55 protein-coding genes (1 of these 55 running past the window's edge) are annotated in these 57,671 nt (G+C 49.8%); 23 read left to right on the top strand and 32 right to left on the bottom strand.

All coding sequences use genetic code 11. From position 1 onward, the window contains the following. The 4 genes from opgC to IO95_RS17630 form a co-directional block, all read left to right on the top strand. Positions 1–791: the 3' portion of an OpgC domain-containing protein gene (opgC, locus tag IO95_RS17645; RefSeq protein ID WP_037386378.1), read on the top strand. The gene continues 421 nt to the left of window position 1, outside the view; 791 of the gene's 1,212 nt are visible here — the last part of the coding sequence; its start codon lies beyond the left edge, outside the window; the stop codon is at positions 789–791. A gap of 155 nt (positions 792–946) precedes the next feature. Next, entirely contained in the window at positions 947–1,636 is a 690-nt protein-coding gene (locus IO95_RS17640) for a VIT family protein (RefSeq protein ID WP_023489659.1), read from the top strand. Positions 1,637–1,685: 49 nt separating this feature from the next. Further along, positions 1,686–2,876, top strand: a complete 1,191-nt coding sequence (gene metC, locus IO95_RS17635; RefSeq protein WP_023489658.1) for a cystathionine beta-lyase — start codon at positions 1,686–1,688, stop codon at positions 2,874–2,876. 281 nt (positions 2,877–3,157) lie between these two features. Next, positions 3,158–3,814 (top strand): DedA family protein, encoded by a 657-nt coding sequence (locus IO95_RS17630; protein ID WP_023489657.1) that lies wholly within the window; start codon positions 3,158–3,160, stop codon positions 3,812–3,814. 22 nt (positions 3,815–3,836) lie between these two features. On the opposite strand, the gene IO95_RS17625 is transcribed toward IO95_RS17630, so the two are convergent. Next, a complete protein-coding gene (locus IO95_RS17625) occupies positions 3,837–4,754 on the bottom strand; it encodes an AraC family transcriptional regulator (RefSeq protein ID WP_023489656.1) in 918 nt (305 codons plus the stop codon). Between the two features lie 191 nt (positions 4,755–4,945). Between IO95_RS17625 and yqhD the strand changes: the two genes are divergently transcribed. Next, complete coding sequence (yqhD, locus tag IO95_RS17620; protein ID WP_023489655.1) at positions 4,946–6,109, top strand: alcohol dehydrogenase; 1,164 nt, start codon at positions 4,946–4,948, stop codon at positions 6,107–6,109. A gap of 159 nt (positions 6,110–6,268) precedes the next feature. Then, positions 6,269–6,895: a transglycosylase SLT domain-containing protein gene (locus IO95_RS17615; RefSeq protein WP_023489654.1), complete on the top strand. Its 627-nt coding sequence runs from the start codon at positions 6,269–6,271 to the stop codon at positions 6,893–6,895. A gap of 147 nt (positions 6,896–7,042) precedes the next feature. Here IO95_RS17615 and ridA read toward each other — a convergent pair whose 3' ends face one another. From ridA to argF, 13 genes are all read right to left on the bottom strand, one after another. Further along, a complete protein-coding gene (gene ridA / locus IO95_RS17610) occupies positions 7,043–7,429 on the bottom strand; it encodes a 2-iminobutanoate/2-iminopropanoate deaminase (protein ID WP_023489653.1) in 387 nt (128 codons plus the stop codon). Between the two features lie 130 nt (positions 7,430–7,559). Further along, positions 7,560–8,024, bottom strand: a complete 465-nt coding sequence (gene pyrI, locus IO95_RS17605) for an aspartate carbamoyltransferase regulatory subunit (protein ID WP_023489652.1) — start codon at positions 8,022–8,024, stop codon at positions 7,560–7,562. A 12-nt stretch (positions 8,025–8,036) separates the two neighbouring features. Further along, positions 8,037–8,972 (bottom strand): aspartate carbamoyltransferase, encoded by a 936-nt coding sequence (gene pyrB, locus IO95_RS17600; protein WP_023489651.1) that lies wholly within the window; start codon positions 8,970–8,972, stop codon positions 8,037–8,039. A gap of 39 nt (positions 8,973–9,011) precedes the next feature. Beyond that, positions 9,012–9,257, bottom strand: a complete 246-nt coding sequence (locus tag IO95_RS17595) for a hypothetical protein (RefSeq protein ID WP_037386374.1) — start codon at positions 9,255–9,257, stop codon at positions 9,012–9,014. A 26-nt stretch (positions 9,258–9,283) separates the two neighbouring features. Then, positions 9,284–9,967 carry an outer membrane protein gene (locus IO95_RS17590; protein ID WP_023489649.1) on the bottom strand — a complete coding sequence of 228 codons (684 nt, stop codon included), beginning with the start codon at positions 9,965–9,967 and terminating at the stop codon, positions 9,284–9,286. Positions 9,968–10,077: 110 nt separating this feature from the next. Then, positions 10,078–10,701, bottom strand: coding sequence for a response regulator transcription factor (locus tag IO95_RS17585; protein ID WP_023489648.1), 624 nt, complete (start codon positions 10,699–10,701; stop codon positions 10,078–10,080). Further along, positions 10,701–12,020 carry a sensor histidine kinase gene (locus IO95_RS17580; RefSeq protein WP_023489647.1) on the bottom strand — a complete coding sequence of 440 codons (1,320 nt, stop codon included), beginning with the start codon at positions 12,018–12,020 and terminating at the stop codon, positions 10,701–10,703. The genes IO95_RS17585 and IO95_RS17580 overlap by 1 nt, the downstream gene beginning before the upstream one ends. Positions 12,021–12,036: 16 nt before the next feature. Next, positions 12,037–12,768, bottom strand: coding sequence for an ABC transporter ATP-binding protein (locus IO95_RS17575; RefSeq protein WP_023489646.1), 732 nt, complete (start codon positions 12,766–12,768; stop codon positions 12,037–12,039). After that, positions 12,755–13,591, bottom strand: coding sequence for an ABC transporter ATP-binding protein (locus IO95_RS17570; RefSeq protein ID WP_023489645.1), 837 nt, complete (start codon positions 13,589–13,591; stop codon positions 12,755–12,757). Before IO95_RS17570 ends, IO95_RS17575 begins: the two co-directional genes overlap by 14 nt. After that, positions 13,584–14,399 (bottom strand): ABC transporter permease, encoded by an 816-nt coding sequence (locus tag IO95_RS17565; protein ID WP_200874182.1) that lies wholly within the window; start codon positions 14,397–14,399, stop codon positions 13,584–13,586. Before IO95_RS17565 ends, IO95_RS17570 begins: the two co-directional genes overlap by 8 nt. A 7-nt stretch (positions 14,400–14,406) precedes the next feature. Then, positions 14,407–15,456: an ABC transporter permease gene (locus IO95_RS17560; RefSeq protein WP_023489643.1), complete on the bottom strand. Its 1,050-nt coding sequence runs from the start codon at positions 15,454–15,456 to the stop codon at positions 14,407–14,409. Positions 15,457–15,467: 11 nt separating this feature from the next. Beyond that, the gene (locus tag IO95_RS17555) at positions 15,468–17,036 is read right to left on the bottom strand and encodes an ABC transporter substrate-binding protein (protein ID WP_023489642.1); all 1,569 of its coding nucleotides are present in this window, start codon (positions 17,034–17,036) and stop codon (positions 15,468–15,470) included. Positions 17,037–17,354: 318 nt separating this feature from the next. Continuing rightward, positions 17,355–18,377 carry an ornithine carbamoyltransferase gene (argF, locus tag IO95_RS17550; RefSeq protein ID WP_023489641.1) on the bottom strand — a complete coding sequence of 341 codons (1,023 nt, stop codon included), beginning with the start codon at positions 18,375–18,377 and terminating at the stop codon, positions 17,355–17,357. 159 nt (positions 18,378–18,536) lie between these two features. Here argF and rraB point away from each other — a divergent pair, with 159 nt between their 5' ends. Further along, positions 18,537–18,959 (top strand): ribonuclease E inhibitor RraB, encoded by a 423-nt coding sequence (gene rraB / locus IO95_RS17545; RefSeq protein WP_037386370.1) that lies wholly within the window; start codon positions 18,537–18,539, stop codon positions 18,957–18,959. Between the two features lie 59 nt (positions 18,960–19,018). Further along, the gene (locus tag IO95_RS17540; RefSeq protein ID WP_023489592.1) at positions 19,019–19,780 is read left to right on the top strand and encodes a tRNA-(ms[2]io[6]A)-hydroxylase; all 762 of its coding nucleotides are present in this window, start codon (positions 19,019–19,021) and stop codon (positions 19,778–19,780) included. Between the two features lie 50 nt (positions 19,781–19,830). Here the strand turns inward: IO95_RS17540 and IO95_RS17535 are convergent, their stop codons facing one another. The 4 genes from IO95_RS17535 to pepA all read right to left on the bottom strand — a co-directional run bounded on the left by IO95_RS17535 (position 19,831) and on the right by pepA (position 25,440). Further along, positions 19,831–20,304, bottom strand: a complete 474-nt coding sequence (locus IO95_RS17535; RefSeq protein WP_200874184.1) for a GNAT family N-acetyltransferase — start codon at positions 20,302–20,304, stop codon at positions 19,831–19,833. A 145-nt stretch (positions 20,305–20,449) separates the two neighbouring features. Next, positions 20,450–23,326 carry a valine--tRNA ligase gene (locus IO95_RS17530; protein WP_023489590.1) on the bottom strand — a complete coding sequence of 959 codons (2,877 nt, stop codon included), beginning with the start codon at positions 23,324–23,326 and terminating at the stop codon, positions 20,450–20,452. A 13-nt stretch (positions 23,327–23,339) separates the two neighbouring features. Next, a complete protein-coding gene (locus tag IO95_RS17525; RefSeq protein ID WP_037386431.1) occupies positions 23,340–23,789 on the bottom strand; it encodes a DNA polymerase III subunit chi in 450 nt (149 codons plus the stop codon). Between the two features lie 139 nt (positions 23,790–23,928). Beyond that, positions 23,929–25,440 (bottom strand): leucyl aminopeptidase, encoded by a 1,512-nt coding sequence (gene pepA, locus IO95_RS17520; RefSeq protein ID WP_023489588.1) that lies wholly within the window; start codon positions 25,438–25,440, stop codon positions 23,929–23,931. Positions 25,441–25,780: 340 nt separating this feature from the next. Here pepA and lptF point away from each other — a divergent pair, with 340 nt between their 5' ends. Together lptF and lptG are read left to right on the top strand one after the other, a co-directional pair. Next, the gene (gene lptF, locus IO95_RS17515; protein WP_023489587.1) at positions 25,781–26,875 is read left to right on the top strand and encodes an LPS export ABC transporter permease LptF; all 1,095 of its coding nucleotides are present in this window, start codon (positions 25,781–25,783) and stop codon (positions 26,873–26,875) included. After that, the gene (lptG, locus tag IO95_RS17510; RefSeq protein ID WP_023489586.1) at positions 26,875–27,945 is read left to right on the top strand and encodes an LPS export ABC transporter permease LptG; all 1,071 of its coding nucleotides are present in this window, start codon (positions 26,875–26,877) and stop codon (positions 27,943–27,945) included. Before lptF ends, lptG begins: the two co-directional genes overlap by 1 nt. A 91-nt stretch (positions 27,946–28,036) precedes the next feature. Here lptG and IO95_RS17505 read toward each other — a convergent pair whose 3' ends face one another. Further along, a complete protein-coding gene (locus IO95_RS17505; protein ID WP_023489585.1) occupies positions 28,037–28,807 on the bottom strand; it encodes a DeoR/GlpR family DNA-binding transcription regulator in 771 nt (256 codons plus the stop codon). 236 nt (positions 28,808–29,043) lie between these two features. Between IO95_RS17505 and treR the strand changes: the two genes are divergently transcribed. The 10 genes from treR to nrdG all read left to right on the top strand — a co-directional run bounded on the left by treR (position 29,044) and on the right by nrdG (position 42,776). Continuing rightward, positions 29,044–29,991: a trehalose operon repressor TreR gene (gene treR, locus IO95_RS17500; protein WP_023489584.1), complete on the top strand. Its 948-nt coding sequence runs from the start codon at positions 29,044–29,046 to the stop codon at positions 29,989–29,991. Positions 29,992–30,290: 299 nt separating this feature from the next. Further along, complete coding sequence (gene treB, locus IO95_RS17495) at positions 30,291–31,706, top strand: PTS trehalose transporter subunit IIBC (RefSeq protein ID WP_023489583.1); 1,416 nt, start codon at positions 30,291–30,293, stop codon at positions 31,704–31,706. Between the two features lie 82 nt (positions 31,707–31,788). Further along, the gene (gene treC / locus IO95_RS17490) at positions 31,789–33,450 is read left to right on the top strand and encodes an alpha,alpha-phosphotrehalase (protein ID WP_023489582.1); all 1,662 of its coding nucleotides are present in this window, start codon (positions 31,789–31,791) and stop codon (positions 33,448–33,450) included. Between the two features lie 366 nt (positions 33,451–33,816). Beyond that, entirely contained in the window at positions 33,817–34,350 is a 534-nt protein-coding gene (locus IO95_RS17485; protein ID WP_037386365.1) for a hypothetical protein, read from the top strand. A 309-nt stretch (positions 34,351–34,659) separates the two neighbouring features. After that, positions 34,660–35,205, top strand: a complete 546-nt coding sequence (locus tag IO95_RS17480; protein WP_037386363.1) for a hypothetical protein — start codon at positions 34,660–34,662, stop codon at positions 35,203–35,205. 210 nt (positions 35,206–35,415) lie between these two features. Beyond that, the gene (locus IO95_RS17475) at positions 35,416–36,246 is read left to right on the top strand and encodes a hypothetical protein (RefSeq protein WP_037386360.1); all 831 of its coding nucleotides are present in this window, start codon (positions 35,416–35,418) and stop codon (positions 36,244–36,246) included. A 120-nt stretch (positions 36,247–36,366) separates the two neighbouring features. Next, the gene (locus IO95_RS17470; RefSeq protein ID WP_023490246.1) at positions 36,367–36,888 is read left to right on the top strand and encodes a hypothetical protein; all 522 of its coding nucleotides are present in this window, start codon (positions 36,367–36,369) and stop codon (positions 36,886–36,888) included. Positions 36,889–37,515: 627 nt separating this feature from the next. After that, positions 37,516–39,549 (top strand): glycoside hydrolase family 3 N-terminal domain-containing protein, encoded by a 2,034-nt coding sequence (locus IO95_RS17465; RefSeq protein ID WP_023490245.1) that lies wholly within the window; start codon positions 37,516–37,518, stop codon positions 39,547–39,549. A 498-nt stretch (positions 39,550–40,047) separates the two neighbouring features. Next, entirely contained in the window at positions 40,048–42,186 is a 2,139-nt protein-coding gene (gene nrdD, locus IO95_RS17460) for an anaerobic ribonucleoside-triphosphate reductase (RefSeq protein WP_023491899.1), read from the top strand. A 125-nt stretch (positions 42,187–42,311) separates the two neighbouring features. Then, positions 42,312–42,776: an anaerobic ribonucleoside-triphosphate reductase-activating protein gene (gene nrdG / locus IO95_RS17455; RefSeq protein ID WP_023491897.1), complete on the top strand. Its 465-nt coding sequence runs from the start codon at positions 42,312–42,314 to the stop codon at positions 42,774–42,776. Here nrdG and IO95_RS17450 read toward each other — a convergent pair. The 5 genes from IO95_RS17450 to IO95_RS17430 all read right to left on the bottom strand — a co-directional run bounded on the left by IO95_RS17450 (position 42,773) and on the right by IO95_RS17430 (position 45,952). Beyond that, complete coding sequence (locus IO95_RS17450) at positions 42,773–43,048, bottom strand: type II toxin-antitoxin system RelE/ParE family toxin (RefSeq protein WP_023491895.1); 276 nt, start codon at positions 43,046–43,048, stop codon at positions 42,773–42,775. The two genes, nrdG and IO95_RS17450, sit on opposite strands and share 4 nt — an antisense overlap. A gap of 8 nt (positions 43,049–43,056) precedes the next feature. After that, positions 43,057–43,344 (bottom strand): type II toxin-antitoxin system RelB/DinJ family antitoxin, encoded by a 288-nt coding sequence (locus tag IO95_RS17445; protein WP_023491894.1) that lies wholly within the window; start codon positions 43,342–43,344, stop codon positions 43,057–43,059. 156 nt (positions 43,345–43,500) lie between these two features. Continuing rightward, entirely contained in the window at positions 43,501–44,127 is a 627-nt protein-coding gene (locus IO95_RS17440) for an NAD(P)H-binding protein (RefSeq protein WP_023491892.1), read from the bottom strand. A gap of 272 nt (positions 44,128–44,399) precedes the next feature. Continuing rightward, positions 44,400–45,650: a type II toxin-antitoxin system HipA family toxin gene (locus tag IO95_RS17435; protein WP_037386357.1), complete on the bottom strand. Its 1,251-nt coding sequence runs from the start codon at positions 45,648–45,650 to the stop codon at positions 44,400–44,402. Beyond that, on the bottom strand, positions 45,647–45,952 hold the full coding sequence (locus tag IO95_RS17430; RefSeq protein ID WP_023490598.1) for a helix-turn-helix domain-containing protein: 306 nt from the start codon (positions 45,950–45,952) through the stop codon (positions 45,647–45,649). The genes IO95_RS17435 and IO95_RS17430 overlap by 4 nt, the downstream gene beginning before the upstream one ends. A gap of 266 nt (positions 45,953–46,218) precedes the next feature. On the opposite strand from IO95_RS17430, the gene IO95_RS17425 reads away from it, so the two are divergent. Next, entirely contained in the window at positions 46,219–46,755 is a 537-nt protein-coding gene (locus tag IO95_RS17425) for a hypothetical protein (RefSeq protein ID WP_023490599.1), read from the top strand. Between the two features lie 150 nt (positions 46,756–46,905). On the opposite strand, the gene IO95_RS17420 is transcribed toward IO95_RS17425, so the two are convergent. The 7 genes from IO95_RS17420 to IO95_RS17390 all read right to left on the bottom strand — a co-directional run bounded on the left by IO95_RS17420 (position 46,906) and on the right by IO95_RS17390 (position 53,592). Then, complete coding sequence (locus IO95_RS17420) at positions 46,906–47,973, bottom strand: DUF1176 domain-containing protein (RefSeq protein WP_037386354.1); 1,068 nt, start codon at positions 47,971–47,973, stop codon at positions 46,906–46,908. Between the two features lie 181 nt (positions 47,974–48,154). Further along, positions 48,155–48,808, bottom strand: a complete 654-nt coding sequence (locus IO95_RS17415; RefSeq protein WP_023490601.1) for an HAD family phosphatase — start codon at positions 48,806–48,808, stop codon at positions 48,155–48,157. Positions 48,809–49,023: 215 nt separating this feature from the next. Further along, positions 49,024–50,031, bottom strand: a complete 1,008-nt coding sequence (locus IO95_RS17410) for an ABC transporter ATP-binding protein (RefSeq protein WP_023490602.1) — start codon at positions 50,029–50,031, stop codon at positions 49,024–49,026. A 6-nt stretch (positions 50,032–50,037) separates the two neighbouring features. Next, a complete protein-coding gene (locus IO95_RS17405) occupies positions 50,038–50,814 on the bottom strand; it encodes an ABC transporter permease (protein ID WP_023490603.1) in 777 nt (258 codons plus the stop codon). Continuing rightward, positions 50,807–51,700 carry an ABC transporter permease subunit gene (locus IO95_RS17400; RefSeq protein ID WP_235186789.1) on the bottom strand — a complete coding sequence of 298 codons (894 nt, stop codon included), beginning with the start codon at positions 51,698–51,700 and terminating at the stop codon, positions 50,807–50,809. The genes IO95_RS17405 and IO95_RS17400 overlap by 8 nt, the downstream gene beginning before the upstream one ends. A gap of 2 nt (positions 51,701–51,702) precedes the next feature. Then, positions 51,703–52,536, bottom strand: coding sequence for an alkaline phosphatase family protein (locus tag IO95_RS17395; protein ID WP_037386426.1), 834 nt, complete (start codon positions 52,534–52,536; stop codon positions 51,703–51,705). Between the two features lie 9 nt (positions 52,537–52,545). Then, positions 52,546–53,592, bottom strand: coding sequence for an ABC transporter substrate-binding protein (locus IO95_RS17390; protein WP_037386423.1), 1,047 nt, complete (start codon positions 53,590–53,592; stop codon positions 52,546–52,548). A 205-nt stretch (positions 53,593–53,797) separates the two neighbouring features. On the opposite strand from IO95_RS17390, the gene IO95_RS17385 reads away from it, so the two are divergent. Further along, positions 53,798–54,562 carry a UTRA domain-containing protein gene (locus IO95_RS17385; protein WP_200874181.1) on the top strand — a complete coding sequence of 255 codons (765 nt, stop codon included), beginning with the start codon at positions 53,798–53,800 and terminating at the stop codon, positions 54,560–54,562. A 98-nt stretch (positions 54,563–54,660) separates the two neighbouring features. On the opposite strand, the gene IO95_RS17380 is transcribed toward IO95_RS17385, so the two are convergent. Then, positions 54,661–55,098 carry a YhbP family protein gene (locus IO95_RS17380; protein ID WP_023490608.1) on the bottom strand — a complete coding sequence of 146 codons (438 nt, stop codon included), beginning with the start codon at positions 55,096–55,098 and terminating at the stop codon, positions 54,661–54,663. Between the two features lie 288 nt (positions 55,099–55,386). On the opposite strand from IO95_RS17380, the gene speF reads away from it, so the two are divergent. Beyond that, a complete protein-coding gene (speF, locus tag IO95_RS17375; protein WP_023490609.1) occupies positions 55,387–57,558 on the top strand; it encodes an ornithine decarboxylase SpeF in 2,172 nt (723 codons plus the stop codon). Positions 57,559–57,671: the final 113 nt, after the last annotated feature.

Here is a 57,671-nt window from a genome sequence, read left to right as displayed (position 1 = left end):
CAATGTATCCCACTGACGGTGGTTCATTAGAATCCTGGTTGAATAACATTTTATTTTTGCAAATAGGCCCTCACCAGACACAGATACTGGGACTTTATTTTTATCTATTATTAATCACCCCAGTGATGTTCTATCTCCTTTACCATAAAAAAGCGTTGTTACTGCTGGGTGTATCTTTAACTCTATATATTATTTATCAAAATAACAGGATTATTTTAACCAGTGCACAATTTGAGTTCGCCTTCCCGCTTCTTTCATGGCAATTAATTTATGTGCTTGGCTTATGCTGTGGTTGGTATAAAGATGAACTGATGTCTTTGGCAAAAAATAATTTCGGCGTTTTTGTTATTGGCCTGTTGATAGTCATTTTCTTTATTTTGCTCTTTATTGCACAAAACCGTCTTAACCCCTTTTTACCGAAATCATTTTTCCTTCATATAATTCCTATCAATCAAGTTAACTGGATGTATGATAACTTGGCCGCAAAAAATGCGCTTGGTCCACTGCGGGTACTCAATGACATTGCCTTACTCGTCACCATGTATGTCTTTTTAAGCTATTTCTGGCGGCCGATGAACTATCTATTCAGTTGGTTCCTGGTCCCCTTAGGGCAGAACTCCCTTTATACCTTTATACTGCATGTTTATATCGTGTTAATTGCTAGCTTCTTTGTAAAATTTAATCTGCTTGAATACCACTGGTTGAGAAATACCTTGGTCCATTGTGCTTCATTGCTTTTCCTCTGGTGGTTGGCGAAATCTCAAGTGCTGCGCCGTTTCGTGCCAAATTAATGGCCACGGTTCTATAGTGGGCTATGCTCCTGGGGTTCTATCGCTATTCGAAGAATTTTGTGTTTATCATGCTCAAGAAAATAGCTTGAGCGTCATCCTGTCGTCCCAGCAATTTCAATCACCCTGGATAGCGTAATTAATAAGGAAGTCACCGCATGCACAGAGAAAAACACAGCATAGAGAAAATTGGTTGGCTTCGTGCCGCTGTGCTTGGCGCTAATGATGGCATTGTTTCTACCGCCAGTTTGTTATTGGGTGTCGCCTCAGCCAACGCCACACACCAAACCATTCTGTTAACCGGCATTGCCGGCCTGGTTGCAGGTGCGATGTCGATGGCAGCCGGGGAGTATGTCTCGGTCTCTTCACAAGCCGATACTGAAAAAGCCGCACTGGCGGAAGAACAAGCGGAGTTACATGCCGATTATCCGGGTGAACACCGTGAATTAACCTCAATTTATGTCCACCGCGGGCTTGATTTGGCCTTGGCAAAACAAGTGGCAGAAAAATTGATGAGTCATGATGCGTTAGGTGCACATGCCCGGGATGAGCTGGGGATCTCCGAAATCACCACCGCTCGTCCATTACAGGCGGCCTGGACGTCTGCAATGAGTTTTGCTGTCGGAGCGATACTTCCTCTCTTGGTGGCTTTTATGGTCAGCAGTGATTGGGCCATTACGGCAATCGCGCTCTCGACATTGATTTCACTGGCGATTTTAGGGGGAATTGCGGCAAAAACCGGCGGAGCGCCGGTACTTCCAGGTATTATTCGCATCACGTTCTGGAGCACTCTGGCGATGGGAGTCTCATCGGGGGTGGGTATGCTGTTTGGTTCACTTGTTAACTGATATAGCAAAGGTTATAACCTATGGACAGGACAAAACAAGGAAAACCACGATGTCGTCAAAAAAGCTGGACACCCTATTAATCGGCGCGGGACGTAACAAACGTTATACCCAAGGTTCCGTCAACCCGGTAACGCAACGTGCCTCTTCATTAGTCTTTGAGTCAGTAGCTGCCAAAAAATATGCCACTGCCAAACGTGCACAGGGTGAACTGTTTTATGGCCGTCGCGGCACCTTGACCCACTTTGCTTTTCAGGATGCCATGACCGAGTTGGAAGGTGGCGCAGGATGTGTTCTCTACCCTTGCGGCGCTGCGGCGGTCGCCAATGCCATTCTCTCTTTTGTGGGCGCTGGCGATCATCTCTTGGTCACCGGCTCGGCCTATGAGCCTACCCAAGACTTCTGCCACCACATTCTTGGTCGCATGAACGTTACCACCCAATATTTTGATCCACTGATTGGTGCCGGCATCGCGGCGTTGATCCAACCGAACACCCGCGTGGTCTTTCTTGAATCCCCTGGTTCCATCACCATGGAAGTGCAGGATATCCCGGCTATCGTCAAAGCCATTCGTGACGTAAACCCGGAAATCGTCATTATGCTCGACAATACCTGGGCCGCCGGCGTTCTGTTTAAAGCCTTGGAGTTTGATATTGATATTTCTATTCAGGCAGGTACCAAGTACATAATCGGCCATTCCGATTATATGCTGGGCACCGCGGTAGCCAATGCCCGTTGCTGGGAGCGCTTGCGTGAGTATTCCTACTTGATGGGGCAAATGGTTGACGCCGATACCGCCTATATGGCCAGCCGTGGCCTACGCACGCTCAATGTACGCCTCAAACAGCATGAACAAAGCAGTATCACCGTTGCGAACTGGTTACAGCAGCGGACCGAAGTGGCAGTGGTCAATCACCCGGCACTGCCCAGTTGTAAAGGACACGAATTTTATCGCCGCGACTTCAGCGGGTGTAACGGCTTGTTCTCTTTTGTACTCAAAAAACGGCTCAGTAGTGAACAATTAGCCAATTATCTGGATAATTTCAGCCACTTCAGCATGGCTTACTCCTGGGGAGGTTATGAGTCACTGATCCTGGCCAACCAACCGGAAGAACTCAAGGCAATTCGCCCTGCGGGGGGTGTCGATTTCTCTGGTACGCTGGTGCGCGTACATATCGGGTTAGAGAATGTGCAAGACCTGATTGACGATCTGGCCGCCGGTTTTGCACGTATCGCTGATTAAACAGTGCCGTGAATTGACCGTCATGCCATCAAAAAACGCCCCCTGGGTTTATGCCGGTTGCCTTGTTGCCAACCCTTTGTAATTTAAAAAACCCGGGAATAGCATATTATTACACTCTGTCTAATGTCCACTTAGGTTAATCGGGTTACACTACAAGCCAAGCCTGAGACACATGATTGTTTCCGTCATGACTCAAACTACTCAACGTTGGCTGTTGTTTGAATAAACCAGGGTATCAAAGCAGGCTAAATGATAAAAAGCCAAGCACCACAGGACAAAAAATGGATGTGTTAAGAGAGATTGTTCACGCACTGTGGACGCAGGACTTCGCTGCACTTGCTGACCCTAAGGTAATCTGGGTGGTTTATGCTGTTGTTTTCGCCACCCTGTTCCTGGAAAACGGATTGCTCCCCGCCTCCTTTCTGCCCGGTGACAGTTTGCTGTTATTGGCTGGCGCATTAATTGCCAAAGGCGTGATGAGTTTTATCCCGACACTGATCATTCTGACTGTCGCCGCCAGTCTGGGGTGCTGGCTTAGCTACCTGCAGGGGCGGTGGCTGGGTCATACTAAGTTGGTGAAAGGTTGGTTATTACAATTACCAGCGCAATACCACCAACGCGCCTATATGCTGTTTAACAACCATGGTCTGGCCGCCTTACTGATTGGTCGTTTCTTGGCCTTCGTCCGCACGCTACTGCCTACCATCGCTGGAATATCAGGCCTGAGCAACTCACGTTTTCAGTTTTTTAACTGGTTAAGCGGTTTGGTCTGGGTAGGGCTCGTGGTCTCACTGGGCTATGCCTTTAGTCAGATACCTTGGGTTAAACTCCACGAAGATCAGGTAATGACGGTACTCATGCTCCTGCCAATCGTGCTACTGATATTGGGTTTATTGGGTGTCATCATGGTCATTTGGCGCAAAAAAAGCGCTTCCTGATAGTCTATCGGTACCTGTGCCTTTACCCCTGTGCCACCATGATATTACTGTCCCGCAGCCGAGCGAGCTCATCGCTCGGCGTAATCCCGAACAAGCGTTTAAATTCACGGCTGAACTGTGAAGCGCTTTCATACCCCACACGAATGGCTGCTGTACTGGCCTTCAACCCATCATGCACCATCAACAAACGCGCCTTGTGCAGGCGGTAAGATTTCACATATTGCAATGGGGAAGTGTTGGTTACCGCTTTGAAATTATGGTGGAAAGCCGAGACGCTCATATTCACTTCGTTCGCTAACTGTTCCACATTGAGATTTTCGGCGTACTGGCTTTCAATACGCCGCAACGCCTTGGCTATCTGGCTAAAGTGAGTATGGCGATTAACCAATTCCTGCAATGATGCACCACAACTACCACGTAACACGTAATACAACAGCTCGCGCACAATCTGTGGCCCCAGTACCTGAGCATCAAGTGGTGTTTCCATCACGTCCAGCAGGCGCTGGGTCGCACACAGCATCTCCTCAGTCAGCGGAGAAAGATTGACGCAGTTGCTTTCGACCGGTGGTTTTAGCAGGTAATCCTGGTCCCCGATGTCAAACAGCAGGTCCTGCAACATTTGGACATCAATACTTATCCCCAGCCCCACCATCGGGCGCTGCGGGCTGGCAAAAGTCTCGCATTCAAATGGCAACGGTACCGTCATCAGCAGATAATTGCGGGGGTCGTACTGAAAAACTTTGTCACCACAGTACCCCACCTTATGCCCCTGAAAGATAATCACAATACAGGGTTCATACATTACCGGTTGGCGGGGCCAATGCTCATCAGCATACAGAATTGTCACCTTGGCTACTGGCGAGGGGATAAAGCCTTTCCCTCGAACAAAACCCATTGCCTGGCGCGCCATACGGCCACGCTGCTCATCAATTTCAGTCATCACCCTTCTCTTGCCACCAAAACAATCCAGCAAAGAACATCGTAAAAAGCAGACCTTTTCTACAATGTTTAAGAGAAATAGGCAAGACATTGAGAGAAATATGCATTGCCTGAGCAGGCTAAGTGACTAACAATAGCCAACGACTGTTTTTGCGCCGCTAGCGCTTCCCTGAAACTTGAGAGAATCCAACCATGCAAAACTTTATTCTTCATACCCCAACCAAGATCCTGTTCGGTCAAGGCCAGATCGCCGAACTGGGTAAACAGATCCCTGCAGATGCCCGCATCCTGATCACTTATGGCGGTGGCAGTGTGAAAAAGAATGGCGTACTGGACCAAGTCTATCGTGCGCTGGCTGGCCGCAATGTGCAGGAGTTCTCTGGTATTGAACCTAACCCAACCTATGAAACACTGATGAAAGCGGTTGAAATCGTGCGGGCGGAAAAAATCGACTTCCTGTTGGCCGTTGGTGGTGGCTCTGTAGCCGATGGCACCAAATTTATCGCTGCCGCCGCCCACTATCAGGCCGATAGCGATCCTTGGCATATTCTGAAAACCGTAGGGTCTGATGTCACCAATGCCATCCCGCTGGGTTGTGTACTGACCTTACCTGCCACCGGCTCTGAATCCAACAGTGGTGCGGTAATCACCCGCAAAAGCAGTGGTGACAAACAGCACTTCCACTCATCCTACGTGCAACCACGCTTTGCCATCCTCGATCCGCTCGTCACTTATACACTTCCTCCACGTCAGATCGCTAACGGTGTCGTTGATGCGTTTATCCATATCCTGGAGCAATATCTGACTTATCCGGTGGATGCCAAAGTGCAAGATCGCTTTGCTGAAGGCCTGCTGCTAACGCTGGTGGAAGAAGGTCCACGCGCACTGCTTGAGCCAGAGAACTACCAAGTCCGTGCCAACGTGATGTGGTGCGCCACACTGGCCTTAAATGGCCTGATCGGTGCCGGAGTACCTCAAGACTGGGCAACACATATGTTGGGTCATGAGTTAACCGCTATGCACGGTCTGGATCACGGGCAAACCTTGGCGATTATCATGCCTGCGCTGTTAGTCGAGAAAAAAGCACAGAAACGTGAAAAACTGCTGCAATACGCAGAGCGCGTTTGGGGTCTGCATGACGGTTCGGAAGATCAGCGTATCGATGGTGCCATTGCAGCTACGCGTGCTTTCTTTGAGAAAATGGGGATCCCTACCCGCTTATCCGACTACCAAATCGATGGCAGTTCCATCCCGGCTCTCCTCGACAAATTGCGCGAACACGGTATGACCGCCCTGGGTGAACATCAGGACATCACACCGGAAGTCAGTGAACGTATTTATCAGGCAGCACGCTAATCGGCTGACTGACACCTCCGTTGATTAACCTTGTTTGAACCGGCCTTGATGGCCGGTTTTTTCGCTTCATTGCCCAGCTGCCACTGGATAAATTTGGGTATATAATTGAAAGATATCGTTTCAACTTGATGGGTTTATACCCAGGTGGTATGGCGCTCTATGATTCGATCACAAACTTATTTGTCGCACTTCACCCTGGTGCTGACGCTGTTGGTACTGGCTGGTTGTTCCAGAAACTCTCCGCATACTGGCAACTCTAGCCAAACCTCTGGTCACAATAAGCACACCTATAATTATCATATTGAAGATGCAGCCAAAGAATATGGTGTCGACCAAAAGCTAATCACGGCCATTATTCAGGTCGAGTCTGGCTTTAACCCCGATGCAGTCAGCCGCTCAAACGCTATTGGCCTGATGCAGATAAAAGCAGATACCGCCGGATGTGATGCCTACCGTTTTAAAGGTAAACGGGGTTGCCCAGATGAGAGTGACCTGCGGGACCCTCAAGTCAATATCGATTTGGGTGCGGCCTACATCAGTGCCCTGCAACATCAACAACTGAAATGGATTGAAAACCCGGTAACCCGGCGCTACGCCACGGAGGTCGCCTACGCCAATGGCGCAGGAACGCTATTACGCACCTTCTCTAATGACCGTAAAAAAGCCATAAGTATGATCAACAACCTCTCCCCGGAGGCATTTCACTGGCATGTGCGCAAGCACCACCCTTTTCCCCAGGCTCCACGCTATATGTTGAAAGTTGAAGCAGCCTATAACGAGTTGTAGAAAGGGACGCGCTGTAGAGATTGATGGGTTCGCCCGAGATCATTAATACGGGTACCCTACAGGAGGGATCCGGCGTAACCCCTTCATCATGCAAGCTGCGGTATGTTAGCTGCAGCTTGCACAATCTTGGATCTCACCGAATGAGAATTAACGGCGAACTGCAATTGCTTCGATTTCGATTTTCACATCTTTTGGTAAACGTGCCACTTCAACGCAAGAACGTGCTGGGAAGGGAGCATGGTGTTCAGTAAAGAAAGCTTCGTAGGTCGCATTAACGGTGGCGAAATCATTAAGATCTTTCACAAAAACCGTAGTTTTAACGATATCGGCCACTTTCAGCCCGGCAGCTTCAATAATCGCTTTCACGTTTTCCAGTGATTGACGAGCCTGAGCAGAAACGTCATCGGCAACAGTGCCGGTTTTAGGATCAACCGGAATTTGGCCAGAGGTAATGATCATGCTACCTAGATCAACACCTTGCACATAAGGACCAATAGCAGCAGGGGCGAGTTCAGTACTAATATTACGTGACATTTTTTCTCCTGATACCCTTTTGGCGTTACCAACAGTGGCTGGCACCCCATTGAGTAGCGTTATTTTTGAAATACCATTATAAAGAGTGGTGACAATATTAACAGCACCACTCCCGGCAAAACAGACGATTTTAATCGGCCTGCAATACCACTTGATGTTCAAACTCTTTTTCACAGTAACGGCACTTCAGGTGTACCTCACCAGCATGAGATTTCACACTAAAGCTGGAGGTCACCGGCTCACTGCGACTAATGCAATTGCTGTTCGGGCAGGTCAACACACCATCAATATGGTCTGGCAGGCTGAGGGTCAACTTACGCACCACTTCATAGTTATCGATGCGGTTGACTGTCGCCTTGGGGGCATACATCGCCAGTTGGTTAGCCTGCTGTTCCGTCAGGAAGGTATTCTCAATTTTGATCAAATCCTTGCGCCCCAACTCTCTAGAGGGCAGGTTTAACCCAATGGTGATGCGCTGGTCGGTAGCCGTCAGTTTGAACAGTGTAAGCAGTTTAAAACCGATTTGTGCGGGAATATGGTCGATCACCGTACCGCATTTGATTGCTTCAACCTGGAGTTTATTATCATGAGTCATGGCGGTTCCCCCTTAAAGAGCCAAATCTGCGTTTAATACCAGAGCCAACAACGCCTGGCGGGCGAAAATACCGTTACCCGCCTGCTGGAAATAGTGCGCGTAGGGCGTTTTATCCACTTCGATAGCAATTTCATCAATACGCGGCAGTGGGTGTAACACTTTCAAGTTGTCCCGGGCGCGAGCCAAGTCCGAGACGCGCAAGATAAACTGCGCTTTGACATTGGCGTATTCGGAAGGATCCAGGCGCTCTTTCTGTACACGGGTCATATAGAGAATATCCAGCTCAGGTACCACTTCCTCAATACTGGCGTGACAACTGTAAGAGATGCCTTTTTCCGCTAATGTTTTCAGGATATAGCTTGGCATCGCCAAGGCTTCCGGTGCGATAAAAAAGAAGTGGTTCCCTTGGTATTTTGCCAATGCCTGGGTCAATGAGTGCACAGTACGGCCATATTTCAGGTCACCCACCATGGCAATATTGATATTACTCAAGCGGCCCTGAGTTTCCTGTATGGTAAACAGATCCAGCAGGGTTTGAGTCGGGTGCTGATTGGAACCATCACCGGCATTCAATATTGGGATACCACCGGCAAACTCAGCCGCCAGCCGGGAAGCCCCTTCCTGCGGATGGCGCATCACAATGGCGTCAACATAGGTACTGATCACCGAAATGGTATCGGCCAGGGTTTCACCTTTTTTGCCCAGTGAGGTGTTACTGCTATCAGAGAAACCAACAACCGATGCCCCCAGGCGATGAACGGCGGTCTCAAACGACAGACGGGTACGGGTAGACGCTTCAAAGAAGCAACTGGCGACCACCTTATGTTTGAGCAACTCGGGTTGCGGGTTGGCTTTCAGGCTGGCAGCAGTGCGCAGTACCAGTTCCAGATCTTCACGGCTGAGATCACTAATAGAGATGATGTTCTTGCGATACAGCGGATTGGCCATGTTCACTCTCCTCAGATCAAACCCTTGGCGCGGGGATTTTCAATGTAATTGCAATTCTGCAGACAAAAAAAAGCCCCTCAATTGAGGGGCTTTTTTAAATGATAGGTGCTGTAACAGGAGGAAAAACGGCAGCTGGCCGGCGTTTGGTAGCCGGTTTTGTCCAATATGGCGAACAAAACAAACTTCGTCTTTCATGCTTTCTCCTGGCAAATTGTCGCGCATTATACTCGCGTTTTTGCTCTCTGCAAGCGTTAAGACACCTCTTTTTATTTTTTCGCCATCCATGCTGGCAACCGCACTCACATTCCTGATTAGAACAGGTAACGGGCACCTAACATAAATTCACTAGAAACCAGGCGAGCTTTCATTTGCTCATCTTTCAGCCCACGGGCATTGGTGAAGTTATTAAAACCACTTTCAATGTTGCCCATATCGACATAGCGATAACCTAAGTCTAGGCTAAGCTGCGGCATAGGCGCATAACTAACCCCTGCACCCACGGAATAAGCCAGGTTATTCTGGGTACTTTCCGCATATTGGCGCGAAGTATTACCTTGCCAACCATCAGACGTTACCTTGGCAATACCTAAACCCAGGGTACCATAGACCGAAAAGTTATAACCCAAAGCATAGTCACGATAAACATTAATCATCACACGCTGGGCGTCCACTTTATGGTGATTGAAACTGCTGGCAAAAGTGGTAGAACCGCTGGTGTATTCAGTACTCTTTTTGAATACATACTCCCCTTCACTGCGCCAACCATTACCAAACTGGTAGCCCAGAGCAACGGAACCATTATAAAAACGCTGATTCTCATCACCGCTGACAAAATTACCCACTCCTGGGCGACTACTGGTGTCCATATTCTCGGCAGACTGTCTGGCATTCAGCAGTTTTACTGCACCGTAATAGCCAGATAAATAATCATCAGCCAATACATTAGCGGAAAGTCCGGTTAAAACAATCGTTAGTATAAGAGGTTTTATATTCATGTATTTCTCACTTAATAAGGTCATTTTCGATGAGCAATGAAGCTACGGTTAAAATAACCATCGGTGAGAAATTCAACAATTCGGTTCAATACCTAACTCACTACGTATTTTTACTTAGCTCGGTTTGAGGAAAATACCTCTCCATAGATTTTTATTAACTTCACCGAAGAGTTGATAGCCAGTTTTGCAAATAAATTGGCACGATGAGCCTCAACCGTCCGTGGTGAAAGCGAAAGGTCATTAGCAATTTCCTTGCTGGATTTCCCTTCCATCATCAGTTGGGTCACTTCTAATTCCCTGGCAGACAATGTATTGAGTTTTTCTTGTAACACCGTGACTTCTTGCTGTTTTTGCTGAGAAACACGCTGAAATTCCAATGCCCCGCCCACCGTTTCAAGCAGCAAATCAGCATCAATCGGTTTGGTTAAAAACTCAAAAGCGCCATTTTTGAAGGCACGGCGGCACAATTCAATATTCCCATGACCCGTCATAATGATGACCGGAATATTCAGCCCTTGCCGTTGCCACTCCTCCAGTAGCGTTATGCCACTTTTACCCGGCATACGGATATCCAGTAGCAGACAGCCATTTAATGCTTGGGAATCCCCCATCTGCTGTTGAAAATCCTGAGCATTTTCGTAAGCGACCGTTTGCCACCCCATGGTGGCCAATAGTGAACCAAGAGCACAACGGATAGCCTGATCATCATCAATCAAATAAATAAACTGTTCCATTACACTTCCCGACTGTTAAACGGAAACCACAGCGTAAAACACGCCCCCTGCCCAAGCCTATTTTCCGCTTTAATATTGCCATTGAGGCGTTGAACCAAGGTTTCTGTCAGTGCCATCCCTAACCCCAATCCCTCTTCCCGTGTAGTGAAAAAAGGAATGAAAACTTGCCGTAATGCTTGGGCAGAAAGACCAGGCCCACCATCGGTGATGACTAACTCAATACCTTGCTCTGAGTAACTAGCATCAATGGCTACCCAAGAAGATCCCGGGGGATTATTCTGCTGGGCCTGAATCGCGTTAGCGACAATGTTTTGAATAATCTGTTCAACCCAGAGGGGATCAGCACGTAGAGTGGGTAACTTTTCCGGTAACCGGTTAACCACCTTAACATTGCTATTGTTGATCTCATCCTCCAACAACATCGTGACGTGCAGCCAGACTTTGTGCAAATTGACATCCTGATAAACCACTGGCGCATCAACCAGTTTCTGTCTAAATTGCTGCAGTAATGTACTGATACGCTTAATTTGTATCACCGAAGAATCAAGCAGCGCTGCCGCTTTTTCTGCCTGCTGCTGCTCTATCAGGCGTAGTGCCGTTTGGTTATAACTCAACACCGCGGTCAGCGGCTGGTTTAATTCATGAATGATGCCAGCAGTGATCTCCCCCATGGTGTTTAGCCGTGTTAATTCCGAGTAGTGCTCGCGTAAAACGGCAATATTATGTTGATGTTTTTGCTTACGATACAGGCTAATAAAATGGATAAGCACCGCCCAAAAAACCGACAGCAGTAGCAATATTAGCCAAGGTAAATCCGCCCAATCAGGATCATTACTGGCTGATAACTCAAAAGGTTGCAACGAACTGTTGACCTCTTTGTTCCATTGCCAGTAAGCAGGTTGACTGTTATTCCCCAGTTCGAACACCGTCCTATTCTGCCGATTCAAGCTGATATGAAGAAAATCATGACGTTGGGGGATATCCGCCAATAACAGGTTGAAGTCAATCAACAAGGCGTTACGCTGATTTTCTAACCAATAGGTTCCCTTGGCAGCAGGCGTCAACGTTTGATGTGGCGCTAGGTTTAGCTTGGGTTCCCAAGCCAGGATCTGTGGGAATTGTTGCCGAACAGCAGCAGGATCGCTGGTGACGGAGAGCAATGAAAGGATCGTTTCCAACTGAGATACCTTGACGGTAATCTCACGATATAAAATACGGTAGTTTACGGATTGCTCTTCATATTGCTGTTGCAACGCGTAAATGACCACGCCACCACCTGAAAGCAGAGATAAAATCAACCAGAGAAAAACCTTGCGCATAATGATTCCAGGCGAATTAAACAGGAGAAGAAGTTAAGGCTAGATGTTCCCCGGCTTGCAACTCTGCCCGGTTGTAGTGACGTACAATCTGCCCTTGCTCCATTAAAGCCGCACGTTGGGACATATGAGCGATCACATCGCCATCGTGGCTCACCAAGAGGTAGGTCATACCATGTTCCCGTTTCAATTGATTGAGCAGGTTGAGGATCTCCGCCTGTACCGACATATCTAACGCCGAGGTGGGTTCATCTAACAATAACAGTTTTGGGCGTAACAGCAGAGCACGGGCGATAGCCACGCGCTGGCGTTGGCCGCCAGAGAGTTGATGTGGGTAGCGCTCTGCCATCGCCGCACTCAACCCTACCTGCAATAACGCTTCACTGATCCGTGCGGGAATATGCTTTTCACCATGGATCTTGAGCGGCTCCCCTAACGTGCGGGCAATTTTGTGTTGCGGGTGCAATGATGCATAAGGGTCCTGAAACACCATTTGTACATCACGGCGCAACCGCCCAGAAAAACGCTGCAATGGCTGAATAACCTGGTCGAACAAGCGCACTTCACCGTGCCAATCACGTTGTAGCCCCGCCAACACACGCAACACCGTGGATTTTCCGCAGCCAGAAGCGCCAATCAAGCTAAAGGTTTCCCCGGCTTCAACGCTAAAACTCACCGACTCGACCGCAACTTTATGACCAAACGCCTGCGGAAAACTGACTTGTAGGTTCTCAATCTCAATCAGTGCCATATTCGCTCCGGGCAAAGTCGATACTACGATCCAATACCGGTAAATCATGACCGTAAGTCGCTGCACTGGGGCGACAGGCCCACAATGTACGCGTGTACGGATGTGTCGCCAGCGGCAGGTTGGCCGCGATCCCCTGATCCACCAACCGGCCTTGGTACATCACCAATACCCGGTCACAACGTGCCGCCACCAGCGACAAATCGTGGCTGATCAACAACAGCCCCATATTACGTCTGCTAGCCTGTTCAACAATCAGATCGAGGATCTGCTCGCGCAACCGGGCATCCAACGCCGAAGTCGGCTCATCTGCAATCAGCAGTTGCGGATCGTTAACCAACGCAATCGCCAACATCGCACGCTGCCCCATCCCACCTGAAAGCTGAGCGGGATAACTGTGATAAGCACTCTCTGGTAAACCCACCGCCGCCAGCGAGTTCAACACCCGCTCATAGCGATCGGCCCGGGACAGGGCATTATGCAGGATGAGAGACTCGGTAATCTGTTTGCCAATTTTGCGTACCGGGTTCAAGGCATAGCGCGGGTCTTGCAGCACCATGGCAATTTCTGCGCCACGTATCTGGCTCCATTGGCGCGGTGGTAACGTCAGCAGATCGGTCTGGCAGTAGCTCAGCCTATCCGCCGTCACAATTCCGGGTTTACGCACCAAGCCCATCAGCGCTCGGGCGGTCATTGATTTACCTGACCCAGACTCGCCAACCAACGCGACTTTTTCACGCCCAATGTGCATAGAGAGGTTATCCACCACCTGATGACCATTAAACGCAATACTCAGATTATGTGCTGATATCAAAGGCTCAGTCATGATGCGGATCCAGTAAGTCACGTAGGCCATCGCCCAACAGGTTAAATGCCAGGCTGCTTACCAGGATCGCGCAACCGGGGATCGCCGCGATCCACCATTGATCAAAAATAACGGGCATCCCTTCTGCCACCATCGAGCCCCACTCGGCCATCGGTGGGCGCGCGCCCAAGCCCAGAAACCCCAAGCCGGCCGCCGCCAGAATGACCCCCGCCAGATCCAGTGCTAACCGGACAATGGCAGAGGGCAGGCACATTGGCAAAATATGCCCCCACAACAGGCGGGGACCACGAATCCCCATCATCTCAGCCGCTGCCAGATAGTCGCTGCGCCGCAATAATTGGATCTCGCTTCGTGCCTGGCGGGCATAGGCAGGCCAGGTAGTGAGTGCCAGTGCCAATGCACCATTAACCAAACCAGGCCCGAGCATGGCGACAAAGGCAAAAGCCAGAATCAGCCGTGGCATCGACATGGTGATATCGGTAAAACGCATCAATACGCGCTCCAACCACCCCCCATAGTAACCAGAAAGCACGCCCACCAGCAGGCCAAGGGGCAGCGTGATCAGCGTGACCAGTAATACCAACCCCAACATCGGGCGGGTACCGTAGATCAGGCGGGAAAGCACATCACGGCCATAACTGTCGGTACCTAGCCAGTGAGCGGCTCCCGGCGGCAACAAACGGTTAGCGGCCTGTTGCCAGTTGGGATCAACCGGTGCCAACCAAGGCGCAAACAGCGCAATCAGTAGCAGTAAGAGCAGGATAACCGTACCACAGGTGGCGGACGGTGAACGTTTAAGTAATGTCATCGCCATCTCAACCTACCCGGGGATCAAGCAAACGCACCAGTAGATCGGTGAGATTATTAATAATGACAAAGCATAAACCGATCAGCAGTGTCCCCCCCATGATGGTCGTGGTGTCACCCGCTAACAGCGCAATCGTCAGGTAACGGCCAATGCCGGGCCAGGAAAACACCGTTTCAGTCAGCACGGCACCTTCCAACATGCCGGTGTAAGCCAGCGCAATCACCGTCAGCAGTGTGCCACTGATATTGGGCAACACGTGGTGGAACATAATACGCATTTCGCTGGCGCCTTTGGCACGGGCCAGTGTCACATACTCTTTATTCAGCTCACTCAGGCAGGCGGAACGGGTCAGGCGGGTGATACTGGCCAGCGAGTAATACCCCAACAAACAGACCGGTAACACCAAATGTGCCAGTGCATTGCGTAACGCCCCCATATCGCCGGAAAGCCAGGTGTCGATCAGCGCAAAACCGGTCTTGGCCTCGACACTGTATTGGTAAATATCATCCAGCCGCCCGGGCCCAGGGCTCCATTGCAACTTGGCATAGAACAGTAACAACATCAGTAAACCCAACCAGAAGATAGGCACCGAGTTACCCAACAAGGTCATCAAGCGCACAGTAATATCCAGCTTGCTACCGACAAAACGTGCACACAACACGCCCAACAGCACCCCTAAGGTCGCACCGACCACCAGCGACAAGGTGGCAAGTTCCAATGTTGCAGGAAACACGCGCAGCAATTCCTGCAACACGGGTTGCCCCGTAGCACTGACATTACCCAGATCACCCTGGGCGAGCCGCTGTAGATAGTGCCAAAACTGCACCGGTAAAGAGCGATCGAGGCCAAGCTGGTGTTTAACCTGCTCATAAGTTGCAGCGCTGGCATGATCACCAACAATCTGCAAGACCCGATCAACCGGCGACAAAGCAGAAAGCAGAAAGGTAATCAATAATAGGCCGAACAGGGTCAGTACCAGTGTGAACAGACCCTGCGACAATCCCTTAAGACGACGCCGGGCAATATTTCCCGGCGTGAATTTTATCCCTACCGACATGGTTATCCTGATTATTTACTAACACGGTCATAATAGACCATATCTGCATTTAGTCCTTGTTGATAGCCTTTCACGTTATCACGCAGCACCACCTGCGTTTTAGCCTGATCGATAAACACATAGGGCGAACTTTGCTGTAACGCCTGCTGCAGGGCAGTATAACGTGCCGCACGCTTAGCCGGATCAGCCTCTGCCACCGCTTCCAGCGTCTGTTTATTCAGCTCAGGGATCTGCCAGCCATTGAGCCCGGCGACGGTGCTGCTTTTGCCATCGTTATACGCGAAGGTGCTGGCATTGGAATGGGCATCGAAATAATCGGGGATCCACAGACGGATCGCCGCTTGATGCTGTTTGGCACGGACACGAGCATAGACCTGGCTGCCCGCCGCAGGCAATAGCTCAAGTTTGACCCCACCTTGGGCAAAACTGGCCTGCAGTGACTGAGCAATGGTGATAAACGGAGGCTTATTTTCTACATCCAGGGTCAGAGTCGCATTGGTGATGCCGGCTTTTTCCAAGATAGCCTTGGCTTTGGCCGGATCAAAACTGAAGGGCTTATCTTCCAATGCCCCAGGCAGGCCCACAGGCAGGAAGCTTTGGTGAATAAAATATTGCCCTTTTAGCAGATCCTGGGTGATGCCTTGATAATCCACCAAATAGCGTGCGGCCTCCCAGAAAGCAGGGTTGTTCAACAGCGGGTTGGCCTGGTTGGCGGTATTAAATACCAAATAGTTCTGTTCAGCAGACGGAATTTCCAACACTTGTACGCCAGGCTGTTTTTTCAACGCACTGGTCTGGTCTGGGCCCAGCTCGCGAGCGATGTCAGCATCCCCTTGTTGGATCAACAGACGGCGCGCACTCGGGTCAGACACATTCTTGATAATGATGTTCTGGAGTAACGGCTTATCACCGGGAGAAGTAAGGTTGGCATCCAGCACAATGGCTTGATGAGGCTGATAAACGCGCATTTTAAACGGGCCGCTGCCCGCAGAGTGCAACTTCAGCCAAGTATTACCGAGATCATCCCCTTTCACATTGGCTTGCACCACTTTGCTATCGACAATGGAGGCAATGGGGGTAGAGAGAATATTCAACGCGACCGCCGGGCTGACATCCGCCGTCCAACTCAACTGCACGGTATGATCATCAACCTTCTTCAATTGTTGTTCAATATTCTCGGGCTGCCAACCGAGCACATTGAGGATAAACGCCGGTGATTTATTCATTTTCACCGCGCGGGTATAAGAGAAAATGACATCATCCGCCGTCAATGGGTTGCCAGAAGAGAAAGTGGCCTGCGGACGCAGTTTGACGGTTAAGGTTTTAGCCGCCGCATCATCCTGCCAGCTTTCCGCCAATACCGGGATCACCTTGGCCGGGTTATCACGATCAGCTTGCACTAAACGCTGATAGAGGCTGGGTACGGTTTGGATACTGGACAGTTCATTGGCTTCTGCCGGATCCAAGCTAACGATATCCTCTAATGACTGCACTACCACCAACGTATTCGGTGGCGTAGCGGCCCATGCAGTGCTGGAGAGAGCAGCAAGAATAAAAAGCGACAATACTTTGTTTTTCATGAAAATATTCCTTTATCCCTGTCCGTAATTCAAGCTGCGCAGGGGGAATGGCAACTTAAATGAACTTGGGTCACTTTGACTCGAACATTAAACCGAAAATGAGCAATTAGCATTTGTTTTTGTACGGTATTTTCACCGTCAGAGGGTCACGGTAGAACGTTGCACAGCCGCAAGCAAAGGTTAATCTGTTATTTCATATAGCCAAAAGAACTATAGCCAGATTCAATCAATTTGGTGGGTAAAGTGCGCAGGTTTATTAAAGAGAATATCGGGAAGGGCTAGCCTATAGGGGCAGGTTTCGCCCCTATACCACTTATTTTACAGCGCGTTGCTACTTAATGTCGCGACCATCACCGCCTTGATGGTATGCAGGCGATTTTCTGCCTGATCAAATACCACACTATGCGGGGACTCGAACACCTCGTTAGTCACTTCCATGCCCCCAGACAAGCCATACTGTTGCGCCATCTGTTTACCCAAGGTGGTTTGGTCATCGTGAAAGGATGGTAGGCAATGGAGAAATTTCACCTGTGGGTTACCGGTCAGTTTAACCATCGCCATATTCACCTGATAAGGCAGCAACTGGGCAATTCGTTCCTGCCAGACCTCTTTGGGCTCACCCATAGAAACCCAAACGTCGGTATAGAGGAAGTCGGCACCTTGTACCCCTTCGGCAACATCCTCTGTCAGGGTAATTTTCCCGCCGGTCTGCTGCGCCAGCGCCTGACATTCAGCCACCAGTTGCGCCTGTGGCCAGCAGGCCTTCGGTGCCACCAAACGCAGATCCAACCCCACCAGTGCCGCTGCTTCCAGCAGCGTATTACCCATATTGTTATGGGCATCCCCCATATAGGCCAGTTTCATTTCACTCAAGTTCTTACCCGGCAGATGCTCAATCATGGTCAGTAAATCCGCCAGTAACTGGGTCGGGTGGAACTCGTTAGTCAGGCCATTCCATACCGGTACCCCGGCATATTCTGCCAGTGTGTCCACCAGATGCTGACCAAAACCACGATATTGAATACCGTCGTACAGGCGGCCAAGGACACGCGCCGTGTCTTTCATTGATTCTTTATGGCCGATTTGACTACCGCTTGGGCCAAGATAGGTGACCTGAGCCCCTTGGTCGAATGCGGCAACTTCGAAAGAGCATCGGGTACGGGTTGAGTCTTTTTCGAAGATGAGCGCAATGTTTTTACCCTGAAGATGTTGCGTTTCCTGGCCTTGCTTCTTGGCCTGCTTCAAGTTAGCCGCCAGTTGCAGCAGGGACTGGATCTCACTGGGGGTAAAATCCATTAACCTCAAAAAGTGCCGATTATAGAACGGGTTCATTTGGCTCATCTCCATCTATCCTTATTTTTGTTTGAATTAAAATTCACGATATATGAATGAATATTCAAATTCAACCCTGATAAAGAAATCTTTTATCTTTACCATGGCAGCAGTGGCAACGGTATGTGAAAATAGAAGAGATAAAGCCATTTTATTGAGGATAGAGACATGGCAAACCGTGAACTGCTGGAAGAACAACGCGAAGAAACCCGCCTGATCATCGAAGAACTGCTGGAAGACGGCAGTGATCCGGATGCGCTCTACACCATTGAGCACCATTTCTCTGCTGAAAAGTTTGAAGTTTTGGAACAAGCGGCCGTTGAAGCTTTTAAACTGGGTTACGAAGTGACCGACGCTGAAGAGCTGGAAGTGGAAGATGGCAACCTGGTTATGTGCTGTGATGTGATCAGTGAAGTTGCCCTGAATGCCGAATTGATCGACAGTCAGGTAGAACAATTGATCACCCTGGCAGAAAAACATGGTGTCCACTACGACGGTTGGGGCACCTATTATGAAGACCCTAATGGTGAAGAGGGTGATGACGAAGACGGCGACTTTATTGACGAAGACGACGACGGCAAACGCCATTAATTAATAATTAAATATGACGGGCCGTTAGATAGCTACCGGCCCGGTTACCACTGGATACCATGAACACCGCATCACTCTTATCCCCTATTCTCAACTTCCTGCACTGTGAAACACCAGATAGCTGGATAGCGATTGCACGCCGCTCTGAAAACTTGCCACTGCTACTGACCGACCACCTGGTTTGTGAGCTAAAAGCCGCGCAAACCGGTATGTGGCTGATCCGCCGCTATGTAGCCGATAAACAGAGTGGTGAGGCTTTGCTGGCTCTGCTTAAGCCCTATGAGGCGTTTGTACATGAAGAGCAACAGGTGCCGGAAGTCCTGTTCCAGCAAAGTACGCTCACCAAAAAGATCTTGCCGAAAAACGACACCGCCTATGGCGCTGATTTGCTGGAAAAGATGGTCTTACTGATTAAAGAAGAACTTCATCATTTCTCGCAAGTGTTGGAAATCATGCGGATACGGCAGATCCCGTATAAAAAGATCACCGCCAGCCGCTATGCCAAAGGGATGATCCGCGAGGTACGTACCCATGACCCGGCCACCTTGATCGATAAACTGATCTGCGGGGCTTATATCGAAGCGCGATCCTGTGAGCGTTTTGCCAAACTGGCGCCGTTTCTGGATGATGAATTGAACCGGTTCTATGTTTCGCTACTACGCTCTGAGGCGCGCCATTATCAAGATTACCTGACGCTGGCGCAGCAGGTGGCGGGTGGTGATATTAGCGAACGGGTGGATTATTTTGGCCGTATTGAAGCTCAGTTAATCCAGTCACCAGATACGGAGTTCCGTTTCCACAGCGGGGTGCCAACCTGCTGATTATCCTGGCAATACCCGTCATACTGCAAGTTACTCGGGTCTTGCCAGGTTCACAGTGTTTTTAGCATCGCTACTTCGCAATCACCGTGGCCAGTATCGCCCATAGCGCACTCGAGAAGCTCAAAACCAAGATGCTGATACAGGTCTATCGCACTCTGTAGGGTCGCGGTGGTCTCTAAATAACAACGCTGGAACCCTTGTTGGCGGGCAAAATCCAACGCCTGAAGGGCTAAGCGTTTCGCCAAGCCTTTGCCACGGACTATCGGCAGGAAATACATCTTCTGTAATTCACAGATAGCCGGATCGCCCCCTTGTAATGGCGCGACTCCACCGCCCCCCACCACTTGGCCCTCCAGCTCCACCACCCAATAGGCGCTGCGTGGCTGGCTATAGAACTGAAATAGTGTATCCAGAATCGGATCGGCAACGGCATAGCCTTTATCTGCCGTCAGGCCATGTTCGGCTGAAACGGTACGAATAACATCAGCAATCGCGGCGTTATCTTCAACCGTGATCATGCGTATCAATGCTGTCATAGACTCCCTCCCTCAATCAAGCGGCAACCGGAAAGCAAAAACAGCGGTAGTTTGCCGCTGTTTTTGTGTTACCTGTTTTTGATATCGCCTGTTTTTGATATCGACTAGCTTTGGTGCAACTTACCCGCGCTAATTACAGAGCGGCAATCGTCGCTTGCTGCTCCTGCAGCTTCACCTTACCTTGCTGACAAGCGGCCAGACGCTCACGTTCCTTGGCGACCACCGCTTCTGGCGCACGAGCAACAAAGCCCTCATTAGACAGTTTGCCTTCAATCGAGGTAATTTCCGCATCCAGTTTAGCCATCTCTTTCGTCAGGCGCGCAATTTCTGCATCCTTATCGATAAAGCCCGCCATGGGGATCAACAGCTCAGCACCTTCCACCAATTTAGTCACCGAGACCGGGCCTTTTTCACCCACAGGTAACAGCGTAAGCGCACTCAAGCGTGCCAGTTTTTCAATAAAACTCTGGTTTTCCAACACGCGACGCTGGGCATCACCATTGGCATTGCGCAGCAGCACTTCCAGCGGTTTACTTGGCGCGATATTCATTTCAGCACGGATATTACGCACTGCAGTGATGGCCTGCTTGATCCACTCCAGATCATCCAATGCCTGCTGATCTTCCAGTGCGCTATCAAACGCCGGGAAAGGCTGCAGCATAATGGTATCGGCGGTGATGCCTTTAATCTGCTTCACACGCTGCCAGATGGTTTCGGTGATAAATGGAATGATCGGATGCGCCAAGCGCAACAAGGCTTCCAGCACAGTAATTAACGTGTTACGCGTCCCACGCTGTTCCGCTTCGCTGCCGTTACCAATAATCGGCTTGGTCAGTTCCAAGTACCAGTCACAGAACTGGTTCCAGGTGAATTCATACAGAATGCTTGCTGCAATATCAAAGCGGTAGTTATCCAAGGCTTCACGGTAGGCTTTCACCGTGCGGTTGAATTCAGCCAGGATCCAGCGGTCAGCCAGCGAAAGCTGCATTTCACCACCGTTAAAACCGCAGTCATGCTCTTCCGTATTCATCAGCACAAAACGGCTGGCATTCCACAGTTTGTTACAGAAGTTACGGTACCCCTCCAGGCGCTTCATATCCCAGTTGATATCACGCCCGGTAGACGCCAGTGCCGCCAGAGTAAAGCGCAGCGCATCAGTACCGTGCGGCTCAATGCCGTTGGGGAACTGCTTCTCAGTGCGCTTGCGGATCTTCTCTGCCAATTGCGGCTGCATCATATTGCCGGTACGTTTTTCCAGCAATTCTTCCAGTGATATCCCGTCCACCATATCCAGCGGGTCGATGACGTTGCCTTTCGACTTGGACATCTTCTGCCCTTCATCGTCACGGATCAGGCCAGTCATATAGACCGTTTTGAAAGGCACTTGCGGTTTGCCATTTTCATCTTTGATGAAATGCATGGTCAGCATGATCATGCGGGCAATCCAGAAGAAGATAATGTCAAAACCACTCACCAACACACTGGTCGGGTGGAAGGTTTTCAGCGCTTCAGTCGGCTCAGGCCACCCCAGCGTGGAGAAAGTCCACAAGCCAGAAGAGAACCAAGTATCCAGCACATCCTCATCCTGGTTGAGCACCACATCTGCCCCCAGGTTATGCTTCTGGCGCACTTCTTCTTCATTACGACCAACATATACCTTGCCATCCGCGTCATACCAAGCGGGAATGCGGTGGCCCCACCATAGCTGGCGAGAGATACACCAATCCTGAATATCGCGCATCCAACTGAAATACATGTTTTCGTACTGCTTGGGTACGAACTGAATGTCACCTTGCTCAACCGCTTCTACTGCTACTTTCGCCAGCGGCGCAGTACGCACATACCATTGGTCGGTCAGCATCGGTTCAATCACCACACCACCACGGTCACCATAAGGCACCGTCAAGTCATGGGGTTTGATCTCATCAAGCAGGCCAAGTTGCTCAAAGGCAGCAACCACCGCTTTACGGGCGGCAAAACGTTCCAGGCCACGGAACTGAGCTGGGAGCTCACCGCTGTATGCAGTGCTTGCTTCACCCTGGGTATCAAACACCTCGGCTTCTTCGCGGATATCACCGTCAAAAGTCAGGATGTTGATCATCGGCAATTGGTGACGCTTACCCACTTCATAGTCGTTAAAATCGTGCGCCGGGGTGATCTTCACACAACCAGTGCCCTTTTCCATATCGGCATGTTCGTCACCGAGGATAGGGATGCGGCGGCCAACCAGTGGCAAAATGATCTCTTTACCGATCAGATCTTTGTAACGCGGATCCTGCGGGTTAACGGCAACACCGGTATCCCCCAGCATGGTTTCCGGCCGGGTGGTGGCAACCACCAGATAATCTTTGCCTTCCGCCGTGGTAGCGCCATCGGCCAGTGGATAACGCAGATGCCACATCGACCCTTTGGATTCACGGTTTTCCACTTCCAGATCAGAAATGGCGGTGCGCAGTTTCGGATCCCAGTTCACCAAACGTTTACCACGGTAGATCAAGTCTTCCTGATAGAGGCGAACAAACACTTCTTTTACCGCATTGGACAAGCCGTCATCCATGGTGAAGCGTTCACGCTCCCAATCCACCGAGTTACCCAGGCGACGCATCTGACGGGTAATGGTGCCACCGGATTCTGCCTTCCATTGCCAGATTTTTTCGATAAACGCATCACGGCCGTAGTCATGGCGGGTTTTCCCCTCTTCAGCGGCGATCTTACGCTCCACCACCATTTGGGTAGCGATACCGGCATGGTCAGTACCCGCTTGCCATAGGGTATTTTTACCCTGCATACGCTGGTAGCGCGTCATGGTATCCATAATGGTTTGCTGGAAGGCGTGGCCCATATGCAAACTGCCGGTGACATTCGGCGGCGGGATCATGATGCAGAAACTTTCCTGGCGGGTGTCGCCATTTGGCTTAAAGTAACCCTGACTCTCCCAATGATCATACAGCTTTTGCTCGATCTGGGTTGGGTCATAAGCGGTATCAAGATGCGTGTTTGTTTTTTCCATTTTATATCGTTGTTCAGTAAGTTGGCGGCGTAGCCGTGGTCAAATTGAAGCCGACGCTGCGATAGGCTTTATAACGTTCGCGCGCCAACTGTTTCAAGGTATCTTGGTAAGGGACGAAGTCTACCACTTCCTGGAAAGCAGTAGCAAAGTCTACAAACTGGGGTAACAGGGCAATCAGCAGTTCCCGTGGCGCATTGCCGCGTTTACCTGGCCAGCACAGCTCCACCGGGGCACCAAAATTTGGCCCTTCACCGGCCAGATTATGTGGCACAAATTGGTGAGGGTCGCGCTGCCACAGGGCTTCATCCAGCCGTTCAGCCTGCTCCTGGCTTTCACAGGCAATCAACACCCGTTTGCCGGTACGCCAGTGCTGTGCAGCAACCGCACAGGCCAGCGCCTCGTGCGCACTGAGCATACCGATGGGCTGGTCATTTTCTAGCAGGTAAAACGTTGCCTGTTTCATGGTGACTTGATTGCCGTTGATAAGAAAAATTCGGGGCGCAACCAGTGCGCCCATCTTGCATGATTATATACACAATAGCGTTCAAGTTGCAGCAGGGAGCAATGGCATCGCCCCCTGCCGCCAGCATAGCGACGGCTATTTACTCGTCGCCGTTTAGACCCGCCCTATTGAGCAGAAACTGCGCCAGCATCGCCACCGGTCGGCCTGTCGCCCCTTTGTTTTTGCCTGAACGCCAAGCAGTACCGGCGATATCCAAGTGTGCCCAACCGTATTTACGGGTAAAACGCGCCAGGAAACAGCCCGCGGTAATCGCCCCACCAGGGCGGCCACCGATATTCGCCATATCAGCAAAGTTGGAATCCAACTGCTCATAATACTCTTCTGCCAGCGGCAAACGCCAAGCGCGATCCCCGGCCTGTTCAGCCGCCCCCACCAGTTCATGTGCCAGCGAATTGTGATTCGACATCAAGCCAGTCAAATGGTGGCCTAATGCGATCACACAGGCACCGGTCAAGGTAGCAATATCAATCACCACCTCGGGCTCGAAACGCTCCACATAAGTCAGAGCATCACACAACACCAGGCGACCCTCGGCATCGGTGTTCAGGACTTCCACGGTCTGGCCAGACATGGTGGTCAGTACATCACCTGGGCGGTAAGCGCGCCCACCCGGCATGTTTTCGCAACCGGCCAGCACACCGACCACGTTCAGTGGCAGATTAAGTTCTGCCACCACACGCATCACGCCGTACACGCTGGCCGCGCCACACATGTCATACTTCATCTCATCCATGCCATCTGCGGGTTTGATCGAGATGCCACCGGAATCGAAAGTCAGCCCTTTGCCCACCAGCACGATAGGCTTGGCATGCGGATTAGGGTCGCCTTTATATTCCATCACAGACATCAATGATTCATTTTGCGAACCGGCCCCTACCGCCAGATAAGCGTTCATGCCCAGCTCTTTCATCTGCTGTTCGCCAATCACTCGCGTGGTGATACGGCTACTGAAGGCATCCGCCAACTGGCGTGCCTGAGAAGCCAGATAACCGGCATTACAAATATTCGGCGGCATATTGCCAAGATCTTTCGCCGCTTTAATACCGCTGGCCACCGCTAGGCCGTGCTGAATGGCGCGTTCGCCACTGGTCAGTTCACGGCGTGTAGGCACGTTGAAGACCATTTTACGCAACGGACGGCGCGGCTCCACCTTGTTGCTTTTCAGTTGATCGAAGGTGTAAAGCGTTTCTTTGGCCGTTTCTACCGCCTGGCGCACCTTCCAGTAGTTGTTACGGCCTTTAACATGCAGTTCAGTCAGAAAGCAGACTGCCTCCATGGAGCCGGTATCGTTAAGGGTATTGATGGTTTTCTGAATCACCTGCTTGTATTGGCGTTCATCAAGCTCGCGCTCTTTGCCACAGCCAATCAGCAGGATACGTTCAGAGAGAATGTTTGGCACATGGTGCAGCAGCAAAGTCTGACCAACCTTACCCTCCAATTCACCCCGGCGCAGTAATGCGCTGATATAACCCTCACTGATTTTGTCGAGTTGTTCGGCGATAGGTGACAGGCGGCGAGGTTCAAATACCCCGACGACAATACAAGCACTACGCTGTTTTTCCGGACTACCGCTTTTTACACTGAACTCCATGCACACTCCTGAATCTTAAAGACAACGGCGGAAGCTACAGCTAAAATGGTTTATCCTCACCTTCATTCGTGCTGCCAGAATGTAGGCTGCAACTTGAATGAACTTGGGTATATACTCCCCACGAGCTCCGCCACTGAGGTAACTAACAAGGTTAACCTGAATGGTGTAAATTGTTCTGTTTCGGCACTGATAGGCTCATTCCTATCGTATCGCCAAGCAGCTTGATATTTTAAGGCTATTTTAGCTGTGAAGGTTGCCACATGATGAGAAAAAATGGCGGATTCGCGATGAACCTATCTATTTTCCTGCAAAAAGACAAGTTTTCACAGGCGTAACAAGCGTGATTATTATTAGATATCTAGTACGGGAAACACTGAAAAGCCAAATTGCCATTCTGTTTATCCTGCTTCTGATCTTTTTTTGTCAGAACCTGGTCAGGGTGTTAGGCGATGCGGTAGACGGCAATATCCCAACAAATTTAGTCTTGTCGCTGCTGGCCTTGGGTGTGCCCAAAATGGCACAGCTCATCTTGCCATTAAGCCTGTTTCTTGCCCTGTTGATGACACTTGGCCGGTTATATACCGAAAGTGAAATCACCGTGATGCAAGCCTGTGGGCTCGGTAAACGCACGCTGATTATCGCCGCGATGGTATTAGCACTGTTTACCTCACTCGTAGCAGCGGTGAACGTCTTCTGGCTGGGGCCCTGGGCGGCAGGTCACCAAGATAGCGTTATTGCCGAAGCCAAAGCCAACCCCAGTATTGCCGGGTTGACGGAGGGGCGTTTTCAATCCTCCCAGGACGGTAATGTCGTGCTGTTTGTCAGCAAAATAAAAGATAATACCTTCACGGATGTGTTTCTGGCACAACTGCGCCCCAGCGGCAATCAGCGTCCTTCGGTAGTGGTGGCTGAACACGGGGTCATCACCCAGAATCCTGATGGTTCGCAGGCCGTGATGCTGGATAAAGGAACCCGTTTTGAGGGTACCGCGTTACTGCGTGATTTCCGCGTTACCGATTTCACCGATTATAAAGCAATTATCGGCCATAAAACGGTGACGACGGATAACAACCAGAGTGACAAGTTGTTGATGAGAACGCTGTGGAAATCGGACGATCCCGATGCTCGTGCTGAGTTACATTGGCGCCTGACGCTGGTGATTTCCGTGGTATTAATGGCGTTATTGGTGGTGCCACTGAGCGTGGTCAACCCACGCCAAGGCCGGGTAGTCAGTATGCTGCCAGCGATACTGCTGTATCTGATCTTCTTTTTGTTGCAAACCTCAATACGCTCCAATGCAGGAAAGGGCAAAGTGGACCCGATGCTGTGGATGTGGCTGGTTAACCTGATGTATTTCGTACTCGCGCTACTACTTAACCTGTGGGATACCGTACCAATGCGCAGACTGCGTATGCGCCTGAGAGGAGCCGCCTGATGTTTGGCGTATTAGACCGTTATATCGGCAAGACGATTCTGAACACCATCATGATGACCCTGTTCATGCTGGTATCACTCTCTGGCATTATCAAGTTCGTCGAGCAACTGCGTAACGTTGGCAAGGGGGATTACACTGCCTTGGGTGCCGCCATGTTTACGCTACTCAGCGCACCAAAAGATATCCAGATCTTCTTTCCCATTGCTGCTTTGCTGGGATCATTGCTCGGCCTGGGTGCTTTGGCTACCCGCAGCGAACTGGTGGTGATGCAGGCTTCGGGATTCACCCGTTTGCAAATCGCCGGGGCGGTGATGAAAACTGCCATTCCACTGGTGTTACTCACCATGGCGATTGGTGAATGGGTAGTGCCGCAAAGCGAACAGATGGCACGTAACTATCGTGCACAGCAGATGTATGGCGGTTCACTGCTGTCCACCAAAGGCGGCTTGTGGGCAAAGGATGGCAACGATTTTATCTTTATTGAACGCGTATCTGGAGAAAAGGAGCTTTCCGGCGTCAATATCTATCACTTTAATGATCAACGCCGTTTGCAAACGGTGCGTTTTGCTGCCAGCGCCAATTTTGAAGATGGCAAATGGCAACTTTCCCAGGTAGAAACATCTGACCTGACTGATCCTAAACAAGTGACCGGCACGCAGACCTTGACCGGGGTTTGGCACACCAACCTGACACCCGACAAACTCGGGGTGGTGGTGCTCGACCCTCAATCGCTCTCTATTCGCGGGTTACACAGCTATGTGAGATATCTGAAGCAAACAGGGCAAGAGTCTGACCGTTATCAGTTGGATATGTGGAGTAAAATCTTCGCCCCGCTCTCCGTGGCGGTGATGATGCTGATGGCGCTGTCATTTATCTTTGGCCCGCTACGCAGCGTAGCGATGGGGGTTCGGGTATTGTTCGGCATCAGCTTTGGCTTTGTCTTCTATGTGCTGAATCAGGTCTTTGGCCAACTGAGCCAAGTCTATCACATACCGCCGATCCTCGGTGCCGTGCTGCCGAGCCTGTTGTTCTTGCTGATTAGCCTGCAGATGTTGCTGAAGAGGAGATAGCCATTTCTCCGCAAACCCGGCTAATGGCCGGGTGCTTCCTGCTTCCATGCATTGACGCCCATGGGGTTTTGGGCATCAATGCCTAATTTTGTCACTCTGCCTGACCTCGGGCACTCAACAATACAATCCCGGCTTCCTGATAATCTGCCGCATCTTCTGGCAGACGATCCAGCACGATAGTGTCGATTTGTGCCGGGGTAGCAAATTGCGCCAGTGAGGTATTGCCCAACTTGGTATGGTCACACACCACAATCACCTGATTGGCATGTTCCACCATGCTACGTTTGGTCTCTGCCAGCATAATGTCGGCGACACAGGCCCCCTGATTGAGGGAAAGGGCATTCACCCCCATAAAGGCCTTATCGATATTCAACGTATCCAGCAGTGAACGGCCATTGATCGCCACCGCACAGTGGTAACCTTTTTTAACCACCCCGCCCAACAGCACAATCTGGACAGATTCCACATCTTCCAGGCTTTTAGCGATCATAAAATCGTTGGTAATTACCGTGATATTGCGACGTTGGCGAATATGGTGGGCAATCTGCAAGGTGGTGGTGCCGGTATCCAGCACGATTATATCGCCATCTTCTACCAGGCTGGCCGCTAACTGGCCAATCTGCTGCTTGGCGGCGAGGTTCACTTCGTTACGTTGATCAGAACTGATTTCAAAACTGGCCCGGGTACGCAGAATGGCCCCACCGTGAGTGCGGGTCAGCATGCCAGCATCTTCCAGGATGCGTAGATCGGTACGGATGGTGGCGCCAGAAACATTGAAATGTTCGCTCATCTCCCCAACGGATAACTTGCGCTTCTCTTTCAGAATAATGAGCAGTCTTTCTTGGCGCTCCTCTGCGTACATAGATACTCCCAGCGGACAAAACGATGTGCGGGTAATATACCCCGCGCAGAGAAGGCTGGCAAAAGGGAGCATCGCGCGATTAGCGCCAGCCATACGGCATACCAACCCACCGTTCACCTACCCGATATGCCTCATGATACCTATTTAGCACAAAGATCTACCGGCTAATATGCGCTATTGTAATAGGTATATTTTTGACGTAACAAGAACCTATTAACCTCAACAGTAAGTAAACCATGCAAAATCGGCTGACAATCAAAGATATCGCCCGTCTGAGTGGCGTAGGTAAATCCACCGTATCACGTGTCATCAATCATGAAGGCAGTGTAAGCCCACAGACCCGTGAACGGGTGGAAGCGGTGATCCATGCTCATGGCTTTACCCCCTCAAAATCAGCACGGGCGATGCGCGGCCAGAGTGACAAAGTGGTAGCGATTATTGTTTCCCGTCTTGATTCTCCATCAGAAAACCAGGCGGTGCGCACCATGTTGCCACTCCTCTACCTACAGGGTTTTGACCCTATCGTGATGGAAAGTCAATTTGACTGCCGCCTAGTGCAGGAGCACCTTAAAATACTGCAACAGCGTAATGTCGATGGGGTGATCCTGTTTGGCTTTACTGGCCTGACTGCCGACATGTTTAGCGCATGGCAGGATAAAATGGTGGTGGTCGCTCGTGAGTATGCTGGTATCTCTTCGGTCTGTTATGACGATGAAGGTGCAGTAAAACTATTAATGCAGCGTCTGCGCCAACAGGGCCATCGCCATATTAGCTACCTTGGCGTGCAAAGTACCGATGCGACCACCGGGATGCGTCGCCATCAGGCCTACCTGGATCACTGCCAACAATACCAAATCCCCCCCGTCGTCGCGCTGGGGGAATTGAGCTATCAGAGTGGTTTTCAACTGGTTACCAGTGTGATCAAACCTGATACTACCGCGCTGGTGTGTGCCTCAGATACCATCGCCCTCGGCGCCATAAAATATCTGCAACAGCAGCAGATCGCCCCGTTGCAAGTGTGCGCCATTGGCAATACGCCAATGCTCAACTTCCTGTTCCCTGAAACAGTTTCTGTCGATCTGGGTTATGGCACTGCCGGACAACAAGCGGCACAACTGTTACTTGCTCAATTGAGTGGCAGCCAGGGTATTCGCCAAATCGTTATCCCCAGTCAACTGGCCTAACCGCAAAGGTCTGAGTAGACACACTACCTAGCCCTTCCCGCTGCACTTATTTTGTGATCATCCACCCGGAATGGGAACGTTCCCATTTTATAAAAAACAATAAATGGATAAGCTCTTATACTTAAAATAATTCGAGTTGCTTGATAAAACGCTAGGCGTTTTGAACAGCGCTTGCGCTGGCCCTTTAGGGTGAGGCTCATGGACAAGACGAGTAACTGTAGCCAACACCCAAGCAGCTTGAAGAATAAAGTGTATAGCCATCACACCTCTGCGTCTCACTAATTACGAAGGGTCACATAATGAGTAAAGTTCAGCAGCAGGACATTAATCGCTTGATAGTGCTGGTGGGTGGCCGTGAAAATGTCGCCACCGTCAGCCACTGTATTACCCGCCTGCGTTTTGTGCTTAACGATCCCAGCAAAGCCAACCCGAAAGCGATCGAAGAACTACGTATGGTCAAAGGTTGTTTTACCAACGCGGGGCAATTTCAGGTGGTGATCGGCCCTGAAGTGGGGGATTACTATCAGGCGTTAATCACCACCCTCGACCTTAAGGAAGCGGATAAAGAGCAGGCCAAGCTGGCAGCTCGCCAGAATATGACCTGGTTTGAGCGCGGCATTTCCCATTTTGCCGAGATCTTCTTCCCGTTGTTACCGGCACTGATCAGCGGTGGTTTGATCCTCGGTTTCCGCAATGTGATCGGCGATATCCCGATGTCCGATGGCAAAACGCTGGCCCAGATGTACCCCGCCTGGAAAACAATTTACGACTTCCTATGGTTACTGGGTGAAGCCATCTTTATGTTCCTGCCCGTTGCCATCTGCTGGTCTACGGTGAAAAAAATGGGGGGAACCCCGGTGCTGGGTATCGTTATGGGGGTTACCCTGGTATCACCACAACTGATGAACTCCTTCCTACTCGGCCAGCAAATACCCGACGTGTGGAACTTTGGCTGGTTCACCATTGAGAAAGTGGGTTATCAGGCACAAGTGATCCCGTCGATCCTCGCGGGGATCACCTTAGGCTGGATCGAAACCCGCTTGAAAAAGATCGTGCCCGACTATCTGTATCTGGTTATCGTGCCAGTAGTGTCCTTATTGTTGGCGGTGTTCCTGGCGCATACCTTGATCGGGCCATTTGGCCGAATGGTTGGCGATGGTGTCGCCTGGGTAGTGAAATGGGTGATGACCGGCAGCTTTGCCCCGATCGGCGCTGCGTTGTTTGGTTTCCTGTATGCCCCGCTGGTGATCACTGGTGTACATCAAACCACGCTGGCGATTGATATGCAGATGGTGCAAAGCATGGGGGGAACCCCGGTCTGGCCACTGATAGCCCTGTCCAACATTGCTCAGGCTTCGGCGGTGGTCGGTATCATTATTGTCAGCCGCAAAGTGAATGAACGCGAAATTTCGGTACCGGCGGCCATTTCCGCCTACCTCGGCGTTACCGAACCGGCCATGTATGGTATCAACCTCAAATACCGCTTCCCCATGTTGTGCGCGATGATCGGTTCTGCCATTGCTGGCCTGATCTGCGGCCTGACGGGGGTGCTGGCCAATGGCATCGGTGTGGGTGGTTTGCCCGGTATTCTGTCGATTCAACCCCAATTCTGGTTGATCTATTCCCTGGCTATCCTGATTGCGGTGGTGATCCCGCTGCTACTGACGATGATGGTTTACAAACACAAAGCCAAACGTGGCGATTTACCACAATAAACGCCCCCAGACGTCACTCAAGCGACAGCTAACCGTGCTGTCGCTTGGTGCGGGAAACAGGTTACAACCTAAAGGTATGACTATGAGCAATCCAATCCCTTGGTGGCAGAATGGCGTCATCTATCAAATCTACCCCAAAAGTTTTCAGGACAGCACCGGTAATGGCTTTGGTGATCTGGCTGGGGTCACCCGGCGGCTGGACTACCTACAAGAATTGGGCGTTGATGCTATCTGGTTAACCCCCGTCTATGTCTCTCCACAAGTGGATAATGGCTACGATGTGGCGGACTACTGCGCCATCGATCCCGCCTACGGCACTCTGGCCGACTTTGAACATCTGGTCGCGCAAGCCCACCAGCGCGGCATCCGTATTGTGATGGATATGGTATTTAACCATACCTCTACCGAGCACCCCTGGTTTAAAGCGGCGCAGGACCACCACAGCCCACTGCGCCAGTTCTATATCTGGCGCGATGGTACCGACAACGCGCCCCCCAATAACTGGCGTTCCAAGTTTGGCGGGAACGCCTGGCAATGGCATGCACCAAGCGGCCAATACTATCTGCATCTGTTTGCCACCGAACAGGCGGATTTGAACTGGGAACACCCCCCGGTGCGCGAAGAACTGAAAAAGGTTTGTCAGTTCTGGGCGGATAAAGGGGTTGATGGCTTACGCCTTGATGTGATCAATCTGGTTTCCAAGCAGCAAGATTTCCCTAATGACAATCAGGGCGATGGCCGCCGTTTCTATACCGATGGGCCACGAATCCACGAATTTTTGCAGGAAATGAGCCGGGATGTGTTTCAGCCACGCGGCTTGATGACCGTGGGTGAAATGTCATCCACCTCATTGGCGCACTGCCAGCAATATGCCGCGCAAAGTGGTAAAGAACTGTCGATGACCTTCAACTTTCACCACTTGAAAGTGGACTATGCCGATGGACAAAAGTGGACATTAGCCGCCCCCGATTATGTTGAGCTCAAGCGGATCTTCAATCACTGGCAGCAAGGCATGCATAACCACGCCTGGAATGCGCTGTTCTGGTGTAATCATGACCAACCGCGTATCGTTTCACGCTTTGGTGACCAAGGCGCACTGCGGGTCACCGCCGGCAAAATGCTGGCGATGGTGCTACACGGTATGCAAGGCACCCCCTATATTTATCAGGGGGAAGAGCTCGGTATGATTAACCCCGGTTTTAGCCATATCGAACAGTATCGCGATGTGGAAAGCCTGAATATGTATGCCGAACTGCATGCTCAAGGCAAGAGTGATGAAGAACTGTTGGCAATCCTGGCCAGTAAATCTCGTGATAATAGCCGCACCCCAATGCAGTGGGACGATACCGCCAACGCTGGCTTTACCCGTGGAACGCCCTGGATCAGTTGTGCCGATAATTACCAGCAAATTAACGCCCAAGCGGCATTGGCTGACCCGAACTCGGTGTTTTACGCCTATCGCCACCTGATTGCCCTGCGTAAACAGTACCCGCTGTTAACTTATGGTGACTATCAGGACCTGGCGCCCACTCATCCCGCTTTGTGGTGTTATCAACGCAGTTGGAATGGGCAACGGTTATTGGTGGTCGCTAACTTGAGTAGAGAACCTTTACCTTGGGATGCCGCAGGTGTTGAACTGGCTCAACTGTGGCGGCCATTAATCAGTAACTATGACGATTGCATCGAACAGCCGCAAAGCAGCCTATTGCGGCCATTCGAAGCCATCTGGTGGTTACTGGAGTAAGGCTTTTAATTCAATATATTACCGCAGGAATCATTTGTGTCGTGACTCGCCTCTTACCTGAGGCAAGTCACGATTATAGTCGCGTTCAAACTCCACGCCAGGGAATATCAGAACTTGCCACGTGATTTATTAATTCGGTCGAAAAATGCAAGAAACCGATTTCAACCGCGCTTATATCCTGTAATTATGAATAAAAACAGATAAACTTGTAACTACCAAGACCCATCACCTTGATTTCATCCCCCCTCTTTCAGATCAATGAAATTAGAACTTTCCTAAATATAGCGTTATAATTCTCAACTGCCTCAGTTTTTGGCTTGTAGGGTAAAATTTTACGTTATATGACTTATTTTTAAGGGATAATAGATGAAAAAGGTAACAGGAATTATTTTTGCTACAGTACTTCTGGCATTAGTGGGTTGTGATGATAAAAACGCGGCAAGCTCAGCAAGCAGTTCAGGTGGTAATATTGCCGCCAAGCCAGAAACCCTATCATCAGATAACAAAGCGGACATTAAGTCAGATTTAGATGCTCTAAATAGCATTATGAATGAATCCAACAGCGCCGCAGATAAATTACGGGAAGATCTTGTCAATGCTGCGAAAAATCAAGATCTTGATGCACTTAAGAAAGCGTATGAAACTGGCAAATCTCATATTGAAAAAACCAATGAACAGCTGCTCGCTTTAACGGTAAAAAGTAAAGAAGTACAAGACATCAGAGTAAAAATCTATGCCGGTAATAAAATAGCGGCTGACCTTATTGAGCTGGCCAAGAAAGGCCCCGACCTTTCCGAAGACGATAAAAAACAAATGATGTTGCTGCAAAAACAATCTGTTGCCATGCAGGCAGATTATGGGCAGAAACTTGATAAGTTAAATGCAGAGCATAATAAGTGATACTGCTCTAACCAATTCTATTACCTGAAAAAATTCGGTGCATTTTGAACAGCCTTTACCCTGCTCCGCAGGGTAAAGCTCTGGAGATAACTAACTCACAAAATAGATGTGCGTTGCAGTACGGCAAGTGAAAGAGAGGCAGTATTAAATTTAGCGCGCTAGTCGTACCGCAATCTAACACCTTGATTTAATTTGGTGATATGGGATTTCCTGATATATAGAACCCCTCTCTTTCCAGTTCATCAGCTTTAGTGATTGTTTAGTCTATTTATATACTTGAAAGCTAATTTTAAATGTGAAGGAAGACAGATGAAAAAATTAACAGCTATTATTATTTCTGCATTGCTCCTAGTATCATTGGGTAATACAGCAAATTCAGCAAGTAGTTCAGGTGGTAACTTTTCAGCAACGCAAGAAACATTATCATCAGATAACAAAGCGGACATTAAGTCAGATTTAACTGATTTAAGTCGCCTTATGAAAGCACATAATAGTGATGTAGCTAAAATAAAAAGTGAATTATCAGAAGCTGGAAAAAAAGAAGATGCTGATGGGATGATTAAAGCATTTGATAAAGTTAAATTCAGCGTTATAGAACTCACCAACCAATTGAAAGCGCTGACCATTAAAAGCCAAGAATTACAAGATATCAGAATGGACATAGTTACAAGCAATGATATCGGAATTATATTATTGGATTTCGTTAAAAAGAATATTGAACTTAATAAAAAAGGGCAATCCCTTTCTGAAAGTGAGGTTCAACAAATGAATTCTCTTCAGGAAAAATCTGTCACCCTAATGAAGATATATGGGGAAAAACTGAGCAAATTGAATAAAGAATACAATATTCAATAAATTACTCTAATTACTGGGAATGTATTTTTATACCCAAGTCCAATAAAGTGATAAGACAAAACACAACGCTTGCATTGGGCTGTTGGAAGAGCCTCAGGGAAGAGGCGAGTAACGCACGACTTGCAGTATAAGGAATATATCCTGCTTTCAGTACATCGGTTTGCGTGGTGCTATTTTTATACTATGTGACTTATTTTTAAGGGATAAAAAATGAAAAAAGTAACAAGCATTATTCTTACTGTATTTCTCTTGGCCTCATTGGGCAATACCGCAAACTCAGCAAGCAGTTCAGAGGGTAACTTTTCAGTAAAACCAGAAACCCTATCCGCAGATCACAAGTTAGACATTAAAACAGATTTAATTTCTTTAAACACTCTTATGAAAGCACATAATAGTGATGTAGCTAAAATACAAAGTGAATTATCAGAAGCCGGAAAAAAAGAAGATACAGATGGAATGATTAAAGCATCTGATAAAATTAAATCTAACGTTTTAGAACTCACCAACCTATTTAAGGCTCTGACGGTTAAAAGTCAAGAGATACAAGAAATAAGAATGCATGTAGATAGCCCCCCCGCCAAAAAACAAGAAAATTTATTACCGGATAACCCTGTAGACATCAAAGATGACTTGGTTTCTTTGAACAAAATGCTTAATACATCCTATACCAAAACAGAAAATTTACTGAAAGAGCATAGCCATGCATTGTTTGAAAATGATAAAGAGGCAGAAAGAAAGTTTTTTGAAATAATGACATCTGGCTTTAAAGAAAATAACAACAAGTTTGTTAACCTAAATATAAAAAGCAAGAAAATACAGGATATGAGAGATGATGTCGTCACCCTGAATAAAATGGCAATCAAGCTTAATGAATATTATAAAAACCGAGATAAGCTTTCTGAAGCGGGAATGGAAAACATGCGTTCACATAAGGCAAGATTCCGTTGGATTACGACTTTATGTTATAACAAACTTGATAAATTAAATACAGAATACATGCAAGAAGTACCTACAGTTGCCTGTATTAAAGATTTTTATTAGTATGAATATACTCGTTATCCTTCAAGCTGCTTAGATGTTAGCTGCGTGCTAGCCGCCTACATGCAACTCGAATTATTTTGTGTATAAGCAAAACAGAATAATATGTTTCAAGGAGAAATAATGAGAAAGCTAATCACTGCTATCTGTGCTACAGCACTCTTGGCATTATTAAGTCATACTGTTCATTCAGCAAGTTTTTCCGAGGGTAACGCATCAACAAAGCAAGAAACGTTATCAGCAGATAACACGCCAGACATTAAAGCAGATTTAACTGCTTTGAATGATATTATTAAAAAATCCGACACCTTCACGAAAAAGTTGCCAGACGAGTTATGGAACGCAATGAGTAGCCCTAATAAAGAAACGAAAGAAAAAGCATTTGAAAATATGATATCCAATTTTGAAAAAACCAATGAACAACTGATTAATTGGCAAGTTAAAAGCAAAGAAATACAAGAAATTAAAGAGGAATTCATTACGATAAATGAATTATCGAGCAAAATCACCAAATACCTTAATCATCCAGATAAACTTTCGGAACAAGATATTAAAGAAATGTTATTACTTCAGAATAAACTTATTCCCATGCAGGCTGGTTTTCAGCAGCATCTTGATAAGTTAAATGCCAAACATAACAAATAATTATACTTGCTAGGTATTAAATGGTGACGCCCCCGCCACCTTTCAACCGGCAGAGATATTTCCCGTACAGAAATCACCCAATAAAAAATAGGCTCCGCCCCTGAAAGAGAATAACGCCTCTCATATCAACCGACCCTTTCCCGCCCTATCATTTCTCATCATCACCCTTTGAATAGTGATTCTCAGAAGCCTGATAAAATTGTCTTGGGATTAATCCTTTACCTCACCAAATTTAGACCTCACTACGCAAAAATAGGGTTTTACAACCCACATAGCGCGGTACCAAAAAATATTTTCTTCGCATCAGATCAATTATTCAGGCTAAAGTGTGAAGAGAGTCTCAAATTGGTCATGCATTTACTTTATGCGGCAAGAATAATATGTAATGATTAATAAAAAAATATAAAACCAACCAATTGAAAATAGTGATAAAAACCAGGTTACTGAAAGTTCGTTTCATCTATAATTTATTTTACCTGTTACCTAAGTGACTTCAGGACGTAGGTCAGTGGCAATTCAGTAAAGCGTCTCGAAATTATTACCCCAATGACGGGGCGTGAACAAGCCGTTTAGCCAATCATTCTGCACCTTGAAGGATCACCGGTATCACGATATGGAGTTTTCTTTATGCGTTTTAAAAGAAAGCCGATACTGATATTCAGTGGGTTGTTAGCGGCCAGCTTAGCCGGGTGTGATAATAATGATTCTTACGTGGCGCCAAGCTCTCAGGCAGAATTGGAAAGTCGGAATATTCCAATTATTACTGTCGGTACGCTGAAATTTAAAGATATGAATAAAAATGGTCAGCTCGACCCTTATGAAGACTGGCGTCTCGACAGTGCCACCCGAGCTCACGACCTGACCACCCGCATGAGCGTGGAAGAAAAAGCCGGAGCCATGATGCACGGTACCATCGCCCTTGATAACGCCGGGCGTGTCGATCTCAGTGCGACCGAAGAAGACATTAATCAACGCCTCGCCAACACCTTTATTACCCGTATGGCCGGCAACCCCCAGTTTATTTCTGCTGATAACAACGCATTACAGGAAATGGCCGAGAAAACCCGCCTGGGTATTCCCCTAACCATCAGTACCGACCCGCGCAACCACTTTGTTAATGACCCCAACGCGACCAGTATTGCAGCGGGGAGCTTCTCACAATGGCCAGAACCCCTTGGCCTGGCAGCAATAGATGATACTGCTCTGGTCAAAACTTTTGGTGATATCGCACGCCAGGAATATCGGGCTGTCGGGATCCATATGGCATTGTCACCGCAGGCCGACCTGTCTACCGAACCACGCTGGGGGCGCATCAATGGCACCTTTGGTGAAGATAACCAACTGGCCAAACGTTTGGTGCAAGCCTATATCGAAGGCTTCCAGAATGGCGACAAAGGCTTGACCCCGAATAGTGTTATCACGGTAGTCAAACATTTTGCCGGGGGTGGCCCTCAGTTGAATGGGCTGGATCCGCACAACGCCTTTGGTAAACAGCAGGTCTACCCGGGGGAAAACCTGGAATACCACTTGGTGCCGTTTGAAGGTGCATTTGCCGCCAAGGTCGCTTCGGTGATGCCTTATTACGGTCAGCCAATCAATTTGTGGTACAAGGAGCAACTGGTTGAGGAGGTCGGTTTTGGCTTTAACAAACTGGTATTGAGCGAAATATTGCGTGGCCGCTTTGGTTTCACCGGTGTGGTGTTAAGCGACTGGGGTATTTTGGAAAGCTGCGAAGGCAAATGTATCACTGGTATCAGCGATGCCGATATCGCGGCTGGTGTTTCACCTTGGGCCGCTGGCATCGGGATGCCATGGGGAGTTGAAAACCTCACGCGTCAAGAACGGGTGGTGAAAGCGGTTGAGGCCGGCATCGACCAGTTCGGCGGAACCACCGACTCCAGCGATCTGATCGCCGCCATCAACGAGCAACAAATACCGGTGGCGACTATCGACGCTTCAGTCACGCGTATTTTGCAGCAAAAATTTGAACTGGGGCTGTTTGAGAAACCCTACGTCAATGAAGCTCAGGCGGTGAAAATTGTCGGCAACCGTGAATTCCAACAAAAAGGGGATGACGCACAGCGCCGTTCGCAGATCCTGCTGCAGAATAACCGTACCCTGTTACCCTTAGCGTTGAGCGGTAAGAAGGTGTTCCTGCATAACGTTAATGCCAGCGTGGCGGCACAATATGGTATGGAAGTGGTTGCTACACCAGAAGAAGCTGAAATCGCTATCCTGCGGGTAGATACTCCCCATCAAAACGATCCCCACTACCCCTTTGGTGTACTGGTCAACTTTGGGCAATTGGGCTTTGACGATGCCGATACCGTGGTGCTGGATAAGAAAACCGGAACTTATAGCGGCAGTGAGGACTACCAGCTTATCAAACGGGTGAAGGCACACAATATTCCAACGGTGATTTCCGTTTACCTTGATCGCCCAGCCATCCTGACCAATATCGTCGATAAAACGGATGTGCTGCTGGCTAACTTCGGTGCTTCCGACCAAGCCGTGCTGGATGTTATTACTGGTAAGAGCAAGGCACAGGGTAAATTACCCTTCGAGTTGCCCTCCAGTTGGCAAGCGGTGCTGGAACAGAAAGAAGATGTGCCGCATGACTCTGCCAACCCACTGTTCCCTATTGGTGCGGGTATTTTGTAACCCTAGCCAGGCTGTCACACCACCAAGCCCCAGTAACTTGGTTAGCCGAGTTGCTGGGGTAAATACTCGTATTGTTTGCGACAGGAGAGATCCACAGCCATTTTGACTCAACGGTTCAGGTCGCTATAGACAGCGCCTTATTGACCGCCTATTTCGCTTGCCCAGCTCTCTCTTTGGAGGCTTAAAGTGATCTAAATCACGCTTTGGTGATTTCTTTACGTTTTGACAATCTGGCAACAATAAGATGCAGTCCCCCTGATAGCAAGGGCTACCCTTGTTACTGAAATGTACCGCTGTACAGCGTTCAAACTCTCTCCCAAATTCCTTGCCCTACATCAACAAAAAACACAACACACCCATATATAGTGCACTAAAATATATAAACACCTATATATAGTAGTTATCCACAATGTCATCCACACCTCCCGCAGCCCTTGTGTCTTGCGGTTTTGCCCTGTGGATAAGCTGACGCTCCCCAATGGGAACAGGAGTAACAACGTGAAACCAGTAGTGATTAAGCGGGACGGTTGCCAGGTCTCTTTTGACGAGATACGCATCAAGCAGGCCATTGAGCGGGCCGCGCTGGCTGCCGGAGTGGTCGATGACGACTACTGTGCTACCGTCGCCCGAGTGGTCGCTCAACAGATGGAACAGCAGTCACGTGTCGATATTCATGAAATCCAGCAGGCGGTTGAAAACCAATTAATGGCAGGCCAATACAAACAGTTGGCCCGTACTTACATCGAATATCGTCATGACCGCGATGTGGCCAGGGAACTGCGCGGCAGACTGAACCAGGAGATCCGTGGCCTGGTTGAACAGAGTAATTTGGCGCTGTTGAACGAGAATGCCAATAAAGACAGCAAAGTAATCCCGACCCAACGTGATCTGCTGGCAGGTATTGTCGCTAAACACTATGCCAAACAGCATATTTTGCCACGTGACGTGGTGCTGGCCCATGAACGTGGGGAGATCCACTACCACGACCTCGATTACTCGCCATTCTTCCCGATGTTCAACTGCATGTTGATCGACCTGCAGGGCATGCTGACGAACGGTTTCAAAATGGGTAATGCCGAAATTGAACCACCGAAGTCAATTTCCACCGCCACAGCGGTTACCGCTCAGATCATCGCACAGGTAGCCAGCCATATTTATGGTGGTACTACTATCAACCGCATTGATGAAATCCTGGCTCCTTTTGTCAGTGAAAGCCTGGAGAAACACCGGAAAGTGGCACAAGAGTGGCAGATCCCGGATGTAGAAGGCTATGCGATGGCGCGTACCGAGAAAGAGTGTTACGACGCCTTCCAGTCGTTGGAGTATGAAGTCAATACGCTGCACACCGCCAACGGCCAGACACCATTTGTCACTTTCGGTTTTGGCTTGGGCACCGGTTGGGAATCGCGGTTGATTCAACAATCGATCCTGAAAAATCGCATTGCCGGCTTGGGCAAAAACCGTAAAACCGCGGTATTCCCTAAACTGGTTTTCGCCATTCGTGACGGCTTGAACCACAAGTTCGGTGACCCCAACTACGACATCAAGCAGTTGGCGCTTGAGTGTGCCAGCAAGCGTATGTACCCGGATATTCTTAATTACGACCAGGTGGTTCAGGTCACCGGTTCATTTAAAACGCCAATGGGTTGCCGCAGCTTCCTGGGTACCTATGAAGAGAATGGCGAACTGATTCACGATGGCCGCAACAATATCGGCGTCATCAGCCTCAACCTGCCGCGCATTGCCCTGGAAGCCAAGGGGGATGAATCACGTTTCTGGCAGTTGCTGGATGAACGGTTGTTACTGGCCAAGAAAGCCCTGATGACGCGCATTGCGCGCCTGGAAGCCACCAAAGCGCGTGTCGCGCCGATTCTGTATATGGAAGGGGCCTGTGGTGTCAGGTTAAACGCCGATGATAATGTCGCCGAAATCTTCAAACATGGCCGTGCTTCGATCTCATTAGGCTATATCGGTGTGCATGAAACCATCAATGCCCTGTTTGGTGCCGGGAAACATGTTTACGATGACCAGCAATTACGCGCCAAAGCCGTGGCGATTGTAGAACGCCTGAAAGCCGCCACCGATAGCTGGAAAGCGGAAACCGGTTATGGCTTTAGCCTGTACAGTACGCCAAGTGAAAACCTGTGTGATCGCTTTTGCCGTTTGGATACCAGTGAGTTTGGTGTGGTGGACGGGGTAACCGACAAAGGTTACTACACCAACAGCTTCCATCTGGATGTTGAGAAAAAGGTCAACCCTTACGACAAGCTGGACTTTGAGGCCCCCTATCCGCCACTGACCAGCGGCGGCTTTATCTGTTACGGCGAATATCCGAACCTGCAGCACAACCTGAAAGCGTTGGAAGATGTCTGGGATTACAGCTACAGCCGCGTCCCTTACTACGGCACCAATACGCCGATCGATGAGTGCTATGAGTGTGGCTATACTGGCGAGTTCTCTTGTACCAGCAAAGGGTTTACCTGCCCGAAATGCGGCAACCATGACCCGGCAAAAGTCTCGGTCACCCGCCGTGTTTGTGGTTACCTGGGCAGCCCGGATGCCAGGCCGTTTAACGCCGGTAAGCAGGAAGAAGTTAAACGCCGGATAAAACACCTGGCCAACGGGCAGCTTGGTTAATTGCCCTTAATGACGGGTATTAGCGATGGCTATTAGCTATGGGTATTAGCGATGGCTATTCTTGGTTCGCCAATAATACCCATCATGGCAACCGCAGGTGTCGGCGTGGAACAGGTAAGAGATAAATGAATTACCATCAATACTATCCCATTGATGTGATCAACGGCCCAGGCACACGTTGCACGTTGTTTGTTGCTGGCTGCGAGCATCAATGCCCGGGCTGCTATAACAAAAGCACCTGGCGGCTCGATTCGGGTATCGCGTTTACCCCACAAATGGAAGCGCAGATAATTGCTGATCTCAATGATCAGCGTATTCCACGCCAAGGGTTATCCCTCTCAGGGGGGGACCCCTTGCACCCAGCCAATGTCCCGGCCATATTGCAGTTAGTCACTCGCGTGCGCGCTGAATGCACCGGTAAAGATATCTGGTTATGGACTGGCTACAAGCTGGAAGATCTCGATAATGCGCAGATGGAAATCGTCAACCAGATCAATGTGTTGATAGATGGAAAATTTGTCCAGGCCTTAAAAGACCCGGCACTGATTTGGCGTGGCAGCAGTAATCAAGTGGTACATCAATTACGTTAACCGGGGAATTTCTCTCGTTGATGGGTGATCGCTAAAATTTTTATTGCCTCATCCAAAACGACGTATATCACTAATAACGATGCTTTACTCACCAACAATTTTCGCGCCCCCCCGTACCAAGGCCTACCCAATTGTGGGTTATCCGACAACCGCTCGACGGCCAACGCAATTTCAATATCAACTTGCTCGGCCGCCAATGGATTGATTGGATAAAGGAATTCAAAAATGCGTTCTCGGTCCTGCAACGCAACGTCGTCCCATTCGATGCGCATAACAATCCTTATTTAGCGGTGTATTTTGCTCTGATTTTGGCTTTGAAGTTTTCCATTCTTTCTGCAACTTGCTGTTCATCAAGATAAACGGCATTTCCCTGATGCAAACGAGCAAAAGCGGCATCAACCTTTTCCTGCAACCAGTTTTCATGCTGTTCAGATGCCCGTTGCTCGTCAGCCATTTGTTGAGTTAATTGGCGGCATGCTTCACTGAGCGTGGTACCTTTAGACTCTGCCGCTTTCTGTGCCAGCAATTTGGTTTCATATTCAATGCGAAATTGGATACGGCTTTCCACGTTTAGCACTCCTACTTTGATTCTATGTTCACAACTTGATCGCACGTTAGCACATTTGTGACAACAATATAAGCAAAAAAGATCAATTTATGCGCTGTTTATCCAGGCTCCTCTCAGCATAGGCACCCGCTCACGGCGATTTGAGCTGAGGGGATATTATCCCGCCTTGATTTGGTCAGACTCCAATATCTTAACGCCATTACCCGGGGTTAGCGCCTCGGTCAACAAGGCTTGTGCCACGTCTTTGGCAGCGACACTACGCCATTTGCCGGGTAACAGGTTAAATAACGGCGCAGTCAGCCGCTCCAGCAAACGGGCGTGAGTGCGCTGCCCCGTCAGCATTGACGGGCGCACCAACGTCAAGCGTGGCCAATGCTGTTCACGCAGCGCTTGTTCCATTTGCCCTTTGGTGCGGTTATATAAAAAGAGAGAACTGGGGTTCGCCCCTAGCGCGCTGACCACCAGGCAGTGTTGCGCCCCCAGCCGCTGACCAGTAAGAGCGGTATCAACCACCAGTTGGTAATCCACATGGCGGAAGGCGTCGGCGCTCCCGGCCTGACGACGCGTGGTTCCCAGGCAACAAAACACCCTATCCACCGGTTCTGCCAACGAGTTCAACAACTCGTGTAGATCTTTCCCTACCGGGTTTTGCAATTTGCTATGAGGGAGCAGTGCGCTACGCGTAGGTGCCACTATCTGGCTGACCTGGCTGTCTAATTGCAACAAATGCAATAGTTCGCCCCCTACCAACCCACTAGCGCCGGTGATTAATACTCGTGCCATCAGATCCTCTTTATCTCTTTGACCATTTGCATAGAGTATACCTGTTATCAATCAGGCTGCGGGGGCGTTGGCTTTGGCTTTAGCTTTGGTTACTTGCCTCGCATCGACAATGCAGTGCACACTGTTCGATTTTTTTGCGCGGTCAGTTCGCCCATTTGCTGAATATAGCCAAAAGTGTGCTTCGCTAGAAATAGGGTTATGTTCCCAATTTTTTGCAAAAAATGGGAACATAGTCCCAATAAAGACAAAGTAGTATGCGAAACCAAGATGACTCACACATTAAATGCTTCTTGCTTGATGGCTTGCTCTGCTCGGCTGATCCCTAGTCGCTGAGCAACTTGCTGCCACTGTTTGACCGCGTTTAACACCTCACTATAAATTTGCGTTGCCTCACTCTGCGAAAGCCTGAAAAAATCTTTCACATCAAAGGCAAGTTGGTAATCGAGCGCGTTGTCTGTATCGGTAATGTTCAGATGAAGCCCTTGCTTGCCAGCAATAGGGTTTAAATCGTAAGCCGGTGACAACTTCCAGCCTTTATTCGTTAGCAAAAAACCATGGTTTCGCAGGTGATCGTCGGTGTTAGACACGGCGATATTAAACACTATCCGCCGCCATAGTTGAGCCAGATCGACTTTAGTTTGTACGCCCTGATTAGAAATGAATTCAGCGAGCTCAAGGTAGCTGGCACCCTGTGAATGCTCGCCATTATAGTATTGGAGCTGCGTCATTGCCGATGAAAAATGCAGGCGCTGGTTTCCCTCACGGTCAAAGCGTTTGGTTAAAAAGGTATGGTGCTGTGTCGACAGTTTTCGTACTTCACTTGGAAACATCTCAATACCTGCCGCTAAAGCAAGTTCGTAACACACCATCTCCCACGCACCGACATCATAGGAATCATTTAAATTGGGAAACTTCGCTATCCACAGATGGTTATGCTCGTCGGTAACACAGGCTTTTGGCCTAGATCCACCTAAAGAAGAGCCAGGCGAAATCAACATTTTCAACCATCGGTAATATTCATCACTGTCAATATTATCGTCTTTTTCAATTTGGATAGCGGCATGCTCTAGCTCACGAAGCATTACCATCGGTGGCGCGGAAAATTCAGCATTGTTATCCAGAAAATCAGATGAGCCGTTTTTTTTAAAACGAATGCCGCCCATGCGGTAGCTATCATGCACCCCAAGCAAATAATCGAGCTCAGTAAGTCGATTATTCGGCCGAATGCCTTTGCGATGTTCGATCGCCGCCCTACGCTGCATCAAAATACGCCCCCAGCGATCTGGGGATGAATCTAAAAAGGCACGAAAGTTTTTATCCGCTTGGTCATTGTATAATTCACCCTCATACAGCGTCAGTAAGGGATCAATTTGCAGGCAGTAGGGAGATTTTAAAAATGTCTTGTTATAAGAAAAACTGAACACACCACCACGACTTGAATCACTATAAGTCAAATGACCCATTAATAATGGCTGCCCAATGGGTTGCCAATCTGCATAAACCTCGACTAGTTCACGGCTCATTTTGAACCTTCCAGTAATTTGATATTTTGCAACTTGATGCCTAATTCGTCATGTGCCGCCAGCTCTGAGAAGTTACTCTCCATACCCAGAACAGCCATAATTTTCAAATAAGTACCAATTGCCACACCAGGATCGCCGGCAAATACCTTATTTACCGTTTTATGGTCAAACCCAGTTCGCTCGCAGAGCATCTTTTTGGTTAATCGGCGTCGTTTCATCGCTAGCAACAAATCCTCACCAAAGTGAGTGAGAATTTTTCGCTGCTTTGGAAACAGCACACTGTGTAAGTCTCGCTTTGCCATACCATCACCAATGGGACTATATTCCCAATTTAAAAGGAATAATGGGAATATAGTCCCACATTAGTCATTTAGCAAATCTAAGCAAAGTTCAAAATGGGGCTATAGTCCTTTTTCCCGCCACTTTGCTGATGTAGTGGTTTAAGGAATTTGGGTATAGCATGCCTTGGGTTGTCTGAGGGCAATCTACAACAGGGAGGTCATATGAAACGTCTTTGGGCAAGTCTGCTGTTGATTATTGCAGGCTTCTTTTGTGGTGTAGTTATCTCATGGCCTTCGAACCCAAGTATTGTGGCGAGACCTGCGCCATAAATGCCCTGAACTCATTACTAACCTGGGTTGTAATATGCGCTATTATCTTCCCTGTTATCGGTCTGCTGGTGTGGTCTCGAACAGGCCAAACCTGCCGTAGCCTGGCCGCCATCACCGTGATACTGGTATCGATTTCGACACTGCCTGCTTTTTCAATTTATGGTTATGGATTACATAAAAGATATTGGCCGGATGACTGGAAGCGCCATTATCCCAATGGCGACTTTAGTTATATGATCATTGCCACCAAACCAGTGACAGTCAACACCACCGGCACTGAGTCGAAAACCCAAATAAAAATCTGGGAACGCTGCCTACTCGGCAGCGTTCAATGCGATACCAAACCCCACAGTGTTGAATCGCTATGCCTTGATAGCGGGACAGTTGTCTCGATCGATGAATCACACTGGCGCGCCTTCCAACGCATTCCTGAAGAAGACCTACAGGGGTCAACTGATGCCCCCAAAGATATGCACTTATGCGCCGTACCGTGATGTTGCTCGCTGTTTGTTTCTGGCTCCAACTGAGTTGACCCTACCTAATGGGGCTGGGCGATATACCGCATGGCGGAAGCCACAGAAACAGAGCCCGGCCCCACCACGGTTTTAAAATAACTGAGCGGTTTCAGCTTAATCATGGTGCCTTTATAAAGCGGGTTTGACCTCTGTGACAAACGTCGGCAGATCCCAGGTGCCGCCCAAATGGATATAGCTGCACATCCCGGTGGTCGCTTCACGGCTTTTGTGGAAGGTTTCACCATCCCATAGCCAACGTGCTGTTGAAAAGCAATCCCCCAACCCGCGCCCTCTTTGCCCTAGGGAAATCACCCCTTGACTATAGCCTGAAGCGGAGTTGGTCACCAAAACCGGGTCAGTTTTCAATGCATTGTCGATAACCCAATAACCATAACCTTGGTTATAGGCGGCTCGCCAACAGAGTGTAGAGATCAACGCATGGTCGTTACCCAGTGGGGTCAGTGTTAAGGCATCCTCATGGTCCGCAGATGTGCCTAAATCTGAATTATTCTTCAAATCAAACCATAGGTGCTCACAATCATCCGGTTTTAACATTGCCAACAGTTTTGGTTTTAACGCTGCTATTTCTGGTGCAGTGAGTAGACGCTCCGGCACATCACTCACTTTGACCCATTGAATCACCGGGGCAGGAATCGCTGCTGGTACGCTGCTTTCCGGTTTATCGCCTTTTTTAGTTAATGCACCCGGAGTGCCAATACGCCCTTGCACATCATCCATTTTCAGTAATACGGCAGTGGCCCCATCCCCGGATAATACAAAAGAAACTGGCCCGCCTTTAAATTCAACTTTGCCACTGCCGTTGACCGTTTTGAGCAGCGCCTGCGTTTGGCTGGTTGATAAATGCCAGATGCCATCTTGAGTGGGCTGGACGTTCCCCATCAATTTGTCATTAATCCACAGAGTCAATTTGGGTACCGGGGAAGATTCATTAGACTCAATATCCGCCAACGTCACCGCCCCAGTGGGTTGCGTACCCGGGCCAGCAAGGCGGGTAATCAGCACTGAGCCCGTGGACCCCTCCTCACCGTTACTGTAACCCGCCGCACGGCAGGTATGGGTGTTATCACAAACCAGTTCCCAGTTCTTGTGTGCAAAAGAAACCCACTCATCCTGCGCCATCGCCGAGGAAACAAAACTACTTGCCAATATAATTGCCGCTATTTTTTTATGGTTCATGGGATACCGCATTAAGGAATAGTGGAAGTGTTCACCACAATATAAAGAGCTGCGCGGAATAGTGCTACCAGTGCGAGTACGCAGGTTAGCCGACTGCGGAGGCGCACCGGTATACACCCGGTGCGATAACAAAGAAGCGGGAGTGATGCCAAACTTCAGGCCAAGGGAACAGAGAGAATAGTTAGAGCTGCCATTCAAGAATAGGCCAGTGATGCTCATCAGCAAGTTGACGTAAACCCGGATACGGATTGACGGCGTAGGGGTGGGCTACTGCCTGCAACATCGGCAAGTCATTGTGGGAATCGCTGTAACCGAAACTGCCCTGCCAGAGGTCTGGCTGCTCGCCGAATAGCTGCTTGATGCGGGCCACTTTGCCTTCACGAAAGCTCAGCGTACCGTATGTCTGGCCGGTCAACCTGCCCTGCTCTTCTTCCAGCAGGATGGCAACGCAGTGATCCATCCCCAGCATCTGGGCCATTGGTGCCACCAAGTGTTCCCCGGTGGCGGAAACCAATATCAAGGTATCACCCCGTTGGCGATGCCATTCGATACGGGCTATCCCTTCCGGGTAAACACGCTGGCGCAACACCCGCTCAATAAAGTCCTGACTCTGTTGGCCGAGCCACTGACGGGACTTGCCCACCAGCGGCTGCAGGGTAAAAGCCATATATTGATGCATATCCATCTTGCCCTGATAGTAGAGCGTCATCATGGCTTTTTCTTCAGCAAGCATCGTTGCCGGAGCCAACTGTTGCGCCACCATATATTCCATCCACAGGCTAGAAGAGTCGCCGCAGAGCAGGGTATCGTCCAAATCAAATAGTGCCAGTGCCATCACCACTCCTGGTAATTACTTAGGTATAAACCACAAGAAAACAAACTATCAGCCAAATAATTGCGCTTGGTCGTGCTACGGATGGGCATGATGCGAAACGCCGTGAACCCCTATATGGGGGCTCGTATCGCGCGTCCTTGCGCTCCACGGTCAGCTAACCTGCATCATACCCACCAGCCTGACTCCCAACCTGGGGCAACATTCGGCACGGTTATTTAGGCAACTTCACAAAGCTGATCCCGGGCTACCGCCAGCGTCACTGCGGTACCCACTGGCAGCAGATCACTGGCCGAACGGTTAAGCACATCCACCGTCAACAACCCCGCCTCACAGGCCACTTGATAACGGATCACATTACCGAGCAACTGCTGCTGGTGAATAACGCCAGGGAGACAAGGATCGGTGCTCTGCCCACCTGCCGGCAGCAGAGTGATCGCTTCCGGCCGCAATGCCAGCTTGCTACTAAACTGTGCGCCAAATAGAGACTTGCCCTGCTCCGGCCCCAACAGGTTATAGTTGCCAATAAAACCCACCACAAATTCGCTGGCAGGTTGCGTATAAATCTGGTCTGGCCTGCCGCTTTGCACTATCTTCCCTTGGTTCATCAGGAAGACCCGATCCGACATGGTCAACGCCTCTTCCTGATCATGGGTGACAAAGATAGTCGTCAGTTGCAGATTCTGCTGGATCTCGCGGATCTGCTGGCGCAAGCTGCGGCGAATTCTGGCGTCAAGCGCCGACAAAGGCTCATCCAGCAGCAGGATCCGTGGGCGCACCACCAGTGCTCTCGCCAAGGCTACCCGCTGACGCTGGCCGCCAGAGAGTTCAGTGGGGTACCGCCGCTCAAAACCTTCCAGTTCCACCAGTGCCAGCGCCTCTCGTACACTGGCAGACAATTCCCGCCCTGGTTGAGGTTTCATTTTAAGGCCAAAGGCGACGTTATCCCATACGGTCATATTCGGGAACAGCGCATAGCTCTGAAACACCATACCGATACCACGCTTCTGGGGAGCCAGCCGGGTAATATCCTCCCCGGCTACCCTTATCTGGCCGCTATCGACCGGGGTCAGCCCCGCTAAAGCCCGGAGCAATGTGGACTTGCCACAACCCGAAGGCCCTAACAGGGTGACCAGTTCCCCTTTGCTGATGCCAAACTCAATCTCTGCGAAGACTTTGGTCTCGCCGTAAGATTTGTGCAGTTGATTCACTTCTAGATGGAACATGTAGGATCACCGATGAAAGCGATTGGCCGCCCAAGTGAGCAGCAGAGTCAACAGAAAATAGCTCATTACCAGCGCGCTGGTGAAATGGCCCGAGGTGGCGCGCATATTGTAGAGGTAGACCTGCAAAGTTTCGAAACGGGTACCGACCAAGATATTGGCAAACACAAATTCGCCAAGCAGGAAGGAGAGCGACAGAAACAGCGCCGCCAACAGCCCTTTGCGTAGACAGGGCAACACCACAATGGCGAAAGCACGGCTACTGCTGGCACCGAGTAAGTGAGCGGCATCCATCAGGTCCTTAAGGGGGATCCCTTGCAGATTATTCGCCAGTGCCCGATACATAAAGGGCAACACAATGGTGAACCAGGTACCGATCAGGATCCACGGCGTCCCGACAATGGGCAGGATGCCATCAGCATAGATCTGCAACAGCCCCACCGAAGAAACTACTGGGGGCACTGCAAACGGCAGCAGGATCAGCAGGTTCATCCAAGGATCGAGCTTAGGGAAGTAGTAAGCCACCACCAGTACCGTCGGCACCAACACCAACGTCCCTAACAACAGGGTGGCGAAGCAGACCAGCAAACTACGGCCAAAAGCCGCCAGAAAACGCGGATCGCCCCACAGTTTGATATACCAGTTAAAGGTCAACCCGTCGGGTAACAGAGTGGCCCCCCAACGAGTGGAGATTGAATAGATAAAGGTCGCCAACAGAGGCAATAACAGCAGGGTGACCAGAACCACCAACACCCAGCGGGGCCAGCTTGGTTTGACGTCATGCATGCTTATTCCCCTTGTTGATATAGCTCTTTTTCAATAACCACTGGTTAGCTGCAGTGACAACCCCCAGCAACACCAGCAGGATCACCGCCAATGCTGCCGCCAGATTCGGCTCAAGGAAGATATCACCAGAGACCAGGCTGGCTACCCGGATGGTCACTAGATTGAAGTTGCCCGTAGTGAGGGCATAGGCCGACGCATAGGCACCCACCGCATTGGCAAACAGAATAATCAGTGTGCCCAGCAGCGCCGGCGTCAACACCGGTAACGCCACATGCCACACATACTGTCGCTTGCTAGCCCCCAGTAACGCGGCCGCTTGCGGCCACTCATCCTGTAGCGCATCAAAGGCTGGATAGAGCAGCAAAATAGCCAGCGGGATCTGAAAATAGATGTAAATCAGGATCAGGCCCGCCCCTGAATAGAGGTTGAAACCGTCAATCCACCCCCAGGACTTGAGCAGCAACGTGATGGCGCCATTAATGCCGAGAATAATGATGAAGGCAAATGCCAAGGGAACACCGCTGAAGTTGCTGGTCATGGTGACGAAAGCCAGCAGCAAGCGCTTGATGCGTTCCCCGCTGTGTCGCAGTGCCGCAGCACCCAAGGTGCCAATAATCAGCCCAGCCAAGCTGGCAATACCCGAGATACTCAATGAGTTACTGAACGCTTGCAGGTAAAAAGGCGAGCTGAGTATCTCCTGGTAATTATCGATGCCCCAACCTTCTGATGTCTGAAAACTCCCCACCAGCACCCACACCAAGGGAGCCAACTGGAACAAGAACATCAACAGAGCAAAAGGCAATAACACCAGTGCCGGAAGCCAGTGGCGGCGGACAGCGTGCGGGATCCGCTGTTGATCCCGCACTGTCTGGGTTGTTGCAGACATCATCAATGCACCTCAGGCAACAAGGCCGCTTTGAGTAGCGATGGCCCACGCGATTTTTGGTGAGCAACCCCAAGCAGATCCGCCATCAGTGCACAGAGTTGAGTCTGCTGGATGCTGGCTCCAGCAGGCCATTGTGCGACGAAAGCATCACCAAACAACCACAGCGGCACCGTGCGCTCTTCCGGCAAAATACCACCGTGGCTCAAGTCGTTGTTCATGCCGTGATCTGAGGTCACCAGTACCTGATACCCCTCCGCCAACCACTGAGGCAGAAGATCCGCCAGCAGGCCGTCCATGCGCCGCGCCTGATTACGATATTGGCGCGAATCCAGCCCGAAGCGGTGACCGGTGTCATCCACACCCATTGGGTGGATCAACAAAAAGTCGGGATCATATTGGGTTCTCAGCCACTCGCCATCCATCAGCAGATGGCTGTCCGGGTAGCTGTCATCGCAGTAAAAACAGCCATGCTGGATCGGCAGTTGTTCATCATGGGTAAAACGATCCCGGCTGGCTTGCCAAGGAGCGCGATTGTACAGTTCGCTGATCCAGTGGTAAGCCGCCGCCGCGGTGGTTTTCCCCGCCGCACGGGCAAGATGAAAGATAGAATCATGTTGGCTCAGGCGGCAGATGCCATTGTGAGTGATGCCACTGGCCACTGGCGCTACCCCAGTCAGGATGCACTCATAAAGCGGGCGGGAAAGAGAAGGCAGAGCACAATTCAGCGTGGTATAAAGACCGCGCTCCGCTTCCACCATCCCGGCCAGATAGCCCATGGTATGGGCTATCTCAGCACTGAGGCCATCAACAAGTACCACTATTACCTTGTGTTGCACGTTCATCCCTTACTTCATGTTGATCATGACAAATTCTTGCCACTTGCGCGGCAGTTCTTTCGAGCTTTTCTCCCACGCCGCCTGGTCACTCACTGGCTTGGCATTGGCATACTGCTCGGCAGAGATTAATTTGCTCTTCACGTCATCTGGCAATACCACATTGCTGCGGATCGGGCGGGCGTAACCACGGGCCAGGTTAATTTGCCCCGCATCAGAGAGGATGTATTCGCGTGCCAATTTTGCCGCATTGGGGTTCTTGGCCCACTTGTTGATGATGGTGGTATAACCGGCGGTCACTGAGCCATCGCTAGGGATCACCACATCAAACTTGTTCGGGTCGATCCGATCACGGTAGTTGAGGGCGTTGAAATCCCACAGTACCGCTACTTCCACTTCACCCTTCTCAATATTGGCGATGGTAGGGTCATTCAGTGACAGACGGCCTTGCTTGGCTAACTGAGCGAACAATTCCAAAGCCGGTTTTAGGTTCTTCTCGCTGCCGCCAGTGGCAAAGGCCGCCGCCAGCACACCGTTATTGGCCTGAGAAGCCACACCCACATCCCCCAGAGTCACTTTGTAGTCCCCGGTGAGCAGAGATTGCCAACTGGTTGGTGTCGACTTCACCAGATCTTTGTTGACCAGGAAGGCAATGGTGCCGGTATAGGCCAGCATCCAGTGGCCGTCAGCATCTTTGGCCCAGTTGGGAATATCACCCCAGGTGGTAGGCTTGTAAGGCTGGGTTACCCCTTGCTTAACCGCTACTGGCCCAAAGGCGCCGCCTACGTCACCGATATCGGCGGTAGCATTGGCTTTTTCGGCAGAGAATTTGGCAATTTCCTGGGCTGAGCTCATGTCAGTATCTTGATGCTTGATACCGTAAATGCTGCCCAATTGCTGCCAGGTATCTTTCCAGTTAGCCCAGCTATCTGGCATGCCGATACTGTTGAGCTGGCCTTCGCTGCGGGCTGCTTTCTCCAAATCGGCAATATTGTCGGCGGCAAAGAGCGGCTGGCTCAGTGCCACCATGGTCAATGCACTTGCGATCACTTTCTTTATCATTTCATTCCCCTGGACTAGGTCAATTATGGTTATAGGGGAATGTTAGAGGTGAAATATGACGATTACGGTGCGGTTTGATGATAGTTTGATGACACAACCGCTGTCATCGCACTGTCATCCACACCCGTTACAACTACCTGTTCGAATAAGGCTGGTCTATTCCAGCCATAAAACAAGATAATAACCAATAGGTAATATGACAGTGACTGAGCAGCTATTCAGCGAACCAGGCCTGGTGGATGGCCGTAGCCTCTCCAAAGGTGAACAGATTTGCCAGACCCTGCGCCGCTATATCAGCAGTAGTCAGTTGGTGGCAGGCCAACAATTGCCCTCTGAAAGGAGCCTGAGTGAACACTTTACCACCACCCGTATCACCATCAAGGAAGCGCTCTCTAACCTGGAAGCCGATGGCCTTATCTATCGAGCCGAACGACGCGGTTGGTTTGTCGCGCCGCCTCGGCTCACCTATGCCCCAGCTATCCACACCCATTTTCACCAATGGATCGAGCAGCAACAACGCATCGCCCAGACCCGGCTATTGGCTCACGGTAGCACTCTGGCCAGCAGCGAACTCTGCCAATGGATGGAGATAGTCCCTTTCACTCCCCTCTACGAGATCCAACGCCAGCGACTGATCGATGGTCGTCCCGTGTTACATGTCAGCCACCATCTGCTGGCAAGCCGCTTTCCTGATATCGCTACTGCCTCGTTGGAAGGTTCCCTTACAGAGCTCTACCAGCAACGTTATGGCATAGGCCAAGGGGGGGCCACACTTGAGATCACCCCATCGGCAGCACGCGGAACTATCGCCCAGACGCTCAATCTGGCAGAAGGGAGTGCCGTATTACGGCTAGTACGGGTCAACTATGATCCGCAAGGCGCTTTAGTGGATTGTGATATTGAACATTGGCGGCCTGATGCCATTCGCATCTGCCTTGATACTCGCCCGGTAACACCCAGGCAATAGATGGACACGCACGGAGAAAGCGCTGGCGGACAGGCTCCAGCACTCTTTCCCCTTCTGGCTGCCACTTGCCGTAATGAATGAAGCGGATGAGTGAGCCGTTAATCCGCACGCTGCCAATACAGCTTTTTACCAAAACCCAAGGTGTTATCGGTCATCTTCACCTCTTGCAAGGTGATCTGCCAGACGGGGGTGTTCATAACCTTGGCGACCGGGAAACGCTTGCAGTAATGTGCGCTGGCCTGTTGGGCTTCATCCCCTTGCAGTAACCTGATGTCACCAGCGTATTGCACCCCTTTAATCAGGGCGATGCTCTTGGGTTGTGGCGCAATGGTCCCCACCACCTGGTGATGTTGCTGCATCAGCGTGCCGTGGCGGGTATGGGGTTCCGTCATTAACCACAATGCCATACGCGGCGCATCAAACACATAAAAGCAGTTGGCGCACCACATATCCAAACCGTTGCCAGCACACAACGTGAGCAGATGCTGCTGGTTGAGAAAACGGATAATGTGTTGTTGGTCTTCGCTGGGGTTCACGCTGAGTCTCCTAGAGCAGAGAATATCTTATTGCCGAGTTTAACCGCCAAGAGCCATCATTAACGATTACCCCCACCAAGGCTAAACAGCATAATTCTCATCAAATCTCGCATAAAAATGCAAATTCAGTTACAAGAATGTCATAACAATGGAGATACATTCTGCCTTATAATCCCGCCTTTAATACTTAAAATAATACGCAGTGCTTGCCAAACCGCTGGAGGAGTGAGAAAGCCCCCTGCAGCTTGATTGATGGCGAGCCGATTTGCCAGTGGAATACGTTGACCAATGAAAAAACTAAAAATTGCCGCCAACACAAAAACGGTAGGATGCTTTACCACCACACGTGAAATTATCGATGTGCATCAAAGTGATTTTAATGATGTTGCTGCCATCGTCCTGGCGATTGAAGATGTGCAACAAGGTATGTTGGTTCAGTTAGCAGAAACTGGCCTGGATATCCCGATTTTTGTCACGGTGAGTGGCGAACAAGAACTGGAGAGTAGTGTATTAGCTGCTCTGTATGGGATATTTGAACTCGGTAGCAACAACAGCCCATTGTATGGCAAACAGTTGGAAGCCGCCGCAGTGAAATATGAAAGTGAACTGCTGCCGCCCTTCTTTGATACCCTAACCAAGTATGTCGAAATGGGTAACGCGACCTTTGCTTGCCCTGGGCACCAAGGGGGAGCATTCTTCCGCAAACACCCTGCTGGCCGCCAGTTCTTTGATTTTTACGGTGAAACTATCTTCCGTTCGGATATGTGCAATGCCGATGTCAAGCTGGGGGATCTGTTGATCCATGAAGGTGCCCCCTGCGAGGCACAACAATATGCCGCCAAAGTATTCAATGCCGACAAAACCTATTTTGTGCTCAATGGGACTTCAGCCTCCAACAAGGTGGTGACCAATGCGCTGCTAAGCCGTGGCGATCTGGTGCTGTTTGACCGAAATAACCACAAATCCAACCACCACGGCGCACTGATCCAGGCGGGGGCCACACCGGTCTACTTGGAAACCGCGCGCAACCCCTTCGGCTTTATTGGCGGGATTGATTCCCACTGCTTTGCAGAGCCCTATTTGCGCCAGCAAATCCGTGAAGTTGCCCCTGAACGCGCCAATCAAGCGCGCCCGTTCCGCCTGGCGATTATCCAATTGGGCACGTATGACGGCACTATTTATAATGCCCGCCAAGTGGTAGACACCATTGGCCACCTGTGTGACTACATTCTGTTTGATTCTGCCTGGGTGGGTTACGAGCAATTTATTCCGATGATGAAAGATTGCTCGCCACTGTTACTGGAGCTGAATGAAAACGACCCGGGCATTATCGTCACCCAATCAGTGCATAAACAGCTGGCTGGGTTCTCGCAGACTTCACAAATCCATAAAAAAGACAAACATATCAAAGGGCAAGATCGCTACTGCAACCATAAACGTTTTAATAATGCGTTTATGCTGCATGCTTCCACCAGCCCGTTCTACCCGTTGTTTGCCGCCTTGGATGTTAATGCCAAAATGCATGCAGGCAAGAGCGGACCACACCTGTGGAAAGAGTGCGTTCACCTGGGTATTGAAACACGCAAAATGCTGCTGGCAACCTGCTCGATGATTAAACCCTTTGTGCCAGAGCAGGTTGATGGCAAACCTTGGCAATCTTACAGCACAGAAACCATGGCGAATGACCTGCGCTTTTTTGACTTCGTCCCTGGGGAGAAATGGCATGCCTTTGAAGATTATGCTGCCTCACAATATTTTGTTGACCCCTGCAAGCTACTGTTAACCACACCCGGTATCGATACCAGCAATGGGGAATATAGCCACTTTGGTATTCCAGCCACTATTCTGGCTAATTACCTGCGTGAAAACGGTATTGTGCCGGAAAAATGTGACCTCAACTCGATTCTGTTCCTGCTGACGCCGGCAGAAGACAGCGCCAAAATGGCTCACTTGGTGGCACTGCTTGCCCGTTTCGAAAAGCATATCGAACAGGATTCATTGCTGAGTGAGGTGTTACCGACGGTGTATAAAAACCATCAAGCGCGTTATCACAACTATACGTTGCGCCAACTGTGCCAAGAAATGCACGATTTATACGTCAGCCATAATGTTAAGCAATTACAAAAAGAGATGTTCCGCAAAGCACATTTCCCACCCGTGGTGATGAACCCGCAAGATGCCAATACGCAGTTAGTGCGTGGCAATGTGGAATTAGTCGCCTTGGCACAAGCAGCAGGCAGAATTGCTGCTGAAGGAGCCTTACCATACCCACCAGGGGTGTTATGTGTTGTCCCCGGTGAAGTTTGGGGCGGCGCGGCACAACGTTATTTTCTGGCATTGGAAGAAGGGATTAATTTATTACCTGGCTTCGCCCCTGAGCTGCAAGGTGTGTACATCCAGCACGATGAAGATGGCTGGAGCCGAACCTATGGATATGTATTGACATCCTCCCCGCCCTAAAGGGCGAGGATCCCTACAGCGTTCAGACCGAAGCCTGACTCGCCTCGGTGGGTTCCTGCTTCATCGAGCGGCCTAAAGCTGCCATCTCTCCACAGGCTAACGCGGCGTGCCCC

This window comes from Serratia sp. DD3 (assembly GCF_000496755.2).
The sequence above is the reverse complement of the archived record's forward strand: the minus strand, read 5'-3'. Positions and strand labels throughout refer to the sequence as shown.

Bases quoted from the DNA above. Each gene is read 5' to 3' on its own strand.
- yqhD (WP_023489655.1), top strand. From the start codon at position 4,946: ATGCAAAACTTTATTCTTCATACCCCAACCAAGATCCTGTTCGGTCAA.
- nrdG (WP_023491897.1), top strand. From the start codon at position 42,312: ATGAATTACCATCAATACTATCCCATTGATGTGATCAACGGCCCAGGC.
- IO95_RS17440 (WP_023491892.1), bottom strand. From the start codon at position 44,127: ATGGCACGAGTATTAATCACCGGCGCTAGTGGGTTGGTAGGGGGCGAA.
- speF (WP_023490609.1), top strand. From the start codon at position 55,387: ATGAAAAAACTAAAAATTGCCGCCAACACAAAAACGGTAGGATGCTTT.
- IO95_RS17595 (WP_037386374.1), bottom strand. From the start codon at position 9,257: ATGGATGGCGAAAAAATAAAAAGAGGTGTCTTAACGCTTGCAGAGAGC.
- argF (WP_023489641.1), bottom strand. From the start codon at position 18,377: ATGAGCCAAATGAACCCGTTCTATAATCGGCACTTTTTGAGGTTAATG.
- IO95_RS17410 (WP_023490602.1), bottom strand. From the start codon at position 50,031: ATGTTCCATCTAGAAGTGAATCAACTGCACAAATCTTACGGCGAGACC.
- IO95_RS17430 (WP_023490598.1), bottom strand. From the start codon at position 45,952: ATGGCAAAGCGAGACTTACACAGTGTGCTGTTTCCAAAGCAGCGAAAA.
- treR (WP_023489584.1), top strand. From the start codon at position 29,044: ATGCAAAATCGGCTGACAATCAAAGATATCGCCCGTCTGAGTGGCGTA.
- metC (WP_023489658.1), top strand. From the start codon at position 1,686: ATGTCGTCAAAAAAGCTGGACACCCTATTAATCGGCGCGGGACGTAAC.
- IO95_RS17630 (WP_023489657.1), top strand. From the start codon at position 3,158: ATGGATGTGTTAAGAGAGATTGTTCACGCACTGTGGACGCAGGACTTC.
- IO95_RS17625 (WP_023489656.1), bottom strand. From the start codon at position 4,754: ATGACTGAAATTGATGAGCAGCGTGGCCGTATGGCGCGCCAGGCAATG.
- IO95_RS17570 (WP_023489645.1), bottom strand. From the start codon at position 13,591: ATGACTGAGCCTTTGATATCAGCACATAATCTGAGTATTGCGTTTAAT.
- treC (WP_023489582.1), top strand. From the start codon at position 31,789: ATGAGCAATCCAATCCCTTGGTGGCAGAATGGCGTCATCTATCAAATC.
- IO95_RS17590 (WP_023489649.1), bottom strand. From the start codon at position 9,967: ATGAATATAAAACCTCTTATACTAACGATTGTTTTAACCGGACTTTCC.
- IO95_RS17530 (WP_023489590.1), bottom strand. From the start codon at position 23,326: ATGGAAAAAACAAACACGCATCTTGATACCGCTTATGACCCAACCCAG.
- IO95_RS17465 (WP_023490245.1), top strand. From the start codon at position 37,516: ATGCGTTTTAAAAGAAAGCCGATACTGATATTCAGTGGGTTGTTAGCG.
- IO95_RS17565 (WP_200874182.1), bottom strand. From the start codon at position 14,399: ATGACATTACTTAAACGTTCACCGTCCGCCACCTGTGGTACGGTTATC.
- IO95_RS17415 (WP_023490601.1), bottom strand. From the start codon at position 48,808: ATGGCACTGGCACTATTTGATTTGGACGATACCCTGCTCTGCGGCGAC.
- IO95_RS17425 (WP_023490599.1), top strand. From the start codon at position 46,219: ATGGCCTTCGAACCCAAGTATTGTGGCGAGACCTGCGCCATAAATGCC.
- IO95_RS17555 (WP_023489642.1), bottom strand. From the start codon at position 17,036: ATGAAAAACAAAGTATTGTCGCTTTTTATTCTTGCTGCTCTCTCCAGC.
- IO95_RS17435 (WP_037386357.1), bottom strand. From the start codon at position 45,650: ATGAGCCGTGAACTAGTCGAGGTTTATGCAGATTGGCAACCCATTGGG.
- IO95_RS17485 (WP_037386365.1), top strand. From the start codon at position 33,817: ATGAAAAAGGTAACAGGAATTATTTTTGCTACAGTACTTCTGGCATTA.
- IO95_RS17525 (WP_037386431.1), bottom strand. From the start codon at position 23,789: ATGAAACAGGCAACGTTTTACCTGCTAGAAAATGACCAGCCCATCGGT.
- lptG (WP_023489586.1), top strand. From the start codon at position 26,875: ATGTTTGGCGTATTAGACCGTTATATCGGCAAGACGATTCTGAACACC.
- pyrI (WP_023489652.1), bottom strand. From the start codon at position 8,024: ATGACTCATGATAATAAACTCCAGGTTGAAGCAATCAAATGCGGTACG.
- rraB (WP_037386370.1), top strand. From the start codon at position 18,537: ATGGCAAACCGTGAACTGCTGGAAGAACAACGCGAAGAAACCCGCCTG.
- IO95_RS17585 (WP_023489648.1), bottom strand. From the start codon at position 10,701: ATGGAACAGTTTATTTATTTGATTGATGATGATCAGGCTATCCGTTGT.
- IO95_RS17480 (WP_037386363.1), top strand. From the start codon at position 34,660: ATGAAAAAATTAACAGCTATTATTATTTCTGCATTGCTCCTAGTATCA.
- pyrB (WP_023489651.1), bottom strand. From the start codon at position 8,972: ATGGCCAATCCGCTGTATCGCAAGAACATCATCTCTATTAGTGATCTC.
- IO95_RS17560 (WP_023489643.1), bottom strand. From the start codon at position 15,456: ATGTCGGTAGGGATAAAATTCACGCCGGGAAATATTGCCCGGCGTCGT.
- ridA (WP_023489653.1), bottom strand. From the start codon at position 7,429: ATGTCACGTAATATTAGTACTGAACTCGCCCCTGCTGCTATTGGTCCT.
- IO95_RS17540 (WP_023489592.1), top strand. From the start codon at position 19,019: ATGAACACCGCATCACTCTTATCCCCTATTCTCAACTTCCTGCACTGT.
- pepA (WP_023489588.1), bottom strand. From the start codon at position 25,440: ATGGAGTTCAGTGTAAAAAGCGGTAGTCCGGAAAAACAGCGTAGTGCT.
- IO95_RS17505 (WP_023489585.1), bottom strand. From the start codon at position 28,807: ATGTACGCAGAGGAGCGCCAAGAAAGACTGCTCATTATTCTGAAAGAG.
- IO95_RS17640 (WP_023489659.1), top strand. From the start codon at position 947: ATGCACAGAGAAAAACACAGCATAGAGAAAATTGGTTGGCTTCGTGCC.
- treB (WP_023489583.1), top strand. From the start codon at position 30,291: ATGAGTAAAGTTCAGCAGCAGGACATTAATCGCTTGATAGTGCTGGTG.
- IO95_RS17420 (WP_037386354.1), bottom strand. From the start codon at position 47,973: ATGAACCATAAAAAAATAGCGGCAATTATATTGGCAAGTAGTTTTGTT.
- IO95_RS17450 (WP_023491895.1), bottom strand. From the start codon at position 43,048: ATGCGCATCGAATGGGACGACGTTGCGTTGCAGGACCGAGAACGCATT.
- IO95_RS17615 (WP_023489654.1), top strand. From the start codon at position 6,269: ATGATTCGATCACAAACTTATTTGTCGCACTTCACCCTGGTGCTGACG.
- IO95_RS17400 (WP_235186789.1), bottom strand. From the start codon at position 51,700: ATGTCTGCAACAACCCAGACAGTGCGGGATCAACAGCGGATCCCGCAC.
- IO95_RS17470 (WP_023490246.1), top strand. From the start codon at position 36,367: ATGAGAAAGCTAATCACTGCTATCTGTGCTACAGCACTCTTGGCATTA.
- IO95_RS17475 (WP_037386360.1), top strand. From the start codon at position 35,416: ATGAAAAAAGTAACAAGCATTATTCTTACTGTATTTCTCTTGGCCTCA.
- IO95_RS17575 (WP_023489646.1), bottom strand. From the start codon at position 12,768: ATGGCACTGATTGAGATTGAGAACCTACAAGTCAGTTTTCCGCAGGCG.
- IO95_RS17580 (WP_023489647.1), bottom strand. From the start codon at position 12,020: ATGCGCAAGGTTTTTCTCTGGTTGATTTTATCTCTGCTTTCAGGTGGT.
- IO95_RS17405 (WP_023490603.1), bottom strand. From the start codon at position 50,814: ATGCATGACGTCAAACCAAGCTGGCCCCGCTGGGTGTTGGTGGTTCTG.